The 57,671-nt window shown below is 73.1% G+C and carries 30 protein-coding genes (1 of these 30 running past the window's edge); 16 read left to right on the top strand and 14 right to left on the bottom strand.

What is annotated here, in order from left to right; all coding sequences use genetic code 11:
* A protein-coding gene (locus tag ADK67_RS36925) for a type I polyketide synthase (RefSeq protein WP_082404365.1) crosses the window boundary here: on the top strand, positions 1 to 5,216 show its 3' portion. Its footprint begins 1,840 nt before the window's first position; 5,216 of the gene's 7,056 nt are visible here — the last part of the coding sequence; its start codon lies beyond the left edge, outside the window; it ends in the stop codon at positions 5,214 to 5,216.
* Positions 5,213 to 6,706, top strand: a complete 1,494-nt coding sequence (locus ADK67_RS36920) for a flavin-containing monooxygenase (protein WP_053721212.1) — start codon at positions 5,213 to 5,215, stop codon at positions 6,704 to 6,706. The genes ADK67_RS36925 and ADK67_RS36920 overlap by 4 nt, the downstream gene beginning before the upstream one ends.
* A 7-nt stretch (positions 6,707 to 6,713) precedes the next feature.
* On the opposite strand, the gene ADK67_RS36915 is transcribed toward ADK67_RS36920, so the two are convergent.
* Entirely contained in the window at positions 6,714 to 8,534 is a 1,821-nt protein-coding gene (locus tag ADK67_RS36915; RefSeq protein WP_053721211.1) for a S9 family peptidase, read from the bottom strand.
* A gap of 82 nt (positions 8,535 to 8,616) precedes the next feature.
* Between ADK67_RS36915 and ADK67_RS36910 the strand changes: the two genes are divergently transcribed.
* A complete protein-coding gene (locus tag ADK67_RS36910; RefSeq protein ID WP_053721210.1) occupies positions 8,617 to 9,153 on the top strand; it encodes an ArsR/SmtB family transcription factor in 537 nt (178 codons plus the stop codon).
* On the opposite strand, the gene ADK67_RS36905 is transcribed toward ADK67_RS36910, so the two are convergent.
* Positions 9,117 to 10,055: an EamA family transporter gene (locus ADK67_RS36905; RefSeq protein ID WP_082404363.1), complete on the bottom strand. Its 939-nt coding sequence runs from the start codon at positions 10,053 to 10,055 to the stop codon at positions 9,117 to 9,119. The genes ADK67_RS36910 and ADK67_RS36905 overlap by 37 nt on opposite strands.
* 32 nt (positions 10,056 to 10,087) lie before the next feature.
* On the opposite strand from ADK67_RS36905, the gene ADK67_RS36900 reads away from it, so the two are divergent.
* The 3 genes from ADK67_RS36900 (at position 10,088) to ADK67_RS36890 (ending at position 11,531) form a co-directional block, all read left to right on the top strand.
* Entirely contained in the window at positions 10,088 to 10,585 is a 498-nt protein-coding gene (locus ADK67_RS36900; RefSeq protein WP_053721209.1) for a MarR family winged helix-turn-helix transcriptional regulator, read from the top strand.
* Positions 10,586 to 10,663: 78 nt separating this feature from the next.
* Positions 10,664 to 11,113: a DUF4383 domain-containing protein gene (locus ADK67_RS36895; RefSeq protein WP_053721208.1), complete on the top strand. Its 450-nt coding sequence runs from the start codon at positions 10,664 to 10,666 to the stop codon at positions 11,111 to 11,113.
* Between the two features lie 10 nt (positions 11,114 to 11,123).
* Positions 11,124 to 11,531 (top strand): DUF6292 family protein, encoded by a 408-nt coding sequence (locus ADK67_RS36890; RefSeq protein WP_053721207.1) that lies wholly within the window; start codon positions 11,124 to 11,126, stop codon positions 11,529 to 11,531.
* Positions 11,532 to 11,852: 321 nt separating this feature from the next.
* Here ADK67_RS36890 and ADK67_RS36885 read toward each other — a convergent pair whose 3' ends face one another.
* A complete protein-coding gene (locus tag ADK67_RS36885) occupies positions 11,853 to 13,025 on the bottom strand; it encodes a glycosyltransferase (RefSeq protein ID WP_053721206.1) in 1,173 nt (390 codons plus the stop codon).
* A 179-nt stretch (positions 13,026 to 13,204) separates the two neighbouring features.
* Here ADK67_RS36885 and ADK67_RS36880 point away from each other — a divergent pair, with 179 nt between their 5' ends.
* Both ADK67_RS36880 and ADK67_RS36875 read left to right on the top strand, forming a co-directional pair.
* The gene (locus ADK67_RS36880; RefSeq protein WP_053721205.1) at positions 13,205 to 13,447 is read left to right on the top strand and encodes a hypothetical protein; all 243 of its coding nucleotides are present in this window, start codon (positions 13,205 to 13,207) and stop codon (positions 13,445 to 13,447) included.
* Between the two features lie 64 nt (positions 13,448 to 13,511).
* On the top strand, positions 13,512 to 14,003 hold the full coding sequence (locus ADK67_RS36875) for a metallophosphoesterase family protein (protein ID WP_053721204.1): 492 nt from the start codon (positions 13,512 to 13,514) through the stop codon (positions 14,001 to 14,003).
* Positions 14,004 to 14,075: 72 nt separating this feature from the next.
* On the opposite strand, the gene ADK67_RS36870 is transcribed toward ADK67_RS36875, so the two are convergent.
* A complete protein-coding gene (locus ADK67_RS36870) occupies positions 14,076 to 14,801 on the bottom strand; it encodes an SDR family oxidoreductase (protein WP_053721203.1) in 726 nt (241 codons plus the stop codon).
* Between the two features lie 82 nt (positions 14,802 to 14,883).
* Between ADK67_RS36870 and ADK67_RS36865 the strand changes: the two genes are divergently transcribed.
* Positions 14,884 to 15,753 (top strand): LysR family transcriptional regulator, encoded by an 870-nt coding sequence (locus ADK67_RS36865; RefSeq protein ID WP_053721202.1) that lies wholly within the window; start codon positions 14,884 to 14,886, stop codon positions 15,751 to 15,753.
* Between the two features lie 43 nt (positions 15,754 to 15,796).
* Here the strand turns inward: ADK67_RS36865 and ADK67_RS54135 are convergent, their stop codons facing one another.
* Together ADK67_RS54135 and ADK67_RS54130 are read right to left on the bottom strand one after the other, a co-directional pair.
* A complete protein-coding gene (locus tag ADK67_RS54135) occupies positions 15,797 to 16,438 on the bottom strand; it encodes a class I SAM-dependent DNA methyltransferase (protein WP_053721201.1) in 642 nt (213 codons plus the stop codon).
* A 53-nt stretch (positions 16,439 to 16,491) separates the two neighbouring features.
* A complete protein-coding gene (locus ADK67_RS54130) occupies positions 16,492 to 16,986 on the bottom strand; it encodes a hypothetical protein (RefSeq protein WP_053721200.1) in 495 nt (164 codons plus the stop codon).
* Between the two features lie 188 nt (positions 16,987 to 17,174).
* Here ADK67_RS54130 and chrA point away from each other — a divergent pair, with 188 nt between their 5' ends.
* On the top strand, positions 17,175 to 18,299 hold the full coding sequence (chrA, locus tag ADK67_RS36850) for a chromate efflux transporter (RefSeq protein ID WP_053721199.1): 1,125 nt from the start codon (positions 17,175 to 17,177) through the stop codon (positions 18,297 to 18,299).
* A gap of 26 nt (positions 18,300 to 18,325) precedes the next feature.
* On the opposite strand, the gene ADK67_RS36845 is transcribed toward chrA, so the two are convergent.
* From ADK67_RS36845 to ADK67_RS36825, 5 genes are all read right to left on the bottom strand, one after another.
* Positions 18,326 to 18,517, bottom strand: a complete 192-nt coding sequence (locus tag ADK67_RS36845) for an MbtH family protein (RefSeq protein WP_053721198.1) — start codon at positions 18,515 to 18,517, stop codon at positions 18,326 to 18,328.
* Entirely contained in the window at positions 18,514 to 19,731 is a 1,218-nt protein-coding gene (locus ADK67_RS36840) for an MFS transporter (protein WP_053721197.1), read from the bottom strand. The genes ADK67_RS36845 and ADK67_RS36840 overlap by 4 nt, the downstream gene beginning before the upstream one ends.
* Positions 19,728 to 38,402 carry a non-ribosomal peptide synthetase gene (locus tag ADK67_RS36835; RefSeq protein ID WP_053721196.1) on the bottom strand — a complete coding sequence of 6,225 codons (18,675 nt, stop codon included), beginning with the start codon at positions 38,400 to 38,402 and terminating at the stop codon, positions 19,728 to 19,730. The genes ADK67_RS36840 and ADK67_RS36835 overlap by 4 nt, the downstream gene beginning before the upstream one ends.
* A 6-nt stretch (positions 38,403 to 38,408) precedes the next feature.
* Positions 38,409 to 46,229 carry a non-ribosomal peptide synthetase gene (locus ADK67_RS36830; RefSeq protein WP_053721195.1) on the bottom strand — a complete coding sequence of 2,607 codons (7,821 nt, stop codon included), beginning with the start codon at positions 46,227 to 46,229 and terminating at the stop codon, positions 38,409 to 38,411.
* Positions 46,230 to 46,322: 93 nt separating this feature from the next.
* Entirely contained in the window at positions 46,323 to 47,594 is a 1,272-nt protein-coding gene (locus ADK67_RS36825; RefSeq protein WP_053721194.1) for a serine hydrolase domain-containing protein, read from the bottom strand.
* Positions 47,595 to 48,225: 631 nt separating this feature from the next.
* On the opposite strand from ADK67_RS36825, the gene ADK67_RS36820 reads away from it, so the two are divergent.
* Positions 48,226 to 48,657: a nuclear transport factor 2 family protein gene (locus ADK67_RS36820; protein WP_053721193.1), complete on the top strand. Its 432-nt coding sequence runs from the start codon at positions 48,226 to 48,228 to the stop codon at positions 48,655 to 48,657.
* A gap of 143 nt (positions 48,658 to 48,800) precedes the next feature.
* Here ADK67_RS36820 and ADK67_RS36815 read toward each other — a convergent pair whose 3' ends face one another.
* On the bottom strand, positions 48,801 to 49,415 hold the full coding sequence (locus ADK67_RS36815; protein ID WP_053721192.1) for a GTP pyrophosphokinase: 615 nt from the start codon (positions 49,413 to 49,415) through the stop codon (positions 48,801 to 48,803).
* Between the two features lie 204 nt (positions 49,416 to 49,619).
* Between ADK67_RS36815 and ADK67_RS36810 the strand changes: the two genes are divergently transcribed.
* Entirely contained in the window at positions 49,620 to 50,465 is an 846-nt protein-coding gene (locus ADK67_RS36810) for an EamA family transporter (RefSeq protein WP_053721191.1), read from the top strand.
* 91 nt (positions 50,466 to 50,556) lie between these two features.
* Here the strand turns inward: ADK67_RS36810 and ADK67_RS36805 are convergent, their stop codons facing one another.
* Both ADK67_RS36805 and ADK67_RS36800 read right to left on the bottom strand, forming a co-directional pair.
* Positions 50,557 to 51,057, bottom strand: a complete 501-nt coding sequence (locus ADK67_RS36805; RefSeq protein WP_053721190.1) for a hypothetical protein — start codon at positions 51,055 to 51,057, stop codon at positions 50,557 to 50,559.
* 376 nt (positions 51,058 to 51,433) lie between these two features.
* Positions 51,434 to 51,979, bottom strand: coding sequence for a YceI family protein (locus tag ADK67_RS36800; protein ID WP_053721189.1), 546 nt, complete (start codon positions 51,977 to 51,979; stop codon positions 51,434 to 51,436).
* Between the two features lie 91 nt (positions 51,980 to 52,070).
* Here ADK67_RS36800 and ADK67_RS36795 point away from each other — a divergent pair, with 91 nt between their 5' ends.
* The 4 genes from ADK67_RS36795 to ADK67_RS36780 all read left to right on the top strand — a co-directional run bounded on the left by ADK67_RS36795 (position 52,071) and on the right by ADK67_RS36780 (position 57,355).
* Positions 52,071 to 52,565, top strand: coding sequence for a MarR family winged helix-turn-helix transcriptional regulator (locus tag ADK67_RS36795; protein ID WP_053721188.1), 495 nt, complete (start codon positions 52,071 to 52,073; stop codon positions 52,563 to 52,565).
* 473 nt (positions 52,566 to 53,038) lie between these two features.
* Complete coding sequence (locus ADK67_RS36790; RefSeq protein WP_053721187.1) at positions 53,039 to 55,210, top strand: hypothetical protein; 2,172 nt, start codon at positions 53,039 to 53,041, stop codon at positions 55,208 to 55,210.
* A gap of 13 nt (positions 55,211 to 55,223) precedes the next feature.
* Positions 55,224 to 56,210, top strand: coding sequence for an AAA family ATPase (locus ADK67_RS36785; protein ID WP_053721186.1), 987 nt, complete (start codon positions 55,224 to 55,226; stop codon positions 56,208 to 56,210).
* Positions 56,207 to 57,355, top strand: coding sequence for a DUF58 domain-containing protein (locus tag ADK67_RS36780; RefSeq protein ID WP_053721185.1), 1,149 nt, complete (start codon positions 56,207 to 56,209; stop codon positions 57,353 to 57,355). Before ADK67_RS36785 ends, ADK67_RS36780 begins: the two co-directional genes overlap by 4 nt.
* The last annotated feature ends 316 nt before the right edge of the window (positions 57,356 to 57,671 follow it).

Below are 57,671 nucleotides of genomic sequence, written 5' to 3'. Positions count from 1 at the left end.
TGCAGGCGGGTCTCACCGCGCTCTGGCGTGCCTGGGGCGTCGAACCCTCGGCGGTCGTGGGCCACAGCGTCGGCGAGGTGGCCGCGGCGTACGCGGCGGGCGTGTACTCCCTGCCGGACGCGCTGACGGTCGCGTTCCACCGGGCGAGCCTCCAGGCCGGCCTGGCCGGTCGCGGCGCGATGGTGGCGGTCGACCTGGCCGCGGACGCTGTGGAGCCCCACTTGGTGGACGGGGTGGAGGTGGCCGCCGTCAACAGCGCGACCGCGACGACCCTGGCCGGCGACCCGGCCGCCGTCGAAGAGGTCACGTGGCGACTGCGCGCGGCCGGCGCGTCGGTGCAGCCGCTGCGGGTCGAGGTGGCCTACCACAGCCGGCACATGGACGTGATCCGCGAGCCGCTGCTGGCGGCGTTGAGCGGCATCACGCCGCGCGAGGCACGGGTCCCGCTCGTGTCGACCGTGACGGGTGACCTGGTGACCGGTGTCGAGCTGGACGCCGCCTACTGGTGGGAGAACGTGCGCAGGCCGGTCCGGTTCGCCGCGGCGCTGCGGCGGGTGCTGTCGTCCGCCCCGGCGGCGGTCGTCGAGGTCGGACCGCACCCGGTGCTGGCCGCGGCGATCGACGAAGGGCTGGCCGGGCACGGCGACGTCGTGCGGGTGGCGTCGCTGCGCCGGGACCGCCCCCAGCGGCAGCAGCTGCTCGAAGCGCTGGGCGCCCTCTACGCGGCGGGGGTGGACCCCGACTGGGAGGGCGTGCACCCCGGGCCGCGCGAGCACCTGGACCTGCCGCGGTACCCGTGGCAGCGGGAACACCACTGGGTCGAGTCGGCCGCCGCGCGGGAGGCCAGGCTGGGCGGCGGCGGCCTGCGGCTGGCCGGGCGGACCGTGCCGGCGGTCGACCCCACCCGGGACGTGGAGCTGTCCGAGAGCGAGTTGCCCTACCTCACCGACCACCGAATCGGCGACACCGTGGTCTTCCCCGGCTCCGGCTACCTGGAAGCGGCGCTGGCCCTGTTCCCCGACGACGAGCCGTGCTTCTTCGAGGACGTCGTCTTCCAGCGGCCTCTCGCGCTCCAGCCGCGTTCTGTCACGACGCTCCGCGTCGCCTACGACCCCGGCCGGCGCCTCGTGACGCTGCACAGCCGCGGGCAGGGCGACGACGCCGGCTGGACGTCGCACGCGCGGATGCGCCGACCGGACGTCCTGCGCCCGCGGCCCGCGCCACGACGTGCCGAGGCGTTGGCGGAGTCGACGCGGTCGCTGCCGGAGTTCGGCCGGGACGAGGTGTACGCGCTGCTGGACCGCAGCAACCTGACCTACGGGCCGGCGTTCCGCGGGGTCGAGAGGCTGTGGTTCCGGGAGGCGACCGGCGAGGTGTTCGCCGAGGTCCGGGTCGACGCGGTCGACGCGGCGGGCCACCGGCTGCACCCGGCGCTGCTCGACGCGGCGCTGCAGGCGGTGATCGCCGGGTCGTTGCGGCTGTCCGGCGAGGACGGCGTGACCTACGTGCCCGCGCGCATCGCCGAACTCCGCTTCCACCGCTCGCCCGGCCGGACGCTGTGGCTGCACGGGCGTGACCGCGGCGCCACCGCTCCCGGGCGGCTGGAGTGCGACCTGACCCTGTTCACCGACGACGGCGAGGTGGTCGCCGAGGTGATCGGCCTGCGCGCCCAGCGGCTCGTCCAGGACGGTGACGGGCCGTCGTCCCGATCCGAAGACCTCTACTACGAGCACGCGTGGCGCGCGGAACCGCTGGAGCCCTCCGGTGAGGCGGAGGGCCGCTGGGTCGTCATCGGGTCCTCACCGGTGTCCTCGGCCCTGGCCGCCGAACTGACCGCGCGGGGCGGTGACGTCCTGCGCACGTCACCGGAAGACGAGAACTGGCTCGACGCTGTCCGCGCCGGCGTCGGCTCGCCGTGCCGCGGCGTGGTCTACGTCAACGGCACCGAGCGGGACGACGCGGCCGCGTGCGCGCCGGTCGCCTCACCGCTGCGGCTCGTGCAAGCCCTGACCGACACCGCCGCACCGCTGTTCCTGGTGACGTCCGGCGCGCAGAGCGCCACCGCGGACGACCACACCACCGACCCGTTCGCGGCGGCCCTGTGGGGCTTCGGCCGCGTGGTCGGCGCCGAGCGGCCGGACCTCCGCTGCCGGCTCGTCGACGTCACGCCGGAAACCCCCGCCGCGGCCCTGGCCGACGAACTGACCCGCACCGGGCTGGACGAGGTGGTGCTCCGCGGCGACGCCCGGTACGTCCGCCGGCTCGAACGGGCGGGTGACCGGTCCGCGCTGCACCACGTGACCAGCCGGGCCGGCGAGACCCCCGTGCGCCTGCGCGCCGACGGCCAGGGCGTGGAGGGCTTGCGGTTCGCCGCGACGGCCCGCCGCGCACCCAGGGCCACCGAGGTGGAGGTCGAGGTCTCCTTCGTGGGCCTCAACTTCAAGGACGTGCTGAAGGTGACGGGTCTGCTCACCCCGGAGGCGTTGGAGGGCAGCCTCTCCCGGCAGGCGCTCGGCCTGGAGTGCTCCGGCACCGTCGTGCGGATCGGCGCGGACGTGGCGGACCTGCGTCCCGGCGACGAGGTCTTCGTGCACGCCGCCGACCTGTTCGGCTCGCACGTCACGGTCGACGCGGTGCGCGTGGTGCGCAAGCCGTCGACCCTGTCCTTGGCCCAGGCCGCTTCGCTGCTCCCCGTGGTCACGGCCCACCAGGCGTTGGTGCGCCTGGCCCGGGTGCGACCGGGTGAGACGGTGCTCGTCCACTCCGCCGCGGGCGGCGTGGGTCTGGCCGCGGTGCGCATCGCGACCCGGCTCGGCGCGCGGGTGTACGCGACCGCGGGCAGCGACGAGCGGCGGGAGTTCCTGCGCCGCGAGGGCGTGGCGGGCGTGTCCGACTCGCGGTCCACGGCGTTCGCCGACGACGTGCAGCGCTGGACCGGCGGCGAGGGGGTCGACGTCGTGGTCAACTCGCTGTCCGGGGAACTGCTGCGCAAGAGCCTGGGGCTGCTGCGGCCCTTCGGTCGCTTCGTCGAGCTGGGCAAGGTCGACATCGCCGCCGACCACTCGCTGGGCCTGGCGCCCTTCCACCGCGCGTTGTCGTTCCACGCGTTCGACTACGACCGGATGATGCTGCTGGACCCCGGGCTGGTGCGCGCGTCGATGCTGGACGTGGTCGCCCTGCACGAGGACGGCGGGTTCGACCCGCTGCCGGTCACCGAGGTGCCCGCCGGGCAGGTCGACGTGGCGTTCCGCGCGATGACCCGCGGTGATCACGTCGGCAAGGTCGTGGTGCGCGTCGCGGGGGAACCGGTGTCGGTGCCGGCGGCCTCCGTGCCCGGTTCGCCGATCCGGCCCGACGGCGCCTACGTGGTCACCGGAGGCCTGGGCGGCCTGGGGCTCGTGGTGGCCGGGTGGCTGGCCGACCGCGGCGCACGCCACCTGGTGCTCGTCGGCAGGCGCGGCGTCGTCACGCCCGAGGCCGAGCGGGTGGTCGCCGAGCTGACCGGGCGGGGCGTCGAGGTCCGCGTCGAACGCGTCGACGTCGCCGACCGCGGCGCGGTCGAGCGGATGTTCGCTCTGCTGCGCGAGGAGCTGCCCCCGGTGCGGGGCGTCGTCCACGCCGCGGCGGACTTCGACGACGTGGTGCTGGCGGACACCGACGCGGCCCGCCTGGTCGCCGCCACCCGGCCGAAGGCGGACGGCGCCTGGCACCTGCACCTGGCGACGCAGGCGGACGACCTGGACTTCTTCGTGCTCTTCTCGTCGGTCGCCGCCCAGCTCGGCGCCGCCGCGGCGGGCGCGTACGCCACCGCCAACGAGTTCCTCAACGCGCTGGCGCGGCACCGGAACCTCAAGGGACTGCCCGCCATCGCCGTGGGCTGGGGCATGGTCGACGAGGTGGGCGTCGCGGTCAGCCGCGACGGCGCGGTCGGTGACGCGTTGCGCCGCAACGGCCACGTCGGCCTGTCGCCCGCCCGGCTGGTGGCGGAGCTGGGAGCACTGCTGCGCACCCGACCCGTGGAGGTGTCGGTGGCCGACGTCGACTGGTCGCGCTGGGCGCGGGCCAACCCGCAACTGGCCCGGCTGCCCCGGTACGAGGAGCTGGTGCCCGCCGACACCTCGGACGGCGACGCGCACTCGACGGTCGTGCAGCGCCTGCGCGACGCGACCGCGGCGGAACGCGTCGACCTGCTGTCCACGCTCGTCACCCCGCTCCTGGAGCGCACCACCGGCCTGACCGGGCAGCAGTTGGCGGACGAGCAGGCGGTCGACATCGACTCCCTGGTGGCGGTCGAGCTGAGGGTCGGGTTGCAGAACGCGCTCGGCGTGTCGGTGCCCGCCGTGAAGCTCCAGCGGAACCTGACCGTGAGCGGCCTGGTCGACCTGCTGGCCGAGGAGCTGGACCGGGCGCCGAACACCCCGTCGCGGCCCGCCGAGCGCATCACCGCCCACGAGTTCACCTCGGCGGACGGCGTGGTCGTGCACGGCCACCTCAGCCTGCCCGACGGTCCCGGGCCGCACCCGGCCGTCGTCGTGTGCACCTCCGGTGAGGGCGGTGCCCTGGACGACCAGGGCCGTTACGCCCGCGTGAGCGAGCACGGACCGCTGCTCGCGGCGGGGTTCGCCGTGTTCACGGTCGACCAGCGCGGGGCGCCGGGGCACGGCGCCGAGTACCGCGCGCTGGCCGAAATGGGCGGCCGGGACATCGACGACGTCGTGGCCGCCGCCCACCACCTGGCCGGCCTGCCCGAGGTCGACCCGGCGAGGCTGAGCGTCCTCGGCACGAGCCGGGGCGCGTACTCCGCGCTCCTCGCGCTGGCCCGTGAACCGTCGTTGTGGCACCGGGCCGTGCTGCTCATGGGGCTGTACGACCCGGCGCTGCTGGTCGACGCCGAGCGCTCCCGTCCCGGCGCCCTGCTGACCGGCCGTCCCGATGTCGGGCCGGAGGAGGTCGAGGCGCACTTCGCCGACCCCGTGCGGCAGCCGTTGGCCAGGCTCGACGCCGTCGAGGCGCCGCTCCTGGTCGTGCACGGCGACGCCGACGAGGTGGTGCCCGTGACGCAGGCGTTGGACCTGGTGGACCGGGCACGGCGGTCGAGCCTGCCCGCGCGCTTGGTGACCGTGCCCGGCCTGGGCCACGACAACGACCACGCCGACGAGGCGTGGACCGCGCTCTGGCCGCGGATCGCGGACTTCCTCGGCGAGGTGGACCGATGACCGCCACCGAGGTGCTCGTCGTCGGGGCAGGCATGTCCGGTCTGCGCCAGGCCGCCGACCTGGCCGCGGCGGGGATCGACTTCCTCGTCTTGGAGAAGGCGGCCGACCTCGGGGGCACGTGGCGCGACAACACGTACCCCGACGCGTCGTGCGACGTGGAGTCCGACCTCTACTCCTACGCCCGCGACCGCAACCCGCGGTGGAGCTCCACCTACGCCACCCAGCCGGAGATCCTCGCCTACCTGCGGGACGTGGCACGGCGACGCGGCCTGCGGCCCTCGATCCGGTTCGGCACGGAGGTCACCGGGGCGCGGTGGCAGGCAGACAGCGGGACGTGGGTGGTGTCGACCTCGGCCGGCGCCACCTACACCAGCCGCTTTCTCGTCCTGGGCGTCGGTGGCCTGCACACGCCGAAGGTGCCGGACCTGCCGGGCGTATTCGAGGGGTACGCCTGGCACTCCTCGCGCTGGAACCACGACGTGGACCTCACCGGCAAGCGGGTCGCGTTGGTCGGCGTGGGCGCGTCCGGCGTCCAGCTCGTGCCGCACCTGGCCGAACGCGCCGCCGCGTTGACCGTCTTCCAGCGCACGCCGGCGTGGGTGCTGCCGAAGGCCGACGCGCCGGTGTCCGCGTGGCGCAAGCGGCTGTTCCGCCTGCTGCCGTGGGCGCAGTCGCTGCACCGGCTGAGGATCTACCTGCGCCGGGAGAAGCGGGGGCTCGGCTTCCACCACCGCCCGGACGCGCTCGCGGCCGCGGAACCGGTGGTGCTCCGGCAGATCGCCGCCCAGGTGGACGACCCGGAGCTGCGGGACAAGCTCACCCCGCGGTACCGGCTCGGCTGCAAGCGGGTGCTGTTCTCCAACGAGTACTACCCGGCGCTCAACCGGGCCAACGTCCACGTCGTCGCCGGCGGTCCCACCGCCCTGCGCCCGCGTGCCGTCGTAGACGAGACCGGGAACGAGCACGAGGTCGACGTGGTGGTCTACGCGACCGGGTTCGACGTCACCGGGTCGTTCCACCACATCGAGGTCGAGGGCGTGGACGGACGCCTGTTGAGCGACGTGTGGCGCACGGGCGCGTCCACTTACCAGGGTGTGGCGGTGTCCGGGTTCCCCAACGCGTTCCTGCTGCTCGGCCCGCACAGCGCCGTGCCCTACACGGGGGCGGTCGTCACCATCGAGGCCCAGTCGCGGTACGTCGTCCGCGCGATCCGGGCGGTGCGCGCGGCCGGCGCCGTGGCGCTGGTCGTCCGGCCGGAGGCGGAGCGGCGCTTCCAGGAGTGGCTGCGCCGGAAGTTCGCGCGCACGATCTGGGCCGTGGGCGGCTGCCGGACCTGGTACCACGACGACTCGCCCGCCGGGACGGTGCTCTACCCGGGCTCAACCCTGGCCTACCGCCGACTGCTCCGCTCGGTGCGCCTGCGCGACTACGAGCTGACGACCGATCCGGCCACGGCCGTGCACCGGGAACCCTTGCGGGAGAAGCGGTGATGCCCGCTCACCCGAGGTGGTCGGCGAACCACGAGACGATCAGGTCGATGGTGGCGGCGAGCCCGGCCCGGTCCCACCCGTGCCCGACGCCGGGGTGCAGTACGAGCTGTGCCGGTTTGCCCAGCTCGCGCAGCCTGTGGTACATCCGCTCGGATTCCGCGGGGTCCACGTTGCGGTCGTTCTCGCCGTGCATGATCAGCACCGGCGCGGTGAGCTGGTGGGCGTGTTCGAGCGGGCTGCGCGCGGTGAGGCGGGCGACGTCGGCCGGGTCGTCGGGGTCGCCGATCCAGTCGACCGCCCGCTTGCGCCAGGTCGGCGGGAACCCCCGGATGTCGTTGAGCAGGTCCGACGGCCCGCACTCGCTCACACCGGCCCGCCACAGGTGCGGCAGCAGGGTCAGGCACGCCAGCGCGGCGAACCCGCCGTAGGACGCGCCGTGCACGCCGAGCCGTGTCGTGTCGGCCCACGGCACGTCGTCGAGCAGCCGCGCCGACGCCTCCAGGTCGACCAGGTCGCCGCCGCCCCAGTCGCGGTAGATCAGCCGCTGGTAGCGCATCCCGTACCCGGAGGACCCGCGGATGTTGGGCGCGAGCACGCCGATCCCGCGTGCCAGGAGCGCCTGCACCAGCGGGTCGAACCCCGGCTTCGCCTGGACCTCCGGTCCACCGTGGACGGTCACGACCACCGGCACCTTGCGGTCCGCGCCCGCCGTCGGCGGCCGGTAGAGCAGGGACGGCACGGTTTCGCCGTCGGCGCTCGTGGTGTGGACGACGGTCGGCGTCACGACCGCGCCCGGCAGCCGTGCGCCGCAGTCGGTGAGCTGCTCGGCCTCGTCCCGGTCGAGGTCCAGCAGGAACAGGTCGGTCGCCGCGTCCGGCCTGGCGAGCTGCACCAGGAGCTCACCGGACGCCGTGAACCGCGGGGTGAAGCCGTCGAGGCCGAACTCGGCGACCGCGACGCCACGCGGCAGCCCGGTGACGTCGGCGGGCGGGCTGCCGAGGTCGGCCCACCGCAGTCGGGTGTAGCCGTTCTCGTTGACGCCCCACGCGAGCCGCGTGCCGCCCGGTGCGAGAGCGGCTCCCTCCACATCGGACTCCGGGGTGTCGATCCAGGTCAGACCGCCGTCCAGGGACAGCGCGGCGAGGCCGAGGAAGTCACGGCCCTGGGTCGTGCACAGGTAGACGCCCGACGAGTCGGGCAGCCACGCGACCGGGTGGTACTTCGCCGGTCCGTCGTGCGGTGTGAGCAGTCGGACGTCGTCGGTGGCGAGGTCGCAGACGAACAGGTCCTGCTCGGTGTTCTGGTGCAGCCGCAGCACGAGCAGCAGCCGTGCGTCGGGGGAGAAGCCGATCGGCAGGTAGCGGTCGTCACCGTGCAGCACGATCCGCTCGTCGCCGGTGCGCAGGTCTCGCACCAGCACGTCGAACACCTCGCGGTCACGGGCGTTGGACGCGTAGGCGAGCAGCGCCCCGTCCGGGCTGTAGGGGCGGCCGTTGGTGCCGTAGGGCGTGCCGATCTCGCACCGCACGCCTTCCTCGGCGACCAGCCACTCCACGTCGCCCGTCACGGGGTCGACCTCGGCGAGCCGGTGGTCCTCACCGCCGTCGAGATCGGTCAGCACGAGCAGCCGCGCGCCGTCCGGCCGCCACACGCACCGGTGGACCGAGCCGGCCACCTCCACCCGACGAGGGGTTCCGCCCAGCGGCAACACCCAGGGTTGCGGCCGGCCGGAGGCGTCGCTGACGTACACCACGGCCTTGCCGTCCGGGCTCGGCTCGGCGCCGGTCAGCCACTCGAAGTCGGTCCAGCTCACCACGGTCGCCCCCAAGTGATTTCATTTGGCGCAATCGATAGCAGTCAACCAAACCACTGCCGGGCACGGCAAGGGCGGGTGGGTTAGCCTCTGCGGCGTGCCGGCTCCACCTGATCACCCCGCCCGCGACGCCACGGTCGAGGAGCTGAAGGCGCTCGCGCACCCGTTGCGCTGGCGCATCCTGCGGTTGTGCTGGGACCGGGCGTTGACGAACAAGGAGCTGTCGGACCGGCTCGGCGTCGCGCCGGCGACCGTGCTGCGGCACGTGCGGGCGCTGGTGAAGCAGGACTTCCTGGCCGCCGAACCGGTGCGCAGCGGCACGCGCGGCGCGTTGGAGCGGCCCTACCGGGCGACCGGCCGGACGTGGCGGCTGGGGTTGGTCGACGTCGAGGGCGAGGGCCTGGCCCGGCAGGTGGACCTGGCGATGCTCGCCGCGCACCGGGCCGAGGTGCTGGAGGCCGGGCCGAACGCCAACCGGGAGACCGCGCGGGGCACGTTGCGCCTCGGCGCGGCGTCCCAGGCGGAGCTGAACGCCCGGATGATCGCGCTGATCACCGAGTTCGTCGAGCGCGACGAGGCCGACGGCGAACCGTTGAGCTACCTGTGGTCGCTGGTGGCGCGCCCCGAGCGCTGAGTCCGCGTCCACGAACGGGCGGCGATCCGCGCCCGCCTTCCCGCAGCCGGCGCCGGGCGGTGCCGGCCGAGCAGCACACCGGACAGCACGAGCACGATCCCCAACACCTGGTGCGCGACCAGCGACTCGCCCGCCAGCAGCAGGCCGAGCACGACCCCGGTCACCGGGTTGAGCAGGCCGATCAACCCCACCGTGCCCGCGTCGAGGTGGCGCAGGCCGGTGAACCAGGCGACGAACGCGACCGCCGTCGCGACCACGGACACGAACGCGAAGCCGAGCAGGTTGGCGCCGGTGAGCGCCGGCGGGGCGCCCTCGACCGCGAGCGCCGGCACGACCAGCACCGCGCCGCCCGCGACGAGCTGCCACGACGTCACCGACAGCACGGCCGCGCCCGCGCCCCAGCGCTTGGTGAGGACGTGGCCGAACGCGGACATCGCCATCGCGGCGACCGACACGACGACCCCGAGCGGGTCGACGGCGTCCACGCCCGCAGCGAGCATGAGCACCACGCCGGCGATGCCGGTGAGCGCGCCCAGCACCGCCCGGCCACGCGGTCGTTCACCGAGCAGCGGCCACGCCAGGGCGATCATCGCGACCGGTGACGTGGCCATGATCGTCGAGGCCAGGCTGGTCGGCAGCAGCTGCGCGGCGAGGTAGACGAGCGCGAAGAACGCGCCCATGTTCAAGGTGCCGAGCACGAGCGACCGCCACCACCACCGGCCACGAGGACGTTTGCGGCACAACAGGAGCAGCAGCACACCGGCGGGCAGCGCGCGCAGCACCGCACCCCACAGCGGGTGGTCGGCGGGCAGCAAGTGGTGCGTGACGTAGTACGTCGAGCCCCACGCGACCGGGGCGATCGCGGTGACCAGCCCCCACCGGATAGTTTCCACGGAAGACATTGTAGCTTCCGTGGAAGCTATGCTGTGGTGCCATGGAACTCGACCGCGTGGCCCGCATCCAGGCCGAATGGGCTCGGGAACGGCCGGACCTCGACGTCTCGCCCCAGGGCGTCATCGGCAGGCTGCACCGGCTCGCGGCCGTGCTGACCGAGCAGTTGGCCGTCGTGTACCGGCGGCACGGGCTGGGCGAGGGGGAGTTCGACGTGCTCGCCGCGTTGCGCCGGGCGGGCGCGCCGTACGAGCGCGCGCCGGGGGAGTTGGCGCAGCACACCATGGTGACCACGGGCGCGATCACCAAGCGCATCGACCGGCTGGAGCGGGACGGCCTGGTGACGCGCAGGCCGGGGCGGGACGACGGCAGGCGGCGCGTGGTCGCGCTGACCGAGGCGGGCAAGCGCGTGATCGACCAGGCGTTCACCGAGCACATGGCCAACGAGCGGCAACTGCTCGACGCGCTCGACGCCGCCGACGCCGCCCGGCTGGAACAGATCCTCACCGCGTGGCTGGCCCGCTTCGAACCGCCGCGCTGAGGAGTCGTTTGCCCGCACCCACGCCGGGTAGTCGGACGGCAACCGAAGTGGGTTTCCGCGAGGCGACGGGAGTCGACCATGTCCAGACCCGGCACAGCGACGACACGCACACCGGTCCAACTGGCCGCCACCGTGGTGGGCGCGGTGTTCCTCGTGGTCGGGATCGCCGGGTTCATCCCCGGCATCACCACCGACTACGACTCGATCCAGTTCGCGGGGCACGAGTCGCAGGCCAAGCTCTTCGGCGTCTTCGCCGTGTCGATCCTGCACAACGCCGTGCACCTGGCGTTCGGCGTCCTCGGCCTGCTCATGGCGAAGACGATGCGCAACGCGTTCCTGTACCTGGTCGCGGGCGGTGTCGTCTACCTGCTGCTGTGGTTGTACGGGCTCATCATCGACCACGACAGCTCAGCCAACTTCGTACCGGTGAACACCGCCGACAACTGGCTGCACCTGCTCCTGGGCGTCGGCATGGTCGCCCTCGGCTTCGCGCTGGGCCGCCCACCCCGCCCCGCCGGACCCGGCTGAACCGGCGACCGTGGACCACGGCTCCGAGGACACACCGACCGGTGGCCTCCAGCGCTACGTGCGGGCCGTCGCGGTCGAACTGGGCTTGGCGGCCGAGTGCTGGCACGCCAACCCCGGCCCACCCGCGACGGCCTACCTGGCGGTGGACGGAAACCTGCCGTCGTTCCCGGACCGCGACTTCGCCCTGCTGTGGGACGAGGAGTACGGCTGGGCCGCCGCCGTCCGAACCCTCCCGACCGACCCACCGGTAGTGATCACCTACCGGGGCGGCGACGTCCTGCCGCCTGCCTCGGAGGTCGCCGCCTACGTGGCGGCACTGAGGCGCGGCGACCACCCCGGCGACCCAAGGCCTATCCGCCTGCGCGCCTACGGCTCCCCAGACGACCTAACCGACCGCCTCCGCACCTACCGGCCGTGACACCGACCGGCCCGTGACGCCGGCTGGGACACCGACCCGCGCCAACTCCGGTCAGCCCTCACCCCACCGGCCGCACATCGGACCCGCAGCGCCCGCACCTAGGCCCGATTTGACATGGGTTCGGGTGCTTTAGGCTGGTCGAAGGAAGCCGGGCAGGCCTGGCGGACGCTCTTCCCGCCAGGCCTGCCCGGCTTTGGCCTGCCTGGAGTGCCCGTAAGGGCCCCATGTCAAATCGAGCCGGACTTGAGCGTTGACCATCGGACGGAACTCAACCACCGACCCCCTGACCCCGACCCGCCGTGGACCAGGGCAGCGCGCAGCTCACCCGTCGTTGACCGAGGCCTCCACCGTCTCCGAACGCCCGGTCGCCTGGTGGTACACGCGAACCGTCTCGGTGGCGATCCTGGTCGTGCTGTACCGGGCCTCGACGCGATCGGCGGCGGCGATGCCGTAGGCCTCACGGCGGGCGTCGTCGGACAGCAGGGGACGCAGCGCGCGAGCCAGGGTGCGCGGGTCGTCCGGCGGCACCAGCAGTCCCGTGACGCCGTCCACGACCGTGTCCGTCGACCCGCCGACGCTCGCCGCCACCACCGGCACACCGCACGCCATGGCCTCCAACGGCGTGACACCCGCGCAGACAGACCCGGCGCAGACCACCACATCGGCGGACCGCAGCAACGCCGGCATCGCCACCTGCGGCACCCGACCGACCAACCGGACCCGGTCGCCGACACCCGACACCCGCGAGTGCTCGCGCAACCTGCGCACGTCCTCCGCCCGACCGCCCACGACCACCAGCTCCGTGTCCCACACCGAGCGCAACGCCGTGATCACGTCCTCCGCGCCGGCCGCGGGCGACACCAGCCGGTGCGGCAGCGGCCGGTTGAGCCGCGGCCCCTCCGGCTTGAACCGCTCGACGTCCACCCCCGGTGGCACGACGGCCAGCCGTGCCCGCGGCACGCCCATGTGCACCAGCTGCGACTTCTCCTCCGTGCACTGGGCCACGACCCGGCTCGCCTCACGCCCGATCAGCCGCTCGGTGGACAGCCGCGCCTCCGGCACGCCCTCGTCCCCCGCCTGCCGTGCCACCACGCCCAACGAGTGGAACGTCTGCACCACCGGCACGTCGAGGCCGTTGGCGGCCAGCACCGACGCCACGCCCGACGTCCAGTAGTGCGCGTGCACGACGTCCGGCGGGTCGGCCCGCCACTGCGCGCGCAGGAACCGGGTGAACTCGTCCAGGTGAGGCAGCAGCTCGTCCGGGTGAACCTGGCTCGGCGGACCCGCCGTCACGTGCACGACGTCGTAACCGAGCCGGGTGCGCACCACGTCAGGTGAACGGGGGGAGTCACGCCGCGTGTGCACCACGACGTCGTGCCCGGCCGCGACCAGGGCAGCCGACAGGTCGGCGACGTGGACGTCCTGACCGCCCTCCTCGGCCTCGCCGAGCACGGGCAACGGGCTCGCATGTGCCGAGACGACCGCGATTCTCATGGGTGTTCCTCCAGCCGGCGAAACGGCTCGCGCCAGACAAAGGCTGTCGTCTCAACCCCGCTCGCACGCTACAAGCAACCCCCGACCCCTGCCACTCGGCGTGAGCACGTCCGGGTGGTTGGCGGCGCGGCTGCCGGGTATGGCACAGGACGACCGACCATCAACCGAGGAGGGGTCCCATGGCTACCGGGGAGACCGGCTTCGACGACGTCAGCTACGACCTGATCTCCGTGCAGTACCACGCGCTCAAGGCGGGCCACGACTACGGCCAGTACGTCCGGGACGCGGAGAACGCGGGCAAGCGGGACATCGCCGACTTCTTCCGCCGCGTGATGGAGGAGGACTCCGCGCGCGCCAAGCAGTGCCACGAGTTCCTCAAGGAGTTGGCGACGAGCGGCGACGCGGGCCCGGCCGTGACCTGAAGCAGTGACCAAAGCCTCTGACCTGAAGCCCTGACCTGGGCCCGCGAACGGTAGGTTCCGCGCCATGCGGGTAGTCGTGCTGTCGGACACCCACGCGCCCCGGCGGTGGAAGTCGTGTCCCCCGGAAGTGGCCGCACACCTGCGCCACGCGGACGCGATCCTGCACGCCGGTGACGTCTGCGTGGCGTCCGTGCTGGACGAACTGGCGCAGTACGCGCCGGTGACCGCCGTGTGCGGCAACAACGACGGGCCGGACGTGGTCGAGTGGGGCGCGCCCGAGACCGTCGAACTCGACCTGGCCGGGCTGCGCGTGGCGATGATCCACGACAGCGGCCAGGCCACCGGCCGCACCGCGCGGATGCGCCGCCGGTTCCCGGAGGCGGACCTGGTGGTGTTCGGCCACTCCCACATCCCGATGGACGTCACCGGCGACGGGGTGCGCGTGTTCAACCCGGGTTCGCCCACGGACCGCCGCCGCCAGCCGCGCGGGACCATCGGGCTGCTCGACATCGAGGACGGCGAACTGGTCTCGGCGCGGATCGTGCCGGTGACCTGATCCGGTGACCTGAGCCGCCGGCGGTGGCCGAGCGCCGCCGGGCGGCTCAGCCAAGCCGTGCGCCCGCGTGGTTCACCAGGGGATGGGCCCGTCGTCGTCGAAGAAGCCGCCGCGCGGGCCGTCGTCCGGCAGGGTGGCGAGGCGGATCGCGATCGCGGCACCCTGCTCCGGCGTGCGCGGCGCGGTGAAGCCGGTGAAGTCGGTCGCGACGTAGCCGGGGCAGCAGGCGTTCACGATGACGTTCGTGTCGGCGAGCCGGCGCGCGTACTGCGCCGTGACGCTGTTGAGCATCGACTTCGACGGTGCGTACGCGGCCATGACGGGTCCGGTCCGCAGGGTCAGCGAGCCCATGTTGCTCGACAAGTTGACGATCCGCGGCGACCCGGCGCGGCGGAGCAGCGGGAGCATCGCGTTCGTCACCCGGACGACGCCGAACACGTTCGTGTCGAGCACGGTGCGGACGACGTCGAGGTCGAGCGTCGTCGGGTCTTGCGCGCCGCCGTCCACCCGGCCGCCGATGCCGGCGTTGTTGACGAGCACGTCGAGCCGTCCGGTGGTCCGTTCGACGGTGGCCGCCGCCTCGGTGACGCTGTCGTCGGAGGTGACGTCGAGGGCGATCCCGAACGCGTCGACGCCTTCCGCGCGCAGCCGTTCGACGGCCGCTTCGCGCCTGCCCCCGTCGCGCGCGCCCACCGCGACCGTGCAGCCGAGCGCGCCGAGTCCCCAGGCGATGGCGAAACCGATTCCCTTGTTCGCGCCGGTGACCAGCGCGATCTTCGTGTCGTTCACGCGACCCATGCTCGGCCGGGTGCGCGCCCGTGTCCAAGATCGATTCGGTACGCCCTGATACTCCTGGGGTATCAGGGCGTAGGCTCGTGCCGTGCACGACCTCGAGACCCGCGAACTGCGCTACTTCGTCGCCGTGGCCGAGGAGTTGCACTTCGGACGTGCCGCCGATCGGCTCGGGATCGCCCAACCTCCCCTGTCCCGCGCGATCCGCCAACTGGAGCAGCGGCTCGGCGTCAGGCTCTTCGACCGGGACCGTCGTGGCGCCGCGCTCACCGATGCCGGCCGGGTGATGCTGCGCGAGGCCAAGGCGGCACTGGACGCGGTGTCGGCCGCCGCTCGCCGGACGCGGCGGGCCGGTGACCCGCAGCGGCCGCTGGTGCTCGTGACGAAAGCCGGCGCGTCCCACGAGCTGCTGCAACGGCTCCTCGACGCGCTCGCGGGCGAACCCGGCGCGGCGCCGGTCGAAGTGCTCCTGTGCGAGGTCGGCGAGCAGGCAGGGCTGCTGCGCGACGGGCGTGCCGACGTCGCGCTCATGCACCGCCCGTACGACGACCTCGCCGGGTTCGACACCGAAGACCTCCACGTCGAGGGCCAGGTGGCGCTCCTGCCGGCGGCGCACCCGCTCGCGTCACGCGACCGGCTGACGCTGGCGGAGGTCCGCGACGTGCCGGGCCTGCCGATCGCCCGCTGGCCCCGGCTGGACGGGTCGTACCCGGACGGGCCCGGGCCGGAGGTGCGCACGCAGTCGCAGCTGGCCCAGCTCGTGGCGCTCGGCAGGACGCTGCTCGTCATCCCGGCCTCCAGCCGTGCCTGGCAGTGGCCCGATCACGTCGCGGTGCCCGTCGTGGACGCGCCGGAGGTCACGACGGTGATCGCCTGGCCGCCGGGCAGCCGCTCACCGGCGGTCGCGTCACTCGTCCGCACGGCGGCGGCGCTGCGCGGCAACGTCGCCGAGGTGTGATCGGGACCCGCCGAGCAGGTCCGGCACCTCGCGACCCCGTCGATCAGGATTTGGTCCGGGCGATCAGCATCCCGCCCGGCACTTCCTCGTCCGGCCCGACCAGGACCTGCGCCTCGATGGTGAAGCCGGCGTCGCGCAGCCAGCCGGTCACCCGCTCGACCGGACGCCGGTGGACGCGCACCGACATCGGGTGCCCGCCGTAACCCTCGGTCTTGAGGCGCTCGCGGTCGCCGACGTGGAAGCCGACCATGACGACGCCGCCGGGCCGCAGCACGCGGTGGAAGTGCGCGAACACCGTCGGGACCTCCGCGTCCGGGACGTGGATGACCGAGTAGAACGCCAGCACGCCGCCGACCGAGCCGTCGGCCAGGTCGAGGTCGGTCATGGAGCCGACCTGGAACCGCAGGTCCGGGTGGTGCCGGCGGGCGATCTCGACCATCCGGGGCGAGAGGTCGACGCCGAACACGTCCAGCCCGAGCCCGTGCAGGTGGGACGTGATGAGGCCGGGTCCGCAGCCGACGTCGGCGACCGGTCCGCCGACCTCGCGGGCCGCCTCGGCGAACATCGCCAGCACGCCGCGCAGCAACGGCGTCTTCGCCAACGCCTCCCGCGTGAAGTCGAGGTAGCTGTCGGCCACCGTGTCGTAGGAAGTCCTGGTGTCGGCCAGCCAGTCGTCTGCGCTCACCGCCGAGACGTTAGCGGGCCACCTCGCACGTGCGGCGACCCGTCCGCGCGGGGTCAGGGGAGGAGCTTGTACGGGGGTTTCAGCCGGGGATCGCTCCACCGCAGCGCGCCGGCGCAGGTCGCGGTGTCCAGTCGGCGGACGGTCAGCGTGATCTCGCGCAGCGGCTGACGCACGGCGATGTCCAACTTGGCGGTGGGACTCCCGGAGGTCAGCGTCCCGTCGGTGCGGCCGCCGGCGTCGATGGTCCACCCGATGCGGCTGTCGGGGCAGTCGGTGTGCTCGTGGATGAGCGTGCCGGTGATGGTCTTGATGTCCTCCCGGCCGGGCTCCCACGTCGTGGTGAGGGAGCGTGCACCGGACAGCCGCCACAGGTAGGACGACGTGTCGGAGCAGTTCTTCATCCCGGGCTCGTCGAAGGTGCACGCGTGCTCGAACGACTCCTGCTCCGGGACGGCGCCGCCGACGTGGGTCATCGAGACGGGAGCGGTCCAGATCGCCGTCGCGAGGCTGAACCACGCCAACACCGCCCAGGCGGCGAACTTCCCCATGTCGCCTCCCCGCGACCCGTGCCGTGGCCAGTGTCGGGCAGCGATGCCGGACCGGGCAAGCCCTCGTGTCGGGCGGTTTGCTTGTGGTGGGAGGCTCGGTGAAGATTGCCCCGAATGCGAGACGACCTCCACGTCCGGGAGCTGGCTGCGGTGAGTTGTGGCACGTCGGTCGATCGCGTGGACGCGTCGTGACCCGGGTCGGGTTGGCGACCATCGCCCGGGAGTGGGGGCGGATCGGGTGCGTCGGGTTCGGCGGGCCGCCCGCGCACATCGCGTTGCTGCGGGACCTGTGCGTGACCCGGCGGGAGTGGCTGTCCGACCGCGAGTTCGAGGACGGCATCGCGGTCACCAACCTGCTGCCCGGTCCGGCTTCGACGCAGCTCGCGATCCTGTGCGCGTGGCGGTTGCGCGGCGCGGCGGGCGCGGTGGTCGGCGGCGTCTGCTTCATCGTGCCGGGGTTGCTGCTGATCCTGGCGCTGGCCGTGCTGTTCCTCGCCGACAACGCGCCCGCGTGGGTGACCGGTGCGGCGGCCGGCGCGGGCGCGGCGGTGCCCGCGGTGGCGCTGCACGCGGCGTGGGGGCTGATCCCGGGCAGCTACCGGCGCGTCGGGACGGCGTTGGCGGCGCGGGCGCGGTGGGCGTCGTACCTGGTGGTCGGCGGGGTGGCGGCGGCGGTGACCGGGCCGTGGCTGGTGCTGGTGCTCGTCGCGGCCGGGCTGGTGGAGATCGCGGTGCGGACGCCGTCCGGCCGCGCCACGCACTGGCCCGTGGTGCTGGCCCTGCCCGCGGCCGGGGGAGGGCTCGGCGCGTTGGCGTGGGTGGCGGCCAAGGTCGGCGCGCTGTCGTACGGCGGCGGGTTCGTGATCATCCCGTTGATGCGGCAGGACGCCGTGCAGACGTACGGGTGGATGACCGACGCGCAGTTCCTCAACGCGGTGGCGCTCGGGCAGATCACCCCGGGACCGGTCGTGCAGACGGTCGCGGTCGTCGGCTACGCCGCCGCGGGGCTGGGCGGTGGGCTGCTGGCCGCGTTCGTGGCGTTCGCGCCGTCGTTCGTGATGGTCATCGCGGGCGGGCCGCGGCTGCAACGCCTGCGGGACGACGACCGGGCCCAGGCGTTCCTCACCGGCGCCGGCGCCGCCGCGATCGGCGCGATCGCGGGCTCCACGGTGCCGCTGGCGTGGTCGCTGCACGAGCCGTGGCAGTTCGTGCTGCTCGGCCTCGCCGTGCTGTGGCTGCTGGTGCTGCGCCGGGGCGTGGTGAGCGCGCTGGTCGCGGCCGGCGTCGTCGGCGCCCTGGTCCCGCTGTTCTGAAAGCGGGACCAGGGGCACGACGACCCTCAGTCCATCGCCGCGCGCAACGACGCCGGCCGCATGTCGGTCCACACCTCGTCGACGTGCGCCGAGCACTCGTCCTTGGTGCCCTTGGTGCCCTCGAACCGCCACCCGGCGGGCACGTCGTGGTGCGCGGGCCACAACGAGTACTGACCCTCGTCGTTGACCAGGACCTGGTAGGTGATGTCGTCCCTCATGCCTTGTTCTCCTCTTGTGCTCTCGCGTACCCGCGCAGAGTCGGGCTCACCGTGACGAAAACCGTGATCGACAAAATCCCCGCCGCGCACACCACGACGGCGGTGCGGGCCGACAGCGCCTCGGTCAGCACGCCGCCGACCAGCGGACCGGCCGCGCCCGCGCCGCCCACGACGACACCCATCACCCCGCTGAGCCGTCCGCGCAGCTCGTCGGGGGTGAGCAGCAGCTGGTGGGTGCTGATCGTGGTGTTGGCCGTCGGCGCCAGGAAGCTCATCAGGGCGAACAGCACCCCGATCAGGTAGGCCGACTCGACCAGCAACGCGCACGGCACCAGCAGGGTCAGCACCCAGAACACCGACGCGATCGACCGGTGCGGCCCGAGCACGCGGTGCAGCCACGGCGCGGCCAGGGCGCCGAGCACGCCGCCGACGCCGAGCATCGCCGCCATCACGCCGATCTCGCCGAACGACGCGCCCCGGCCCTCCACCAGCACGATGACGACCACGTAGAACGCGGTGAAGAACAGGTTCAGCACCACCGCGCACAGCGCCGTCACCCGGATCTCCCGCCTGCTCCACACCCACCGCAGGCCCTCGCCGATCGACCGCAGCAGGTGCGGGTGCGACTCGACCGGCGCGGACGGCGGCACCCGCAGGAACAGCAGCGCCACGAACGCCACCACGTGCGTCAGCATGTCCACCAGGAACGGCAGCCACCGCGCCACGGCGATCAGCACACCGCCCAGCGCCGTCCCCGACATCTGCCCCAACGACGACCGCGCGCTGTTCATCGCCACGGCCGTCGCCAGCTGCGACTCCGGCACGAGCCGGGGCAGGCACGCGTCCTCCGCGGGCTCGAACAACGCCCGGCACACGCCGAGCACCGCGGAGACCGCCATGACGTGCGGGATCGTGACCGCGTCGACCCACATCGCCGCCACGAGCCCGCCGAGGGCCAACACCTGGGCCGCCTCGCAGCACAGCATGATCCGGCGGCGGTCCCACCGGTCGACCAGCGCGCCGGCCGGCAGCCCCACCAGCAGCTGCGCGGTGGCGTCCACGGTGAGCACCAGACCGGACAGCACCGGCGACCCGGTCAGCACCAGCACGAGCAGCGGCAGGGCCAGCATCGAGGCGCTGAACCCGACCTCGGCCAGCGCCTGACCGCCCCACAGCAGCGTGTAGTTCCGGTTGCGCGCCAACGACGTCGTCACAGCGCACCCCGGCAATCCGCGGCGATCGCCCGCAACGCGGCGGCGAAGTCGGCGGCCACCGCCCCGATCTCCGCGCCGGAGTGCGCCGACGGGTGGTAGTACCAGGTGAAGCCCAACGTCCGGCCGGCCTCGCCGACCACGTCGAGCAGGTGGTCGCCGGCGTCGGACGGGTCGTGGTCGACGCCGACCGACGGCAGCACCGCCCGGTACAGGCCGGTCGCCTCGTCTCCCGCGGCGGACGGGCCCGAGCCGAACTGGCCGAGGTAGTTGAACGACACCGCGGGCCGCCCGCGGTCGGGCACCAGGCCGTGCTGCCGCAGCGCCCCGTACCCGAAACCGTTGCCCGGCACGGCCCGCAGCTGCCGCCGCACCGCCTTCACCCGGTCGCGCCAGCTGCCGTCCGGCACCTCCAGCGCCACCGGGAACACAGTGGTGAACCAGCCGACGGTCCGCGAGAGGTCCACGTCCAGCACGTCCTCGCGCCCGTGGCCCTCCAGGTCGACCGCGACCCGCGACGACCCCGTCCACCGGGACAGCGCCCACGCCAACGCGGCCAGCAGCACGTCGTTGATCCGGGTCCGGTAGGCGGCGGGCGCGCCGCGCAGCAACGCGTCCGTGTCCTCCTCGGACAGCTCCACGGTCACCGCCTCGGGTGTCCCGGACGGCGTCGGGAACGGCGGGAACGACTGCCGCCAGTGCTCGACCTCGTCGGCCAGCGCGCCGCCGAGCACGTGGGCCTCCAGCCGCCGCGACCACTCCTGGTACGAGGTGGTCTTGGCGCCGAGGTCGTCACCCCGGTAGGCGGTCTCCAGGTCGTCCAGCAGGATTCGCCACGACACGCCGTCGACCACCAGGTGGTGCGCGACCAGCAGCAGCAGCGGCTGGTCGGTCTGGAACAGCACCGCCCGGAACAACGGCCCGGTGGCCAGGTCGAACGACGCGTGCACCTCGTCCGCAACGCGCTCCAGCTCCGCCGCGCCGGCCACGACGGTGAGCACGTCGACGTCGCCCACGTCGTCGTTGCGCTGCCGCCACACCCCGTCGACCGACGTGAACCGGAGCCGCAGCGCGTCGTGGTGCGCCACCAGCACGCCCAGCGCGCGCCGCAACGCCGCCACGTCCACCGCCGGGTCCAGCTCCACCAGGTGCGACTGGTTGAAGTGGTGCGGGTTGCGCCGCCCGGAGGTCAGGAACCAGTGCTGGATCGGCGTCAGCGGCACGTCGCCCACCACCGGCGCCCGGTCGGCCGACGACGCGACCTCCACCGTGACGTGCGGCGCGAGCGACGCGACGGTCTGGTGCACGAACAGGTCGCGGGTGGCGAACCGGTACCCGGCCTGCCGCGACCGGGCCACCACCTGCATGCTCAGGATCGAGTCGCCGCCGAGCGCGAAGAAGTTGTCCTCCGCGCCCACCCGCGGCACGCCGAGCACGTCGGCCCACACCGCCGCCAGCGCCTCCTCGACCGGCCCGGACGGCGCGACGTGCCCGGCGCCGACGAGCGCGCCGAAGTCCGGCTCGGGCAGCCTCGCCCGGTCCACCTTGCCGTTGGGGCTGATCGGCAGCGCGTCCACCGGCACGAACACCGACGGCACCAGGTAGTCCGGCAGCGATTCGCCCAGGAACTCGCGCAGCTTCGCCACCTCGCCGACGACGTACGCGACGAGCCGCTTGTGGCCCCGCGCGTCCGCCTTGGCCACGACGACCGCGTCACGCACGTCCGGGTGCCGCAACAGGGCGGTCTCGACCTCGCCGAGCTCGATCCGGAACCCGCGGATCTTCACTTGCTCGTCGGCCCGGCCGACGAACTCCAGCACGCCGTGCGCGTTCCACCGCACCACGTCACCCGTGCGGTACATGCGTGCCCCAGGCGGCCCGAACGGGTTCGCCAGGAACCGCGACGCGGTGAGCCCCGGCCGGTCGAGGTACCCGCGGGCCAAGCCGACTCCGGACACGTACAGCTCACCGGCCACCCCGACCGGCACGGGCTGCAACTCGCCGTCCAGCACGTGGACGTGAGTGCCGGGGATCGGCCGACCGATCGGCGGCACGCCGCCGGGTGCCAGCGGCTCGCTCCACGACGTGACGACGGTGGACTCGGTCGGGCCGTAGGCGTTGACCATCCGCCGGCCGGGCGCCCACCGGCGCACCAGGTCCGCCGAGCACGCGTCGCCGCCCACCACCAGCGTGCGGAACGTCGGCAGCGGCACGTCCGGCACGGTGGCCAGCGCGACCGGCGGGATCAACGCGTGCGTCACGCCGAACGTGGTCACCACCTCGGCCAGCTGGTCGCCCAGCAGCGGCCCGGGCGGCGGCACGACCAGCGCCGCGCCCGCCGGCCACGCCAGGCACAGCTCCAGCACCGACGCGTCGAAGCTGGGCGAGGAGAACTCCAGCACCCGGTCGCCCGGCCGCACCTCGAAGTGGGCGATCTCGGCCGCCGAGAACGTGGCCAGCCCGGCGTGCGACACGACCACGCCCTTCGGCCGCCCGGTCGACCCGGACGTGTAGATCACGTACGCCGGGTGCTCCGGCCGCACGGCCACGCGCGGGTTCGTGTCGGGCTGCTCGGCCACGTCGACCGGACCGTCCAGCACCACCAGCGGCCGGGCGTCGTCGAGCATGAACGCGATCCGCTCGGCCGGGTACTCCGGGTCGACGGGCAGGAACGCGGCGCCCGCCTTGAGCACCGCCAGCTCCGCCACCAGCAGGTCGGCCGACCGGGGCAGCCGCAGCGCGACGATCCGCTCCGGCCCGGCGCCGAGCCCGATCAGGTGGTGCGCCAACCGGTTCGCGCGGGCGTTCAGCTCGGCGTAGGTCACGTCGACCGCACCCGTCAGCGCCACCGCGTCCGGCGTGCGCGCGACCTGCGCCTCGACCAGCTCCACGAAACCGGGGCCGTCGACGGCCGGGCCGGTCGAACCCCACGCCCGCACCAACTCCCGTTCGGCGTCGGGCAGCACCGGCAACGCCCACAGTGGACGGTCGGCGTCGGCCGCGATGCCGGACAGCAGCACGCCGAGGTGCTCGACCAGCCGCTCGACCGTGCCCGCGTCGAACAGGTCGGTGTTGTACTCGACCGACCCGTGCAGCCCGCCGTCGGGGGACTCGGTGAACTCCACCGTGACGTCGAAGTTGCTGCTCGATGTGGGTTGCGCGACGTCCTCCGCGTCGAGCCCGGCGAAGCCCGCCGCCTGCGGCGCGTTCTGCAACGCCACCACGGCCTGGAACAGCGGCGTGCGGCTGGTGTCGCGGTCGGGCTGCACCGCGTCCACCACCCGTTCGAACGGCACGTCCTGGTGCGCGAACGCGTCCAGCACGGTCGCCCGCGTGCGGGCCAGGAACTCCGGGAACGTCGCCGACGGCTCGATCCGCGCCCGCAGCGCCACCGTGTTGACGAAGAACCCGACCAGGTCCTGCGTCTCCGGCAGGTCGCGCCCGGACGCCACCGTGCCGATCGCGAAGTCGTCCTGCCCGGACCACCGGTGGAACAACACCTCGCAGGCCGCGACCAACGCCATGAACAACGTGCCGTCCACGGCCCGCGCCAGCTCGCGCAGCCGTTCCGCGACCGCGGCGGGCACGGCGAACTCGGTCTGCGCGCCCGCCGTCGTCTGCACGGGCGGCCGGGGCCGGTCCGTCGGCAGCTCCAGCGCGGGCACGCCGGCCAACTGGTCGCGCCAGTGGTCCAGCTGGGCGTCCAGCGGCTGTTCCCGTTGCCAGGCGGCGAAGTCGCCGTACCGGACGGGCAGCGGCGGCAGCTCCTCGCCGCCGTACAGCGCGGCCAGGTCGGACAGCAAGACCCCGCCGGACCAGCCGTCGGTGATGATGTGGTGCATCGTCAACGCCAGCACGTGGTCGTCCGGCCCGCGGCGCACCAGGACGGGCCGGAACAGCGGCCCCTCGGCCAGGTCGAACGGCTCCAGCGCGGGCATCTCGTCCACCACGGGCAGCGTGACGTCCGCCGGCCGGACCGCGGTGACCGGCAGGCCGTCCACCGCCGGGAACGTGGTCCGCAGCGACTCGTGCCGCTCGACCAGCGCCGTCAGCGCGCGCTCCAGCCGCGGCACGTCCAGCTCGCCGCGCAGCCGCACGGCCAGCGGCGTCACGTACTCGGTGCCGCCGGGCTGGAACTGGTCCAGGAACCACAACCGCTGCTGCGCGAACGACAACGGCGCGTCGCCGTCGACGCGGGGGATCACCGCGCCGTCCGGGCCCGATCCTCCTGGCACCGACCCGGACAACCGGGCCGCGAGCGCCGCCACGGTCGGGTGGTCGAACAGGTCGCGCGGCGAGACGTCGAACGACGACCGCAGCCGCGACACCACCCGGATGCTGGAGATCGAGTCGCCGCCGAGGGTGAAGAAGTTGTCCTCGACGCCCACCTCGGCCAGCCCGAGCACGTCGGCCCACACGTCCGCGACCAGCCGTTCGGCCTCGGTGCGCGGCGCGACGAACCCGCCCGCCGCCGACGCCTCCCGCTCCGGGGCGGGCAGCGCGGCCCGGTCCAGCTTGCCGTTGGCGTTGAGCGGCAACCGCTCCAGCGCCACGTACGCCGCCGGCACCATGAAGTCCGGCAACACCCGCTCGACGTGCGCGCGCAACCCGGCCGCGTCCACCACCCCGACGGGCACGTAGTAGGCGATCAGCCGGCCGTCCCGCACCACCACCGCGGCCTGCGCCACGGCGTCGTGCCCGGTCAGCACGGCCTCGACCTCGCCGAGTTCGATCCGGAACCCGCGGAGCTTCACCTGCTGGTCGGCGCGGCCCTCGAACGCCAACTGGCCGTCCTGGCGGACGCGGACCAGGTCACCGGTGCGGTACATCCGGTCGCCCGGACCGCCGAACGGGTCGGCGACGAACCGCTGAGCGGTCAACCCGGGCCGGTCGAGGTAGCCGCGCGCCAGGCCGGCGCCCGCGAGGTAGAGCTCCCCGGTGACACCGACCGGCACGGGCCGCAGCTCGTCGTCCAGCACCCGTGCCCGCGTGCCCGGGATCGTCCGCCCGATCGGCGGCACGCCACCGGGTGCGAGCGGGTCGCTCCACGACGCGAGCGAGGTGGACTCCGTCGGGCCGTAGGCGTTGATCATGCGCCGGCCGGGCGCCCACCGGTCGACCAGCGCCGCCGGGCACGCCTCGCCGCCGACGACGAGGGTGCGGAGGGTGGGCAGGTCGACGTCCGGAACGGTGGCGAGCGCGGCGGGCGGGATGAACGCGTGCGTCACGCCGGACTCGGCGATCACCGCGGCGAGGTGGTCGCCGAGCAGCGGTCCGGGCGGCGGCACGACCAGGGTGGCGCCGGCGGGCAGGGACATGCACAGCTCCAGCACCGAGGCGTCGAAGCTGGGCGAGGAGAACTGGAGCACCCGGTCGCCCGGCGACACGGCGAACCCCGCGACCTCGGCGGCGGAGAACGTGGCCAGCCCGGCGTGCGTCACGACCACGCCCTTGGGCCTGCCGGTCGAACCGGACGTGTAGATCACGTACGCCGCGTTCTCCGGCCGCGGCGACACCCGTGGCGCGGTCGTCGGCAGCTCGGACAGGTCGGGCAGGGCGTCCAGGACCACCGCCGGCCGGGCGTCGGCGATCATGTACCGGATGCGCTCGGCCGGGTACGACAGGTCCAGGGGCAGGTAGGCCGCGCCCGCCTTCAGCACGCCGAGCACCGCGACGACGAGGTCCGCGGAGCGCGGCAACCGCAACGCCACCAGCGAGTCCGGTCCGGCGCCCACCCCGATCAGGTGGTGCGCCACCTGGTTGGCCCGCTCGTCCAGTTCCCGGTAGGTCAGGCTGACACCCGCGCCCGTCACGGCCACCGCGTCGGGTGTGCGCGCGGCCTGCGCCGCGAACAGCGCCGGGATCGTGCCCTCGACGACGTCGCCGGGCATCCCTCGCCACGCCGCCATCACGTGGTCCAGGTCGGCGTCGGACAGCCACGGCAGCTCGAACACCCGCCGGCGCGGGTCCGTGCCGATCGCGTCGAGCAACCGGGCCAGCCGGTCGCCGAGCGCGGTGATCGTGGCCGCGTCGAACAGCCGCGGGTCGTAGGTCAGCTCCACGTGCAGCGAGTCCTGCACGTGCGCCACCACGGTGAGCGGGTACGAGGTGGTGTCCAGGCCGTCCACCTCGCCGATGCGCGGCGCGCCGCCCGGCGCGTCCGCCTCGACCGGGTAGTTCTCGAACGCCAGCATGCTGTCGAACAGGCGCGTGCCCACCCAGGTCTGCACCTGCGCCAACGACACGTGCTCGTGCTGCCGGGACTCGGTCTGCGCGTCCTGCAGCCGGCGCAGCCACTCCACCACTTCGGCGTCGGACTCCACCGACACCCTCGTCGGCACGGTGTTGATGAACATGCCGACGATCGACTCGACGCCGGGCAGCTCGGCCGGCCGGCCGGACACCGTGCTGCCGAACACCACGTCCCGCTGACCCGAGGTGCGGGCCAGCAGCAGCGCCCACGCGCCTTGGACCAGCGTGTTCACCGTGAGGCCGTGGGTGCGGGCCACCGCGTCCAGCCGGTCGGCGGGCAGGTCCAGCACGACCTGCGCGGACGACTCGGCGCGGTGCGCCTCGGTCGGCGGCCGGTCGAACGGCAGGGGAGTGGGCGTCTCGAACCCGGCCAGCACACCGCGCCAGTACGCCTCGACGGCCGACTGGTCGACCTCGGCGAGCCAGGCCAGGTAGTCGCGGAACGGCCGCCGTGCCGGAGCCGTGCCGCCCGCGTACTCGCCCAGCACCTCGCCGAACACCTGCGCGGTGCTCCAGCCGTCGAGCAGCAGGTGGTGCGAGGTCCACAGCAGGTCGACCTCGGTGTCCGACACCCGCCCGATCGCCAGCCGCATCAACGGCGCGGTGGTCAGGTCGATGCCCGCCGCCGCGTCGGCCGCCACCAGTTCGTCCGTCACGTCGGCGTAGGTCACCGGCACGGTCACACCGCGCCGCACCACCTGCACCGGCTCGTCCAGTCCCTCCCACACCACCTCGGTGCGCAGGATGGGCGTGCGGTCGACCACGCGTTGCCACGCCTGGGCGAAGCGCTCCGGATCGTCCACACCGGACAGTCGCACGCGCAGCTGGTTCACGTACGCCGTGCCGTCGTCCACCAGGCTGTGGAACAGCATGCCGGACTGCAACGGGGTCAGCGGGTAGACGTCCTCCACGTCCCGGTCCACGATCCGGTCCACCTGCTCGGCGGTGAGCTTCGCCAGCGGGAAGTCCGACGGCGTGCGGCCCCACGCGTCCGGCCCGGCGCAGAACGCGACGATCCCGCGCAACGCGTCGACCATCCGGTCGGCCAGCGCCCGCACCGCGGCCTCGTCGTGCGCCTCGGTGGAGTACTCCCAGTCCAGCACCAGCTCGCCCGACGACACGGCGGCGCTGATGTCGAGCAGGTGCGGGCGGACGGCGTCGTCCGGCACCTCGCGGCCGTGCTCGACGTCGGCCACCTCGCCGTCCCACTGGCCCAGGTAGTTGAAGCACACGCGCGGCAGCGCGCCCGTCACGCCCCGGTCCCAGTACTTCAGGGCCTCGTAGCCCAAACCCTTGTCCGGGATGGCGCGCAACTGCTCCTTCACCGACTTCAGCGCCTCACCCCAGTCGCCCTCGGGCAGTTCCAGCGCGACCGGGAACTCGGCGGTGAACCAGCCGACCGTGCGGGACAGGTCCACGCCGTCGAACAGCTCCTCCCGGCCGTGGCCTTCCAGCGTCACCAGCGCCCGCCCGGCGAACGCCGAGGCCAGCGCGGTGAGCAGCACGTCGTTGACCTGCGTGCGGTAGGCGTCGGGCACGGCGTGCAGCAGCGCGTCGGTGTCGGCCTTGCCCAGCCGCACGGACACGCTGCGCGCGCTGCCCGCCGACGTCGGCACCGGCTCCTCCACCGGCACGCCCGCCCAGTGCTCCAGGGCGTGGTCGAACCGGCCCTCGCGCACGTGCCGGTCGAGCCGGTGCGCCCAGTCGGTGAACGCCGTGCTCTTCGGCCCGAGGCCGCGGCTGGCGAGCGCGGTGTCCAGGTCTGCCAGCACGATCCGCCACGACACCGCGTCGACCACCAGGTGGTGCGCGGTGACGAACAGCCTGCCGTCGTCGAACAGCACGGCGCGCATCAGCGGTCCGTGCCGCAGGTCGAGGCTCGTGCGGGCGAGGTGCGCCTCGGCGGCCAGGTCGCCCGAGGCGAGGTGGAACACCTCGGCGGACTCGACGTCCGCCACCTCCTGCCGCCAGCCGCCGTCGACCGGGGTGAACCGCAGGCGCAACGCGTCGTGGTGGGCGACGACGGCCCGCACGGCGTCACGCACCGCGGCCGGCTCGACGTCGCCGAGTTCCACCACGACCGACATGGTGAAGTGCGCCAACGGGCCGTGCTCGGCGAAGAACCAGCGCTGGATCGGGGTGAGCGGCGCGGGCCCGGTGACGGTGTCGTGCGCCGTCCCGGTGTCCTCGGTGACCGCGAGCGCGAGGTCGCCGACGGTCTGGCGCAGGAACACGTCCTTGGACGTCAGCTTCAGCCCGGCCTGCCGGGCCCGCGACACGACCTGCATGCTCAGGATCGAGTCGCCGCCGAGGGCGAAGAAGTTGTCCCGCGCGCCCACCCGGTCGACGCCGAGCACGTCGGCCCAGATGGCGGCGAGCGTGGCCGCGACACCGGGCTCGGGCGCCACGTACCCGGCCTCGGTGAACGTCGGCGCGGGCAGCGCCCGCCGGTCCACCTTGCCCGCCGGCGTCATCGGCAGCCCGTCCAGCGCCACGAACGCCGACGGCACCAGGTAGTCCGGCAGCCGCTGCCTGAGCCAGCCGGCCAGGTCGGTGGCCGTGCCCGCGGTGTAGGCGACGAGCCGCTGGTGGCCGTTGTGCTCGCGCGCCACCACGGCCGCCTGGGTCACGTCCGGGTGGTGCAGGAGCGCGGTCTCCACCTCGCCCAACTCGACCCGGAAGCCGCGGATCTTCACCTGGTCGTCGTTGCGCCCGAGGTAGTCGAGCCGGTCGCCGACCCACCGCACCTTGTCGCCGGTGCGGTACATGCGGGAGCCGGGCTCGCCGAACGGGTCGGGCAGGAACCGCTGCGCGGTCAGGCCAGGCCGGTCGTGGTAGCCGCGGGCGACCTGCGCGCCGCCGAGGTACAGCTCGCCCGGCACGCCGACCGGCACCGGCCGCAGGTCCTCGTCCAGCACGTGGGCGACCAGGTTGGCCAGCGGGCGGCCGATCAGCGCGCGGTCGCCCGTGACGACGGTGGACACCGAGTCCACCGTCACCTCGGTCGGGCCGTAGTAGTTGTGCGCGGTGGTGCTCGACGCGGCCAGCGTCCGCCACAGCGACTCCGGCAGCGCCTCGCCGCCCAGCAGCACGTGCCTGGGCGCGTGGTCGCCGTCGAGGAGACCGAGCGGGAGGAGCTGCTGGGCGTACGACGGGGTCACGTCGACGAGGTCGATCCGGTGCTCGCGGACGTGCTCGACGAACACGTGCGGTTCGAGGCGGACGTCGTCGGTCAGGACGTGCAGCTCGTGGCCGCCGGCCATGAACAGCAGCTCTTCCCACGACGTGTCGAAGGAGAACACGGCGGTCAGCGCGACCCGCATCGGGTCGTCGTCGAACGCCTGGTGGTGGTTGTGCATCAGGTTGGTCAGCTGCCGGTGCTCGACCACCACGCCCTTGGGCACGCCGGTCGAGCCGGACGTGTAGATCACGTACGCGGCCTGGTCCGGTCGCACGGCCACGTCCGGCGGGGTGTCCGGGTAGCCCGCGAGGTCCGGCACGGCGTCCAGCACCAGCGCCGGTCGGGCGTCGCGGAGCAGGAAGTCGAACCGCTCGCTCGGCAGGTCCGGGTCGACCGGCAGGTACACCCCGCCCGCCTTGTGCACGGCCAGGATCGCCACCACCGAGTCGGCCGACCGCGGCAGCGACACGGCGACCACGCGTTCCGGGCCGACGCCGTGCGCCAGCAGGTGGTGCGCGAGCCGGTTGGCCCGCGCGTCGGCCTCGGCGAAGGTGAGGCGGGTGTCGCCGCACACGAGCGCGCCCGCGTCGGGCGTGCGCCGCGCCTGCTCGGCGAAGACGGCGGCGAACGTGGTCTCGGGGACCTCCAGCCGCACGCCGCGCCCGTCCGGCTCGTCGCCGAGCAGCAGCGGCAGTTCGCCCAACGGGCGGTCCGGCGCCGCGGTGATGCCCTCCAGGAGCGTCAGCAGGTGCCGGGTCATCCGGTCGACCGTCCCGGCGTCGAACAGGTCGGTGCTGTACTCGACCGCGCCGCGCAGCTCGCCGTCGACCTCGCCGAACTCGAAGGTCAGGTCGCACATCGAGGTCAGCAGCGGCAGCTGGAGGTCTGCCACGTCCAGCCCTGGCAGCTCGGGCACCTCGGTGCTGAAGTTCTGCAGCAGCACCATGACGTCGAACAACGCGTTGCGGCTCGGGTCGCGGTCCGGCCGGACGGCGTCCACCACCCGTTCGAACGGCACGTCCTGGTGCGCGAAACCGTCCCGCACGGTGGTCCGCAGGTCGGCCAGGAACTCCGTGAACGACCGCCGCAGGTCCACCGAGGACCGCAGCACGACGGTGTTCACGAACAGGCCGACCACGTCGTCCAGCTCGGCGCGCCCGCGCCCGGACACCGCCGTGCCGACCGCGATGTCGTCCTGCCCGGTGTAGCGGGCCAGCAACACCTTCGTGGCCGCCAGCAGCGTGGTGAACAGGGTGTCGCCGTGCTCGGCGGCCAGTGCCTTCACGGCCTTCGCGACCGGCACGGGCACGGTGAACTCGTGCATCGCGCCCGTCGTGCCGCGCACTGCCGGGCGCGGCCGGTCCGTCGGCAGCTCCAGCGGCGGCACCCCGGTCAGGTGCTCGGCCCAGTAGTCGACGGCGGGCTCCGGCAGCCACGCCGTGTAGTCCACGTACTGCACGGCGGGCGGCGGCGGCTCCTCGCCCGCGTACAGCGCGCCCAGGTCGCGGGCCAGCACACCGGTCGACCAGCCGTCGGTGACGATGTGGTGCAGCGTCAGCACCAGCACGTGGTCCCCGGGCGCCACGCGCACCAGCCGGGTCCGGAACAGCGGCCCCTCGCGCAGGTCGAACGGCGTGCCGACCTCGTCGAGCAACACCGCCTCCCAGTCGGTGTCCTCCACGGTGAGCGGCACCTCGAACGGCTCGTGCACGAGCTGCACGCCGTCGTCGAACGTGGTGCGCAGCGACTCGTGCCGGGCCACCAGGCCGTCGAGGGCATGCCGCAGCGCGTCCAGGTCCAGCGGTCCGCGCAGCCGCAACGCGGTGGGCGTGACGTACTCCGTGCCGCCCGGCTCGAACTGGTCCAGGAACCACAACCGCCGCTGCGCGGGCGACTGCGGGTGCACGAGCGGAGGGTGGACGCCATCGCGCGGGATCACCGGGATGGCGTCCACCTCATCCTGGCCGGAACCCGCCCCGGTGCTGATGGCGGAGGCGAGGCCGGACACCGTGGGGTGTTCGAACACGGCACGCGGCGACAGCTGCACGCCGAACGCCGCGCGCAACCGCGAGGTCACGCGGATGCTGAGGATCGAGTCGCCGCCGAGGCGGAAGAAGTCGTCCAGCGCGCCGACCCGCGCCAACCCGAGCACGTCGGCCATCACGTCGGCGACGACCCGTTCGGCGTCGGTGCGCGGTGCGACGAACCCGCCGGCCAGGTCCGGCTCGGGCAGCGCCCGCCGGTCCAGCTTGCCGCTGGGCGTCAGCGGCAGGTCGTCCAGCACGACGACCGCGGCCGGCACCAGGTAGTCGGGCAGCGCGCGGGCCAGCGCGTCACGCGGGTCGGTCTCCGGCGTGCCGGTCACGTACCCGATCAGCCGGTCCTGCCGGACCACCACGGCCGACTCCCGCACGCCGGGCACGTCCAGCAGGGCCGCTTCGACCTCGCCGGGCTCGATCCGGAAGCCGCGGAGCTTGACCTGGTCGTCGGCCCGACCCAGGTACTCCAGGGTGCCGTCGGGCAGCCAGCGCACACGGTCACCCGTGCGATACATGCGCGCGCCGGCCGCGCCGAACGGGTCGGCGAGGAACCGCTGAGCCGTCAGCCCGGGCCGGTCGAGGTAGCCGCGCGCCACCTGCGCGCCACCGAGGAACAGCTCACCGGGCACGCCCGGCGGCACCGGCCGCAGGTCGGCGTCCAGCACGTACGCGGTGAGGTTGGCCAGCGGCCGCCCGATCACCGGTCGTTCGCCGACGACCCGCGTCGCCACCGAGTCCACCGCCACCTCGGTGGGGCCGTACTGGTTGAAGCCCTCCACCGGTGAGGCGGCGACCTCCCGCCACAGCGCCGCGTCGACCGCCTCGCCGCCCAGCATGAGCTGGCGCACCCCGGACTCCAGCAGCCCGGCCTGCACCAGCTGGCGCGCGTACGACGGGGTGAGGTCGACCGTTCCGATGCCGTGCTCGGTGAGGTACCGGACCAGCGCCGGCGGGTCGAGCCGCAGCTCGTCGTCGATCACGTGCAGCTCGTTGCCCGCGGCCAGGAACAGCAGGCCTTCCCACGACGTGTCGAACGAGAACGTCGCCGTGACCGCGAACCGGGTCGGCTCCCGCATCAGGGCCGCGCGGTTGGCCTGGAACAGGTTCGCGAGCTGCCGGTGCTCGACCACGACGCCCTTGGGCGTGCCGGTCGACCCGGACGTGTAGATCAGGTAGGCGGCGTGCTCGGGCCGCGACACGACCGGCGGCGGCGTGTCGGGCAGACCGGCGAGATCGGGCACGGCGTCCAGCACGAACGCGGGTTTCGCGTCGCGCAGCAGGAAGCCGATGCGCTCGGCGGGCAGTTCCGGGTCGACCGGCAGGTACACCGCACCGGCCTTGAGCACGGCGAGCACGGCCACCACCAGGTCGGCCGAGCGCGGCAGCACGACCGCGACCGTGCGCTCCGGGCCCGCGCCGTGCGCGAGCAGGTGGTGCGCCAGCCGGTTCGCTCGGGCGTCCAGCTCGGCGAACGTCAACGCCGTGCGCGACCCCGTGCGGTCCTGGTGGACCAGCGCGGTCGCGTCCGGCGTGCGACCGGCCTGCTCGGCGAACACCTCGGGGTACAGCTGCCGGGGCACGTCCCGCGCGGTCCGGTTCCACTCCACCAGCACCTGGCGCCGTTCGGCTTCGGTGAGCCACGGCAGGTCCGCGATCGGGGTCGTCGGGTCGGCCGCGATCGCCCGGACCAGCTCGCGCAGCCACCCGGCCAGTCGCTCGGCGGTGGCGGCGTCGAACAGCTCGGGGTCGTAGGCCAGGTCGAGGTCGAGCCGGTCGGTGAAGGACGCGCTCAACGTCAACGGCAGCGTGGCGTTGTCGACCGCGTCGACCTCCACCACGCGCGGCCCGTCGCCGTCGCGTTCGAACGGGTAGTTCTCGAACACCACCACGGAGTCGAACAGCTTCGTCCCGACCCACGACTGGATCTCGGCCAACGCGGTGTGCTCGAACCGCCGCGACTCGCTCTGCGCCGCCTGGAAGTCGCGCAGCCACGCGCCCACCTCGGCGGCGCCGTCCACGACCGCCCTGGTCGGCACGGTGTTGATGAGCATGCCGACCATCGACTCGACCCCGGCCAGCTCGGCCGGGCGGCCGGACACCGTGCTGCCGAACACCACGTCGGCCTCGCCGGAGGCACGGGCCAGCAGCAGCGCCCACGCGCCCTGCACGACCGTGTTCACCGTCAGGCCGGCGCGCCGCGCGGCGTCGTCCAGGTCGAGCGAGCACCGCACCGACGCGGACGCCTCCGAGCGGTGCGCCCGCGTGGGCGCGCGGTCGAACGGCAGCGGTGTCGGACCGTCCACATCGGACAGCACGGCCCGCCAGTGCGCCTCGGCCGCGCCCCCGTCCTGCTCGGCCAGCCAGCGCAGGTAGTCCCGGAACGGCCGCCGCGCGGGCAGCCGGGCGGGCGTGCCGGTGATGATCGCCCGGTACTGCTCCAGCACCTCGCCGAACACCTGCGCGGTGCTCCAGCCGTCGAGGATCACGTGGTGCGACGTCCACACCAGCTCGACCCGGTCGTCGTCCAGCGGCGTCACCTCGACCCGCAGCAGCGGCGCGACACCGAGGTCGAACGGCGCGTCCACCGGCCCGCCCGGCAGCTCCACGTGCCGCCGCACGACCTGCACCGGCTCGGCCACGCCCTCCCACACCACGCTCGACCGCAGCACGGGCGTGCGGTCGACGACCCGTTGCCAGGCCTGCCGCAACGCCGCGGGGTCGCGCACGTCGGCCAGCACCAGCCGCATCCGGTCGACGTACGTGCCGGGCTCGACCAGGCTGTGGAACACCATGCCCGCCTGCAACGGCGTGAGCGGGAGGATGTCCTCCACGTCCGGCCCGGCGAGCGCGTCGACCTGTTCCTGCGTGAGCCGGGCCAGCGGGAAGTCCGACGGCGTGCGACCGCCGACACCGGGTTGCGCGCAGTGCGCCACGATCTCCCGCAGCCCGTCCAGGGTCCGCTCGGCCAGCCGCCGCACGGTCTGCTCGTCGTGCACGTGCTCGGAGTACTGCCAGCTCAGCTCCAGCTCGCCGCGCTCGACCAGACCGGTCACCTCGATCAGGTGGGTGCGCGCCTCGTCGGCCGCCAAGTCCTCGCCGACCGCGTCCCGCCGGGCGCGGTAGAAGCCGCCGTCGGCGACGTCGAACCGGCCGTGGTAGTTGAACGAGACCTGCGGCAGCCGCCCGCCGCCCAGGGCTTCGAAGCTCAACCCCCGGTGCGGCACGGCGCGCAGCGACTCCTTGACCGACTTCAGCGTGCGGCCCCACTCGTCGCACGGCTCCAGCACCACCGGGAACTGGGTGGTGAACCAGCCGACCGTGCGGTTGAGGTCGACGCCCGGCACGAGCTCCTCGCGGCCGTGGCCCTCCAACGTGACGCTGACCGCGTCGCGCCCGGTCCACTCGGCCAACGCCCGGCCGAGCGCGCTGAGCAGCACGTCGTTGACCTGCGTCCGGTACACCGGCGGCACGGCGGTCAGCAACGCCTCCGTGGTCTCCGGGTCCAGCCGCGCGGACACCACGCGCGTCGACCCGGCGGTGTTCGCGCCGTCCCGGTCGACGGGCAGCGCCTCGGGCTCGGGCAGCGAGTCCCAGTGCTCCCGCGCGCCGTCCAACGCGCCGGACCGCACGTGCTCGGCCAGCCGGTGCGCCCACTGCGTGAACGACGTGCCGACCGGCTCCAGCGGCACGCCCCGGTAGGCCTGCTCCAGGTCGCCGAGCAGGATCCGCCACGACACGCCGTCCATCGCCAGGTGGTGCACGGTCAGCAGCAGCTTCGGCCGTGCGCCGGGGAAGAACACCGCCCGCAGCAACGGACCCGTGCCGAGGTCCAGGCTGCGTTGCGCCTGCCGTGCGACGGCCTCCACGTCCTCGTCGGCCTCGACCCGGAACACGTCGACCTCGGTGTCCGCGACCTCCTGCGCCCACCGCCCGTCGACCTCGCGGAACCGCAGCCGCAGCGCGTCGTGGTGCCCGACCACGGTCCGCACGGCGTCGCGCAACGCCTCCGCGTCCACCGCCGGCTCCAGCTCGACCAGCAGCGACATGGTGAAGTGCCGCAGGGGCCCGTGCTCGGCGAAGAACCACCGCTGGATCGGGGTGAGCGGCGCCGGACCGGTGAACACGGGCTCCGGCTCGGTCCCGGCCGACTCCGACACCACCAGCGCCAACTCGGCCACGGTCTGGTGCCGGAACACGTCCCGCGAGGTCAGGTGCAGCCCGGCCTGCCGGGCCCGCGACACGAGCTGGATGGACAGGATCGAGTCGCCGCCCACCGCGAAGAAGTTGTCGTCGACGCCGATCCGCTCCGCGCCCAGCACCTCGGCCCAGAGCCGGGCCAGCTCGGCTTCCACGGGCGTGCGCGGCGCGACGAACCCGCCGTGCGCGGCCGCCTGCGGCGCGGGCAGCGCGGCCCGGTCCAGCTTGCCGTTGGCGGTCAGCGGGATGTGGTCGAGCTCCACGAACGCCGACGGCACCGCGTAGTCGGGCAACGACCGCCGCAAGTGCTCGCGGAGGTTCGCCGGGCCGGTGGTGACGACGTACCCGACCAGCCGGGTGTGCCCGTTGTCGGTGCGGGCGACCACGGCCGCTTCCCGCACGTCCGGGTGGCTCAGCAGCGCGGCCTCGACCTCGCCCGGCTCGATCCGGAACCCGCGGATCTTCACCTGCTCGTCGGTGCGGCCCAGGTACTCGAGGACCGCCGGCCGTCCCTCGTCGCCGGCCAGCCAGCGCACCTTGTCACCCGTGCGGTACATCCGGGAGCCGGGCTCGCCGAACGGGTCGGCCAGGAACCGGTCCGCGGTCAGGCCGGGTCGGTTCAGGTAGCCGCGGGCCACCTGCGGCCCCGCGATGAACAGCTCGCCGGGCACGCCGACGGGCAGCTGCCGCAGGTTCTCGTCCAGCACCCGCGCGGTGAGGTTGGCCAGCGGCGTGCCGATGACCGGGCGGTCGCCTGTGACGAGGTGGGACACCGCGTCGACCGTGGTCTCCGTCGGCCCGTAGAAGTTGTGCGCGGCGACGGCGGCCCGCGCCAGTTCCTGCCACAGCGCCGTGCCCAGGGCCTCACCGCCGAGCATCAGCACGCGGGGGCGGTGCTCGCCGTCGAGCAGCCCGGCGGGGAGGAGCTGCCGCACGTAGGACGGCGTGAGGTCGAGGAAGTCGATCCGGTGCTCCCGCACGTACCGCACGAGCGCGGTCGGCTCCAGCCGGACCTCGTCGGTGAGCACGTGCAGCTCGTGGCCGTCGGCCATGAGCAGGGGACCTTCCCATGACGTGTCGAAGGAGAACGTGGCGGACACGGCGACCCGCAGGTGCTCGCCCGAGAACTCCTCGCGGTGGTTGTGCAGCAGGTTCGCCAGCTGCCGGTGCTCCACCACGACGCCCTTGGGCTTGCCGGTCGAGCCGGAGGTGTAGATCACGTAGGCCGCGTGCTCGGGCCGCAGCGGGACGTCCGGCGGGGTCCCGGGCAGGCCGGTGGTGTCGACCGGCGCGTCGATCACGCGCACCGCACCGGAGTCCTCCAGCAGGTAGCGCCTGCGCGCCTCGGGCAGCGCCGGGTCCACGGGCAGGTACACCGCGCCTGCCTTGAGGATGCCCAGGATGCCGATCACCCAGTCGGCCCCGCGCGGCAGCGACAGCGCGACGACCTGCTCCGGCCCGACGCCCTCGCGCAGCAGGTGGTGGGCCAGCCGGTTGGCCCGCGCGTCGACCTCGGCGAAGGTGAGCCGGGTGTCCTCGCACACCAGCGCCGTGGCGTCCGGCGTGCGGCGGGTCTGCGCCTGGAACAGCGCGGGGAAGGTGGTGGCCGGGACGGCGAGGTCGGGGCCTCGGCCGGCGGGCTCGTCGCCCAGCAGCAGCGACAGCTCCGCCATCGGCCGGTACGGGTCGGCCGTGATGCCGGCCAGCAGCACCAGCAGGTGCCGCACCATCCGGTCGACCGTGGCCTCGTCGAACAGCTCGGTGCTGTACTCCACGATGCCGTCGATGCCGCCGTCGGTCTGCGTGAAGTCGATGCTCAGGTCGAAGTTCGCCTGCTCTCGGGTGAGCGGGTGCTCCTCGACGCGCAGGCCGGGCAGTTCCGGGAGCGCGCGGTGCGCGTTCTGCAGGACCACCATCACGTCGAACAGCGGTGTGCGGCTCGGGTCGCGTGGCGCGCCGACGGCTTCCACCACCCGGTCGAACGGCACGTCGTCGTGCGCGAACGCGTCCAGCGCGGTCCGGTTGACCTGCGCCAGGAACTCGACGAACGACCGCGAGGTGTCCACAGTGGACCGCAGTACGACGGTGCCGACCAGGAAGCCGACCAGCCCGGCCAGCTCCGGCCGGTCGCGCCCGCTGGTGACCGTGCCGACCGCGATGTCGTCCTGCCCGGTGTAGCGGGCCAGCAGCAGTTGGCAGGCGGCCATCAGGGTGGTGAACAGCGTGGTCTCGTGCACGCGGGCCAGTTCCGCCAGGTCGCCGGCCAGCCGGGCGGGCACGGTGAACTCGTGCGTCGCGCCCGCCGACGTGCGCTCCGCCGGTCGCGGCCGGTCGGTGGGCAGGTCCAGCGGCGCGACACCGGCCAGCCGGTCGACCCAGAACCCGGTGTCCACCGGCCGTCCGCGCTGCCAGACGGCGTAGTCGGCGTACTGCAACCGGGGCGGGGGCAGGGGTTCGCCCCGGTACAGCACGCCCAGCTCGTGGGCCAGCACGCCGAGGGACCAGCCGTCCACGACGATGTGGTGCGAGGTCAGCAGCAGCACGTGCGCGTCGGCGGACTCGGCGAGCAGGGCGGCCCGGAACAGCGGTCCGCGCCGCAGGTCGAACGGCTCGTCCAGCACCTCGGCCAGGTCGTCGACGGTGACGAGGTCGAGCCGGACGTCGTCGTGCACCACCTGCACCGGGTGCCCGTCCACCTGGTCGAACGTGGTGCGCAGCGACTCGTGCCTGCGCACCAGGCCGCGCACCGATTCGGTCAGCCTCGCCCGGTCGAGCGAACCGGTGAGCCGCAACGCGATCGCGCTGGTGTACTCGGTGCTCCCGGGCTGGAACCGGTCCAGGAACCAGAGCCGCTGCTGACCCGCCGACAGCGGCAGCGGCTTGTCCCGCGGGGCGGGAGGGATCACGTCGACCGCGGGCGCGTCCCGGCCGGCGAGCCGTGCGCGGAGCTTCTCGCGGAGGTGTTCCGGCAACGCGGAGATGCGGTCGTTCTTGGACGTGGTCATGACGGGTCACGCCTCCGTGTCGGCAGCGAGGGCTTCGAGGTCCGCGAGCACCAGTTCCTCGACCAGGTCGGCCAGGGCGGAGACGGTGCGGGCGGTGAGGACGTCGCGTGGGGACAGGTCGACGCCGAAGGCCGCCTTGGTCCGGGACGTGATGTGCAGGCTGCGGATCGAGTCGCCGCCCAGGGTGAAGAAGCTGTCCTCCACGCCGACCCGGTCGACGCCGAGCACGTCGGCCCAGATGGCGGCGATCGCCTCTTCGGTCTCGGTCCGGGGCGCCACGTAATCCCCGGACGTGACCGCGTCGCGCTCGGGCGCGGGGAGCGCGACGCGGTCGAGCTTGCCGTTCACGGTCAACGGCAGGCTTTCCAGTGCGACGAACGCGGCGGGCACCATGTGGTCGGGCAGGACCTTGGCCGTGTGGTCGCGCAGCTCCGACGCCGTAGTCGGCTTGTCCGGCACGAAGTACGCCACCAAGCGTTGTTCGTTCGCCACTACAACGACCTGGGCGACGGCAGGATGCGCGGCGAGGACCGATTCCACCTCGCCGAGCTCGATCCGGAACCCGCGGATCTTCACCTGCTGGTCGGCGCGGCCCAAGTAGTGCAGCGCGCCGTCCTCCCAACGGGCCAGGTCGCCGCTGCGGTACATGCGGGAACCGGGTGGGCCGAACGGGTTCGCGACGAACCGCGACGCGGTCAGCCCGGGCCGGTCGAGGTACCCGCGGGCCAGCCCGGGCCCGGCCACGTACAGCTCGCCGGGCACGTTCGGCGGCACGGGGTTGAGGTCCTCGTCCAGCACGTAGACCCGCAGGTCCGGCATGGCCACGCCGATGCTGCCGTCGGCCTCGGTGTAGGTGACGTGCACGGTCGTCTCGGTGATGCCGTACATGTTGATCAACGCGCCGGGCCCGTCCCAGCCCGCCAGCTTGCGCAGGTCGAGCGCCTCGCCGGCGAAGATCACGCAGCGCAGGCTCAGCCCGGTCGGCTGCTCCGGGATCAGCTGGTAGAACGCCGACGGCGTCTGGCTGAGGATGGTCACGCCCTCGTCGGCCAGCAGTCGGGCGAAGTCGCGCGGCGACCGCGACACCGCGTGCGGCACGACCACCAGCCGGCCGCCGTGCAGCAGCGCGGCCCACAGCTCGAAGACCGAGACGTCGAAGGCGTAGCTGTGGAACATCGACACCACGTCGTCGGGACCGAGCCGGAACCAGTGGTCGGTGGCCGAGAACAGCCGCACCACGTTGCCGTGCGGGATCACCACGCCCTTGGGCCGTCCGGTGGAGCCCGAGGTGTAGATCACGTACGCCGGGTGGTCCGGGCGCAGGGCCGGCGTCGGCGCCGTGGCCGGCAGGCCGGTCAGGTCCGGGATCTCCGACAGCACGGCGACCGGACGGGCGTCGGCGATCGTGGCGGCGATCCGCTCGGGCGGGTACGCCGGGTCGAGCGGCAGGTACGCCGCGCCCGACTTGAGCACCGCCAGCACCGCCACGACCTGGTCCAGCGAACGCGGGAACCGCAACGCCACCAGCGCCTCCGGGCCCGCGCCCGCCGCGACGAGGTGGTGCGCCAGGCGGTTCGCGCGCTCGTCCAGCTCGCGGTAGGTCAGGTGCTCGCCCTCGCACGTCACCGCGACCGCGTCCGGCGTGCGGGCCGCCTGGGCGGCGAACAGCTCGGGGATCGTGGTGGTCGGCTCGCCGACCACCGTGCCGTTCCAGTCGACCAGCACCTGGCGCACCTCGTCGTCGGACAGCCACGGCACGTCGGCGACCGGCCGGTCCGGGTCGGCGACGAGGCCGACCAGCAGCCTGCGCAGCCGTTCGCCGAGCCGTCGCACGGTGCCGGGGTCGAACATCGCGGGCTCGTAGCCGAGCAGCACGCCGAGCCGTTCGGCCGGGTAGACGGTGGCGCTGAGCGGGAAGCTCGTGGTCTCGACCGCGGCCAGCTCGCGCAGCCCCATGTCCTCGGCCAGGTCGACCGGGTAGTTCTCGAACACGACCACACTGTCGAACAGGGCGGTGCCGCGCTCGACCTCGCTCCACGCCTGCACGTCGGCCAGCGGCACGTGCTCGAACCGCCGCGACTCGACCTGGGCGTCCTGCAAGGCGCGCAACCAGTCGGCCACGGGCGCCGCGCCGTCGACCCGGACCCGCACCGGCAGCGTGTTGATGAAGATGCCGGTGATCGCGTCCACGCCGGGCAGCTCCGCGGGCCGGCCGGAGACCGTCGCGCCGAAGCACACGTCACGCCTGCCCGCCGACCGGGCCAGCAGCAGCGCCCACGCGCCCTGCACGATCGCGCTCGGCGTGACGCGGTGCCGGCGGGCGAACTCGTACAGCCCCGCGGACTCCTCGTCGGTCAGCTCGACCTTCAGGCGTTGCGACGACGTGCCGTGCTCGGCGGGGCGGTCGGCGGGCAGCGGTGTCGGCGAGTCGAACCCGGCCAGCACCCGCCGCCAGTGCGCCTCGGCCTCGGCCGCGTCCTGCTCGGCCGTCCAGGCCACGTAGTCGCGGAACGGCCGCCGTTCCGCCGGCTCGCCGAGCACGTCGGACAGCACGTGGAAGACGCTCCAGCCGTCGAGCAGCACGTGGTGGAACGTCCACAGCACCTGGACGCTGGTGGGGGACAGGCGGGCGATGGCGACCCTCGTCAACGGCGGCGAGGCCAGGTCGATGCCCTCGGCCCGGTCCTCGGCCAGCAGGTCGCGCAGCCGGGCGGCGCGGGCGGCCTCGTCCAGGTGGCTCCAGTCCAGGAACGTGAACGGCACCCGGACGTGCTCGTGCACGACCTGCAACGGCCGCCGCACGCCCTCCCACAGCACGCTGCTGCGCAGCACGGGCGTCCGGTCGACCACCCGCTGCCACGCGGCGGCGAACGCGGCCGAGTCGGTCACCCCGTCGACCACGAACGTGGTCTGCTGGAAGTACACGCCCTGGTCGCCGAGGCCGTGGAACACCATGCCCGCCTGCATCGGGGTGAGCGGGTAGGCGTCCTCGCCGGTGATCAGGTCCACCTCGGCCTGGGTCAGGTCGGCCAGCGGGAAGTCCGACGGCGTGCGGCCACCCGTGCCGGGCTCGGCGCAGTGCGCCACGATGCCGCGCAGCGCGGCGGCGAACCCGTCGGCGAGGCGGGCGACGGTGTCGTGGTCGTGGGTGTTCCCGCTGTAGTGGAAGGTGAACTCCAGCCGGTCGCCGCGCACCTGGCCGACGACGTCCAGCAGGTGCGGGCGCGGTGCGCGCGGGTCGGCGGACAGCTCCAGGTCGCGCTGGTCCGCGTCGAACCGGCCCAGGTAGTTGAACGAGACCCGGGGGTCGCAGGCGGGCGCGGTGCGGGCCAGGTGGCGCAGCGCGCCGTAGCCGATGCCGCGTCCGGGCACGGCGCGCAGCTGCTCCTTCACCGACTTGAGCGCGTCACCCCAGTCGCCGTCGGGCAGGTCGAGCGCGACCGGGAAGACGGTGGTGAACCAGCCGACCGTGCGGGACAGGTCCACGTCGGCGAACAACTCCTCGCGGCCGTGGCCTTCCAGGTCGAGCAGCACGCGGTCCCGGCCCGTCCAGTCGGCCAGCACCCGGCCGAGCGCGGTCAGCAGCACGTCGTTGACCTGCGTGCGGTACACGCCGGGGACGTCGCGCAGCAGCGCGTCGGTCTCCCGTTCGGTGAGTCGCACGGTCACGTCGCGCTGCGAGCCGACCGTGTTCGGGCCGTGCCGGTCCACCGGGAGGTCGGGCGGTGCGGCGGCCACGGCCGTCCAGTGGTCGAGTTCGGCGTCGAAGCCGTGCCGGGCGTGGTCGGCGAGCCGGATCGCCCAGTCGCGGAACGACGTCGTCTTGCGCCCGAGCTGGACGGTCTGGCCGGCGCGGGCCTGGCGGTAGGCCGTGGCCAGGTCTTCGACCAGCACCCGCCACGACACGCCGTCCACCACGAGGTGGTGCGCGGTCAGGCGGACCGAGCCGGCGTCGACGACCTCGGCCCGCAGCAGCGGTCCTCGGGTGATGTCGAAGCGGTCCGGCGCCAACGGGTCCGCGTGCGTGACGGGGCCGACCACCTGGCGGTCGGCCTCGAACCGGGTGCGCAGCGCGTCGTGGTGCTCGACCAGTGCGGCCAGGGCGGTGCGCAGGGCGGGCACGTCGAGGTCGGGGTCCAGGTCGACCACGACGGACTGGTCGAAGTGCTCGGGCCGCACGGCGTGGTTGTCCAGGAACCAGCGCTGGATCGGGGTGAGCGGGGCCGCGCCGGTCACCGCGCCCTGGTCGGCGGTGGGCGGCAGGTCGCGGGTGACGTGCGGCGCGATGGCGGCGATGGTCTGGTGGGCGAAGATGTCCCGCGAGGTCAGCACCAGTCCGGCGCGGCGGGCGCGGGTGACCACCTGGATGCCGAGGATCGAGTCGCCGCCGAGGGCGAAGAAGTTGTCCCGCACACCGACCCGTGCCGCGCCGAGCACTTCGGCGAACACGTCCGCGAGCACGGCTTCGACGGGCGTGCGCGGTGCCACGTAACGGACTTCCGCGCGTTCCTCCGGGGGTGCGGGCAGCGCGTCCCGGTCGAGGTGGTCGAGGCCGACGAACGTCGCGGGCACGGCGTGCGCGGGCAGCACCTGGCCGAGGAACCCGCGCAGCGCCGCCGGGTTCACCGGTGGCGTCACGTAGGCGACGAGCCGGGTGCCTGCGTCGGCCACGACCACGGCGTCGGTCACCTCGTGGTGCCGCCGGATCGCCCGCTCGACCTCGGCTAGGTCGACCCGGACGCCCCGGACGCGGACCGTGCCGTCCGGCCTGTCGCCCGAGGTCCGGCCGAGGGGGACGAGATCGCGGAGCGGTCGGTCCGGGTCGTCCACCACCAGGCGCAGCAACGCTTCCAGGTCGTCGCTCAGCGACTCGATCGTGGCCGCGTCGAACAGGTCGGTGTTGTACTCGACGGTCAGCGCCAGGTCGTCGCCGCGCGGCCAGAACTCCACCACCAGGTCGAACCGGGCCACCGGGCGCGGGAGGTCGTGCTCGGCCGCGGTCAGCTCGCCGAAGCCCGCCTGGCGCAGCAGCGGCTGGTGCAGCGCCACGACGGCCTGCACGAGTGGCGTGCGGCTGGGGTCCGGGTCGGGCCGCACCTCCGCCACCACGCGGTCGAACGGCACGTCGTCGTGCGCGAAGGCTTCGAGCGTGGTGTTCCGCACCTGGTCCAGGAACGCGGTGAACGGCAGGTCCGGGTCGACCCAGGAGCGCAGCACGAGCGTGCGGACGAAGAACCCGACCGTGCCTTCCAGGTCGGCGCGGTCACGGCCGGAGCTGACCGTGCCGACCGCGACGTCCCGCTGCCGGCTGCGGGCGGACAGCAGCACCTGCACGGCGGCGGTGAGCGTCATGAACAAGGTGGCGTCGTGCGCCCGGCCCACGCCCGTCAGCCGGCGCACCAGGTCGGCCCGCAGGGGCCGCCGCAGCACCGCGCCGGACGTGGTGCGCAGCGGCGGCCGGGGCCGGTCGGTGGGCAGGTCGAGCGCCTCGACGCCGTCGAGCCGGTCGCGCCAGTACGCGGGGTCGCCCTCCGGCCTGGCCCGGTCCCACGCGGTGAAGTCGGGGTACTGCACGGAGGGCTCGGCCGGTCGGTCGCCCGCGTACAGCTCGGCCAGCTCCCGCAGCAGCACCTGCACCGACCAGCCGTCGGTGACGATGTGGTGCTGGACCAGGACGAGCAGGTGCTCGTCCGGGCCGAGCGGGCTGAGCACGGCACGGGTCAACGGTCCGCGCCGCAGGTCGAACGGCTCGTCCAGGCCCAGGTCGGTCGGGTCCGGCTCGCTCAGGCCCAGGGAGGTGGGAGCCGGCGCGGTCAGTCCCGAGGTGGTGGTGTCCGGCGCGGTGAGGCGCGGGTTGGTGGGGTCCGGCGCGGTCAGACCCGGGTCGGCGGGAGCAGGCTCGGTCGGGTCCGGCTCGGTGCGGGTTCGGTCGGTGGGGCGTGGTGAGGTCGGGCCGGACACCGCGGGCAGCACGCGCAGCGGGATCTTGCCGTGCGGCGCGACGACCTGCACCGGCTCGTCGCCCACCACGTCGAACGTCGTGCGCAGCGCGTCGTGCCGGCAGGCCAGCGCGTCCAGCGCCCTGGCGAGGCGTGGCACGTCCAGCGGCCCGGTCAGCCGGATGCCGACGGCGGTGTTCTGCTCGGCCGTGCCGTCCAGCGAGAACAGCCGGCGTTGCGCCGACGACAGCGGCAGCGGCCGGTCCCGCGGCGCGCGGGGGATGGGCGCGCCGTCCTCGTCGGGCAGGGCTTCGGCGAGCGCGGCGACCGTGCGGTGGTCGAACATCGCCCGCACCGGCAGCCCGCCGAGCCGCGACAGCGCCCGCACGGCCAGGATCGAGTCGCCCCCGAGGGCGAAGAAGTCGTCGTGCGCGCCGACCCGGGGCACGCCGAGCACGCCCGACCACACCTCGGCGACCCGGCGCTCGGCCGCGGTGCGCGGCTCGACGTGGTCCGCCGGGACGTCTCCGACGACGGGTTCGGGCAGCGCGTCGCGGTCCAGCTTCCCGTTGGGCGTGAGCGGGAACGCTGCCAACGCGACGAAGGCGGACGGCACCAGGTAGTCCGGCAGTCTCGCGACCAGCCGCTCCCGCAGCCCGGCGGTCTCGCCGATCACGTACGCCACCAGCCGCTTCGGCTCGCCGCGCGCGACCACGACGGCGTGCTCCACCCCGGGCTGCTGCCGCAGCAGCGCCTCGATCTCGCCCGGCTCGACCCGGAAACCCCGGATCTTCACCTGGTGGTCGGCCCGCCCGACGAAGTCCAACTGACCGTCGGCGCGGGTGCGGACCACGTCACCGGTGCGGTACATGCGGCCGCCCGGCTCGCCGAACGGGTCGGCCACGAACCGCTGCGCGGTCAGCCCCGGCCGGCCCAGGTAGCCACGGGCCAGGCCGACGCCCGTCACGTACAGCTCGCCCTCGGCGGCCGGGCGCAGCTCGTCGTCCAGCACGCGGACCGACGTGCCCGGGATGGGACGGCCGATGGGCGGCGTGCCGCCCGGCTCCAGCGGCTCGCTCCACGACGTGACCACAGTGGACTCGGTCGGCCCGTACGCGTTGATCATGCGGCGGCCGGGCGCCCACTTCGCCACCAGGTCCGGCGGGCAGGCGTCACCGCCGACGACAAGCGTGCGGAACGCGGGCAGCTCGACGTCGGGCACGGTGGCCAGCGCGACCGGCGGGATCAGCGCGTGCGTGACGCCGAACCCGGCGAGCACCTCGGCGAGCTGGTCGCCGAGCAGCGGCCCGGGCGGCGGCACCACGAGCGCCGCGCCGGCGGGCAGCGCCATGCACAGCTCCAGCACCGAGGCGTCGAAGCTGGGCGACGAGAACTGGAGCACCCGGTCGCCCGGGCGCACGTCGAAGTGGTCGATCTCGGCGGCGGAGAAGGCGGGTAAACCCCTGTGTGGCACCACCACCCCCTTGGGGCGACCGGTCGACCCGGACGTGTAGATCACGTACGCCGGGTCCTCCGGCCGGATCGTGACGTCCGGCGCCGTGGCGGGCTGGTCGGCGAGGTCCGGCGGGCCGTCGAGCACGAGCAGCGGCTCGGCGTCGGAGACCATGAACGCGATCCGGTCGGCCGGGTAGTCCGGGTCGATCGGCAGGTACGCGGCGCCGGTCTTCAGCACCGCGAGCCGCGCCACCACGTTGTCCACCGAGCGTGGCATGGCCACCGCCACCACGCGCTCCCGCCGCGCCCCCTTGGCGAGGAGCAGGTGCGCGAGCCGGTTCGCGCGGTCGTCGAGTTCCCGGTAGCCGACCACACCCTCGGCCGATATGACCGCGGGTGCGTCCGGAGTGCGCAGCGCCTGTGCGGCGATCAATTCCGGCAGTGTGCGGGCATGCGTCATCGCGAGAGGTGCCTTTCTGGCTCAGGGGCGCGGCTTACCCATTCCGCGGAGGTTCAAACGTGAAATTCAAGCCATTTTCGCGACCTGCCTGCGGGCCAGTCGACCGCCGATCTGGATCCACCGGATCCCGCCGTCGTCCGGGTCGCGCAGGAAACGCCCGGTCTGGTTGGTGTCGCCGGTGTCGGAATCACGCATCGCGAACACCAGGCCGTCGAACAACGACAGGTCCGCGAACGGCTCGCCGTCCACCGTGAGCGCCAGGCGCTCCCGGTCCACGGCGCGCACCGCGTATTCGACCTCACCGTTGCGGAAGTGCCCGGCGCAGTCCGGCGGAGGGGCGATGCGGCGGCGCAGGCCCCGCATTCCGTCGTAATCGGCCACCGGCAGGCCCGCATCGGCCAATTCCGGCACGAACTCGCGCCACAGCGCGAAACCGCTGCTCCCGTTGGTCGTCAGGGCGACCGCCGTCCCGTCGGCCGGGTTGATCCGCAGGTGGCACGACGTGCCGTCGGCGGTGCCGTCGTGCCCGACCCAGCGGACGCCGTCGCGCTGGAACAGCGCCAGGCCGAGGCCCCAGCCGTCGGCCATGCCGAACGGCTCGGCGTGCCGCACGGGCTCGCGCATCGCCGCGAGGTCGTCCGGGCTCATCAGGTGCGGCGCGGCGCCGCCGAGCATCCGGCCGAACGCCACCAGCTCCGCGGCGCTGACGGCCAGGGCGCCCGCCGGCGCGTCGACCGTGGCGATCGACTGCGTCACCGGCACCACGCGGCCCGTGGCGGGGTTGACCGAGTGGCCCGTGACCACGTCGGCGTCCGGGCTCGTGGTGAACCTGGCGCGCAGCCCGAGCGGGCGCAGCAGGACCGCTTCCACCGCCTCCGACCAGGTCATCCCGGTCGCCACCTCGATCAGGTGACCGATCAGCGAATACCCGATGTTGGAGTAGGAGAAGCCCGCGCCGGGCTCGTGCAGGGGGTGCAGCTCGCGCAGCGCCTGCCGGACGTGGTGGCGCAGGGACGTCGTGCGCACGTCCTCCGGGTCCGACGGCAGGCCGCTCGTGTGGCTGAGCAGGTGGCGCAGCGTGAGCTCGTCGGCCACCCCCGGCAGGTGGTCGGACAGCGGCGCGTCCAGGTCGAGGTCGCCGTCGGAGACCAGGGCCATGGCGACGGTCGCGGTGAACGTCTTGGTGATCGAGCCGATGGGCACGGCCGCGTCGGCGGCCAGGCTGCCCACCTCGTGCGTCCACGTGCGTCCCGCGTGGTGCACGGCGAGCTGGGCCCCGGGCACCAGGTGCTCACGGGCCAGCGCCGCTAATCGGTTGGAGATCCGGTCGGTGTCCATGCGTGATCCTCTGAGAATGAGCCACAGTGTCAATGAGTAACCGGGTCTGCGGGCCCAACGTTGGCGGTCGCCGGGAGATCGTCGCGACCGCCGAACGGAGCATTCGTGGAAAGGCTATTCCCCATTTTGAGGGGATGTAACCCCGTGTTAGAAGATGCACTTCCAGGGTTCACTCGAACGGCTGGTTTGGACCGACTGGTCTCGTAAAGACCTGCAGTATGCGAGGGTTATTCGCAGTCGCGTGTCAAGGGGTGGGGCGGGGGTGCGGGGTGGCGGTTGCACGCGTCCGTAGGCTGTCCATCAAGTGGGCATGAAATATCTTCGTGCTCCGTTCAGATGGATTTTCGATGATGTTTTGAGACAACCGTAACCTTTGTCGTGGAGCGTCGTTTGACGTTACTCGGGCGTAGCGGCGGTGGCACGTCGGTAGTGCCGTGCGGCGCGTGCCCGATTACTGGGTGCGGGGGTGGGTGACGACTCGTGCGTGGGTGTGCTTCGGGTGTCGGAGAGGGTCTGTGCGGAGAGTGTTCGCGGGGCGGTTCGGTCGGGTCCGGTGGGCGGCGGCCTTGCGTCCGTCAGGGGTTCGATCTAACGTTTGGGCTGGCTTGTAAACGTTAGAAGGAGTCGCGCCGTGCTGCTGGTCCCACCGTTCACCGAGGAGTCCGCCCGTGCGAAGGTCCAGGCGGCCGAGGACGTCTGGAACACCCGTGACCCCCAGCGGGTGGTCGCGGCGTACACATCGGACTCGGTGTGGCGCAACCGGTCCGAGTTCGTGCGGGGGCACGACGAGATCGTCGCGTTCCTCACGCGGAAGTGGCAGCGCGAGCACGACTACGTGCTGCGGAAGTCGTTGTGGGCGTTCACCGGCGACCGCATCGCGGTCCGGTTCCAGTACGAGTGGCACGACGACGAGGGCCAGTGGTGGCGCAGCTACGGCAACGAGAACTGGGAGTTCGCGCCGGAAGGGCTGATGCGCCGCCGTGAGGCGAGCATCAACGACGTGCCGATCGCGGCGGCGGACCGCCGCCTGCCCGGCGGCCCACCCGACCTCCCCCTCTCCTGACCCCCACGCGTGTCCTACGTTCAGAACGCGCGTGTCCTACGTTCAGGTCGCGTGTGTCCTACGTTCAGAACGCGTGAGTCCTACGTTCAGGGCGCGAGAGTCCTACGTTCGCGACGGGTGAGTTCAACGCTCAGCGCTCGGGCCTAGTCCCGCTGGACCTCGTGGTGCAGCGACTCCATCCGGGCGTCCAGCTCGGCCGCGATGGCGGCGGTGGCGGTCAGCTCCTCGACGAAACCCGCGGGCACCTGGTCGTCGTACTTGTAGTACAGCTTGTGCTCCAAGGTGGCCCAGAAGTCCATCGCGATGGTCCGCAGCTGCACCTCGACCTTCACGTGCTCCACCCGGTCGGACAGGAACACCGGGATGCGCACGATGAGGTGCAGGCTGCGGTACCCGTTGGGCTTCGGCGCGGCGATGTAGTCCTTGGTCAGCAGGATCTCCACGTCGTTCTGCCGCGCCAGCATGTCGCGCACCCGGTACACATCGGACACGAACGGGCACACCACTCGCACGCCCGCGACGTCGTCCAGGTGCTCGGCGGCCAGCGCCAAGTCCGCCGGCAGCCCCTTGCGCCGGAGCTTGTCGAGGATCGCCTCGGGCCGCTTCACGCGGTGCGTGACGTGCTCGATCGGGTCGTGCCGGTGAACGAGGTCGAACTCCTCACTGAGGATCCGCAGTTTCGTCATGAGTTCGTCGACCGCGAACTTGTAGACCACGAGGGACCGCCGCAGCAGGTCATCCGCGACGCCGATGTCCATGATCCCCACGATACCGGGGAGCCCGGTCGTCTAGGATGCCGGTCGTGAACACCCACTGGCACGTGGTCCTTCCGCCGCCGTGCGCCTGACCGGGCGCACTCGCTGACGCACGCCTTCACGCCTGCCTGATCCGATCCGAGCTGATCCGATCACGCGGTGCGCCCGTTCGCGTCCTCTTCCTCTCGTCTCGCGAACGGAGACCTCGTGTCGACCTTTGCCGTGGAAACACGTGCTCGTTCCACCCGCGGACCGCTGCCGATCCTGGCCGCGTGCGTCCTGTGGGGCACCACCGGCACCGCAAGCTCACTGGCACCCGCCTCGGCACCGGCCGCGGCCGTGGGCGCGGCGGGTCTGGTGGTGGGCGGCTGCCTGCTGTTCCTCACCGCCGGCGGCACGCGTGCTGTGCTGCGGACCGCCGACTGGCGGTTGTTGTTGCTCGGCGCGGTGACCGTGGCGGGCTACGTGCTCGCGTTCTACCCGGCGGTCGCGCGCACGGGTGTGGCGGTGGGCACCACCGTGGCGCTGGCCGCCGCGCCGATCGTGCTGGGGCTGCGGTCCCGGCCGCTGCCCACGTCGGCCGCCGTGGTCGGCTGCACGGCGCTCGTGCTGGGCGGCGGTGACGCCCGAGTCGACCTGGTCGGAGTGGCGTTGGCGCTGGTCGCGGGCTTGTCGTACGCGGTGTACTCGGTGGTCTGCGCCCACCTGATCGGACTGGGGCACCCGTCACGGGCCGTGGTGGGCGTGGTGTTCGGCGGCGCGTCGGCGCTGACGTTGCCGGTGCTGTTGGTGGTCGGGGTGGGGTGGGTCGCGAGTCCGTCAGGGCTGGCGGTGACGGCTCACCTCGCGGTGTTCACGACGTTCGCCGCGTACCTGTTGTTCGCACGTGGGCTTCGGCACACGGGCGCGGCGGCGGCGACCACGTTGACGCTCGCGGAACCCGCCGTGGCGGCGGTGCTGGGCGTGGTCGTGCTGAACGAACGGCTGCCGTTCGTGTCGTGGTGCGGGATGGGCCTGCTGGCGGTCGCGTTGGTGGCGCTCGCGCGGAAGTGAGCCGAGCGGGATCGGCCTGAGTGGGTTTGGCCTGGGCGAGACCGACGGGCCGGCGTTCCTGTGAACGCCGGCCCGTCGGTTCTGAGAGCTTTTAGTCCGGCCGGTGAGCCCCGCCACCCAAGCCGTAGAGGATGCGCTGGATGACCTCCGGGTCCACGTCCGGCTCGTCGCCCAGTGCCTCGGCGGCGGGGGAGCGGCGGGGTTCGCGGCGCGGGAGGGGCACGGCCGAGGCGTTCATGCCCGACGGCAGGGCCAGTTCGCACCACGCCAGGTGGCCGCCCGCGGTGAGGTCGACCAGACCCGCGCGGGTGCCGGCGAGTTCCGGCGGCAGCGCGACGCGGTTGCCCTCGACCTCGACCACCAGGTAGGTGCCGGTCAGCCGCAGCCGCACCAGGAGGAAGCCGGGCGCGCGCCGATCGGCCACGTCGACCGCGGCGCCGACCAGTCGGCGGACCGTCTGCGCGGCCTCGTCCTGCATCGCGCGCAGGCGCCACTCGCCCAGCGAGAAGCGGACGAACAAGTCCGCCACGTTCACCGCCGTGGGCAGCGCGACGAGTCGAAGGTCGTCGACCTGTTCGGTCTGGGCGTTCACACCGATCCTCCTCGCCTGCGTCCGGCGCGTGCTACGCCAGATGGTGCCATGAGTGCGTCCGATATCACCCACGTGGTCTACCGACCGTGAGCGGACTGTGTCCGCATCGAGTTCTACAGCTTCAGTGCCGATCGAAGCAAAACTCTGGTTTCACGACCTACTACGGGTGGAGACGGCGCGCGGTTCAGACAGGTTGCGGCGGCAGGGCAGAAGCTACCGAAATGCGCGGTGAAATGGAATGACGCTCGGGTTCGCCCGGTCTAGCGACTTGTCCTACGCAGGGTAGGGGAGGGGTGGGTCGTGCGAGCTGCGCGAGGGAGGGCAGCACGAAGGGGCCCGCCGGTGTGTCGGCGGGCCCCTTCGGGGAAGCTTGGGGTCAGGCCTGCTTGACGGCCTCGATCTCCAGCAGGATGGTGATCTTGTCGCCGACGGCCGCGCCGGCCGGGCCACCGGTCACGCCGAACTCGCGCCGGCTGATCTCGGTGGAGGCGGAGAAGCCGACGACCTTCGCGCCCTCGAAGCCGTCGCCGAAGCCGTTGATCTCCAGCTCCAGGGCCACGGACTTGGTCACGCCGTGCAGGGACAGCTCGCCGTCGACGAGGAAGCCGTCACCGTGGGCGCGCACGCCGGAGGAGGTGAAGGTGAGCTCGGGGAACTTCTCGACGTCCAGGAAGTCCTCGCCCCGGACGTGGGCGTCGCGCTGGTCGTTGCGGGTGCTGATCGAGGTGGCGTCGATCTTCGCCGTGACCGTGGACTCCAAGGGGTTCTCGGCGGTCACGATCGTGCCCTCGAAGGTGCCGAAGTGGCCGCGGACCTTGGACACGCCCAGGTGGCGAACCACGAAGGAGACGTCCGAGTGCACCGGGTCGATCGCCCACGTGCCCGCGAGGTAGCCGGGGATCTGCACAGTCTGCGAGGTCATTGATGGTCCTTCTGGGTTGGTCTGGTTGAACTCTCAACTGAACATAGCGCATCCTGGTTGAAGGTTCAACAACGACCGTATGATGGGAGACATGAGCGACGTGCGGTGGCTGAGCGCCGAAGAGCAGCAGGTGTGGCGTGCCTTCATGACCGCCGTGACCAAGTTCACCGAACACCTGGACCGGCAGTTGCAGCGTGATTCCGGGATGCCGATGGCGTACTACGAGATCCTCGTGGCGCTGTCCGAGGCGCCGGAGCGCTCGCTGCGGATGAGCGAGCTGGCTTCGGTGTGCCACTCGTCACGATCGAGGCTCTCACACGCGGTGGCCCGGCTCGAGAAGGAGGGCTGGGTGGAGCGGCGGGCGTGCCCGTCGGACCGGCGTGGCTCCATCGCGGCGTTGACGGACGTCGGGTTCGCGGTGCTGGAGGAGGCGGCGGCGGGGCACGTGACGGCGGTGCGGGAGCACCTGTTCGACGTGTTGACGCCGGCGCAGTTGCAGTCGTTGGCGGAGATCAGCCGGGCGGTGGACGCGGGGTTGACGGTGGAGTGCGCGAAGGTGCGGCGTGAGGAGTTCGCGGATCTCTGAGGGGTGACGTCTTCGGGAGATCAAAGATCAAAGCTGTCCTCGCCGGACGGGCAGATCAGCAGGATGACCCCGACTGCCTGGTTCTGTGCCGGGCTCGTCGTTGGTGCGGGTTTCGTGTCATCCCACCGACCTCCCTCCGGGCTACCACACGTATCAAGGGGGCGGTCATCAGTGGAAGCCGCGGGCAGAGGTGAACGGCCCCCTTGACACGCGCGGTAGGGCAAAGCCAGGTCGGCGGGATGACACGAAGCCCTCCCTTTGAGGGAAGGCCTGCCAGTGGACGGGGTGCGGCTGGGGGCGTTCTGCGTGTGGGGAAGGGCGCTCCAGTGGACGGGCGGGGCGGCCAGGGCATCCCGCGTGTGGGGGAGGGTTGGTCCGATGTGGACGCATCCGGCCGAGTGGGGCGTGGGCCGAGCGGAGCAGGCTCGTGGGTTGTCTCAGAATTGTCATACAGGGCCGTTAGCATCCGGCTCGTGGGAGCGAAGCTGGGCGGGATCGCGCGTCGGGTCATCGGCGCGGGCCGGCGTGAGTCGGCCAGTGTCAGCGCCGCCGCGTTAGGGCTGTTGTTGCTGGTCGGCGCTGCGCTTGGCGACGGCATCTCGCGTACGGCCGTCGAGGTTTCCGACGGCCTCACTTGGCTGAACGACGACCAGCGCGGCGAGGTCGTGCAGGTCAACCCGAGCTCCGGGAAGCCGCAGACGCGGTTGCAGGTCAGTGGTGCGGACGCGCAGTTGGAGATCGCGCAGTCCGACGACAAGCTGATCGTGCTCGATCGGCGGACCGGGCAGATCACGGTGATCGACCTGGCCACGTTGCTGTCGTCCGGTCGCAGGCAGGCGCCTCCCGGGCCGTCGGCGAAGGTGCTCATCGCGTCGGACCGGGTGTTCGTGGTCGACCGCGCGGCGGGGTCCGTGCACAACGCGGATCCGGTGACGTTGGCCGACATCGGGTCGCCGTGGCTCGCGGGGCAGCCGTTGGCGGATGTGGTGGCGGATGACGACGGTGTGCTGTGGACCGTGGACCACGGCGGCAACCTGCACTCGTTGGAGTGGTCCGACGAAGACGAGAAGTTCCTGGAGCGGGCCAACAAGGCGGTGTCGGGCGCTGGGCCGCGCACGGCGTTGGTGCCGCATGAGCGTGGCGTGACGTTGCTCGGGTTGGAGGGCGGTGTGGTGGTGCGCGTTGGCGCCGGCCGCGACCTCACGGCGAGCACCGAGTCGTTCGCGGGAGAGGTGTTGGCCGCGCAGACGAGTCCGACCGGTCTGGTGCCGGCGTCGATCCCGGACGCGTCGACGGTCGTGCTGGTGACCGGTGACGAGGTGGTCCCGGTGGACATGGGGCCGTACGACTGTCCCAGGCCCGGGCGTCCGGCGGTGTTCCGCGAACGGGTCTACGTGCCGTGCCTGGGTTCCGGCAAGGTCGTGGTGCTGGACCGGACGGGGCAGCGGGGCGCGGACGATGTGCAGACCGGTGATTCGGGTGACCCGGCGCTGGTGTTCGACGACGGCAAGCTGTTCATCAACACGCCGGGCGCTGGCTCGGGTGTGATCGTGGACGCGGACGGGCGCACGCGGGACGTGGTGATCCGCAGTCCCGAGTTGCCGGTGATGGACCCGGAGCGGTCGCCGATTCCGAGCGTGCCCAGTCCTCCGCCGCCGCGTCCAGACCCGCCGACGCGGGACAACCGGGGCAACGGGCAGAACACGCAGGGCCGGGAGACCACTGTGCCGCCGGTGACGACGACGCCGAGTGCCGATGTGTCGGGTGCGGTGCCGGGGCGTCCGGCGGGTGTGACGGTGTCGCAGCGCAGCATCAACGGCACGTCGGTGGTCGTGGCGGTGAGTTGGAGCGCGGTGCCGGACGGTGGTGAGCCCATCACCGGGTACACGGTGACGGCGACCGGCGGGTTCACCGGTGGTTCCCGGGAGACGCGGGTGGCGGGCACGTCGGCCGAGCTGGTGTTGCCGTGCGCGGGGTCGACGTTCTGCGCCAGTGGGAAGTTGGACGTCTCGGTGGCGGCCTACAACCGGTTCGGGGTGGGCGAGGCCGGTGCGGCGTCGTGGACCATCAGGCCGGCGGCCGGGACCACGACGACGCAGCCCCCGGTGACCACCCAGCCCCCGGTGGTGACGACGACTCAGCCGCCTGTGGTCACCACGACGACTCAGCCGCCCGTGGTCACGACGACGACCACGCCGCCGCCACCTCCGCCGTTGCCGACTGCGGGTGTCGCTGTGATCAGCACGGTCGGTATGGGATCTCACCAGTACGAGAGGAGGGTGACCACGGCGCCGCCGGCGGACTGGGCGAGTCACAGCGGGACGTGCGAGGTCGTCAACACGACCTACGAGTTCGGTGTGCCGATCGCGTGTGCCGGTGGCACGGTGACGATCGCCGTCGAAGTCGGCCCCAACGTGCTCGTCGTGCGGGCGCACGGACCGTCCGGCTCGGTGCAATCGGCGGTGCGCAACGCGCCCGTGCGTGATCCGATCGAGAACTGTGGTGGCGGTCGGATCTGCCAGCCGCTGAGCGTGCCCGCGTCGGACGAGAGCAATCAGTTGGTCGGTGGTGGCATCGGGTTGTTGGCGACGGCGTGGTTGTTGACCTTGCGCAACCGGCGGATGAGGCGCGGCGAGTCGGAGTGACGAGGGGCGAGAAGTGACGACTACGGCGGTGCCCGCGATCGGCGAGGACGAGATCGCGGTGTTCCGCGCCCTGCACGCTCGGCTCGGTGACGCGGTCGAGTCGGCGGTGCGGGGCAAGCGGGACGTGGTGGACCTCGTGCTGGTGGCGATGTTCGCCGGTGGGCACGTGCTGCTGGAGGACGTGCCGGGCACCGGTAAGACGACGCTGGCGCGTGCGGTGGCGGGCGCGTTGGGCGGTGTGTCGCGGCGGGTGCAGTTCACGCCCGACCTGCTGCCGTCCGACGTCACCGGCACGTCGGTGTACGACCCGCAGACCGGTGAGGTGAGGTTCCGGCCGGGGCCGGTGTTCGCGAACATCGTGCTGGCGGACGAGATCAACCGTGCCGCCGCGAAGACGCAGTCGGCGCTGCTGGAGGTCATGGAGGAGCGGACGGTCACGGTGGACGGCGTCGCGCACGCCGTGCCCGCGCCGTTCCTGGTGGTGGCGACGCAGAATCCGATCGACCTGGACGGCACGTACCGGCTGCCCGAGGCGCAGCTGGACCGGTTCATGCTGCGCACGTCCATCGGCTACCCGTCGGTGGAGCACGAGATCGACGTGCTGCGGCCCGGCAGCGGTGCGGGGCAGGTGGGCGCGGTGCCGACGGTGAGCAACCCGCACGTGATCGCGGAGCAGGGCCGTCGGCTGGCGACGCTGCACGTGGCGGACCCGTTGCTGCACTACATCAGCGACATCGGGGTCGCGTCGCGCGAGGACAGCCGGTTGCGGTTGGGTGCGAGCACGCGTGGGCTGCGCGCGTTGGTGCGGTGCGTGCAGGTGTACGCGGCGGCGCAGGGCAGGCACTTCGTGGTGCCGGGCGACGTGCAGGCGTTGGCCGTGCCGGTGTTGGCGCACCGGTTGGTGCTGACGCGTGAGGCGCAGTTGGCGGGCACGACGACCGAGGAGGTCCTGGCCGACGTCCTGGCGGGCGTGGCGGTGCCGAGACCGGCCGCGCGATGACCAGGGTGCGGCTGACCGCGCGGGGGTTCGGCGCGGCGCTGTTGGGCGTGCTGCTGGTGGGTTTCGGGTTGTGGTGGCGTTATCCGGGTGTGGCGGGGTTGGGCATCGCGCTGGTGGTGCTCGTGGTGGCGGGTGTGGTGTCGGTGCTGTCGCGGGCGCAGGTCGCGCCGAAGCGGATCGTGCGGCCGCGGACCGTGCAGCGGTTGGGCGTCTGCACCGGTGTGGTGGAGCTGACGGGCACGAGCAGGCGGTTCCCGGTGGTGTTCGACGCGACGGACGAGGTGGCGGGCGAGGTTGTGGCGGTGGACATCCCGCTGCTCGCGCCGGGGCAGAAGGTGAAGGTGGAGTACCCGATCCCGACGCACACGCGTGGGTTGCTGAAGGTCGGGCCGTTGACGTTGAGCCGTCGTGGGTTGGCGGGTCTGGCGCACGCCCGGACGGTGGTGGGTGATGTGGTGGAGGTGCGGGTCGTGCCGCGGGTGCTGCCGGTGCGCGGGCTGCCCGGCGGGGTGCGGCGTGGGCACGTCGGCGCCGATGAGCGGGTGGAGCGTGGTGGGACGGACTTGGTGGGGTTGCGGGAGTACGTGCCCGGTGACGACTTGCGGCGGCTGCACTGGGCGACGTCCGCGCGGACCGGGACGTTGATGATCCGGGAGGACGCTGATCCGGCCCGGCCGCACCTGGCGGTGGTGCTCGATGATCACGCGGACGGGTATGCGGAGGCCAAGGATCTCGAGGACGCGGTGGAGGTGGCGGCGTCGCTGGTGACGGTGGCGATCGCCGAGGGGCATCCGGTGCGGCTGGTGTCGTCGTCGGGTGCGGTGGACGTGGAGTTGCCGGCGGGTGCGGTGGACGCGGACGCGTCGGTGGTGCTGGCGGTGTTGGCGGATCTCAAGGCGGCTGATCGGGCTTCGGCGGTGCGCTCGTTGCCGATCCGGGACTTGGACGTGGTGGCGGTGGTGTGCGGGGCGAACGCCGACTTGTCCGCGTTGATGCTGGAGGCGGGGCGGGCGTCGGTGGGGGTGGTGCTGGCGGTCGATCCCGGGGCGGTGCGGCCGATTTCGGCGGTCGGGTCGGTGTTGGTGTTGCGTGACGCGAAGGCCGAAGGGCTGTTGGACGCTTGGAACACGGCGGTGTCGCGGTGATCGCGGGGCGGTGGACGGCGTCGGGTCGCGCGTTCGCTTCGCGGCTGTTCGCCTCGCTGCTCGGAGATCACCCGATCGCGTCATGGGCTCCGGGGATGAATGGAAGCGCGGATTTTGTTGCCGGAAGTATGGAGGCGCGGCGCCCCGGCCTCTGGTGTGTCCGGGCGGTGGGTGCGTGAGGGCGGACGGGCCTGCCGACGTGGGTGCTGCCGATGTGGGTGCCGCTGATGTGGGCGCTGCCGCCGTCGGTGTGAGCGCGCAGGGTGTGGGCGGCCGGGGTGTGAGTGGCCAGGCCGCGGGTGGGCGGGGTGAGGGT

Origin of the sequence: Saccharothrix sp. NRRL B-16348, from assembly GCF_001280085.1 — a bacterium.
Lineage (GTDB): Bacteria > Actinomycetota > Actinomycetes > Mycobacteriales > Pseudonocardiaceae > Actinosynnema.
This window is presented reverse-complemented; position numbering and strand designations above follow the sequence as displayed.

What these genes read in the sequence shown, in the direction of transcription:
- ADK67_RS36845 (WP_053721198.1), bottom strand. Translation starts at nt 18,517, where the DNA reads ATGAGGGACGACATCACCTACCAGGTCCTGGTCAACGACGAGGGTCAG.
- ADK67_RS36815 (WP_053721192.1), bottom strand. Translation starts at nt 49,415, where the DNA reads ATGGACATCGGCGTCGCGGATGACCTGCTGCGGCGGTCCCTCGTGGTC.
- ADK67_RS36875 (WP_053721204.1), top strand. Translation starts at nt 13,512, where the DNA reads ATGCGGGTAGTCGTGCTGTCGGACACCCACGCGCCCCGGCGGTGGAAG.
- ADK67_RS36880 (WP_053721205.1), top strand. Translation starts at nt 13,205, where the DNA reads ATGGCTACCGGGGAGACCGGCTTCGACGACGTCAGCTACGACCTGATC.
- ADK67_RS36800 (WP_053721189.1), bottom strand. Translation starts at nt 51,979, where the DNA reads ATGACCTCGCAGACTGTGCAGATCCCCGGCTACCTCGCGGGCACGTGG.
- ADK67_RS36900 (WP_053721209.1), top strand. Translation starts at nt 10,088, where the DNA reads ATGGAACTCGACCGCGTGGCCCGCATCCAGGCCGAATGGGCTCGGGAA.
- ADK67_RS54130 (WP_053721200.1), bottom strand. Translation starts at nt 16,986, where the DNA reads ATGGGGAAGTTCGCCGCCTGGGCGGTGTTGGCGTGGTTCAGCCTCGCG.
- ADK67_RS36825 (WP_053721194.1), bottom strand. Translation starts at nt 47,594, where the DNA reads ATGGACACCGACCGGATCTCCAACCGATTAGCGGCGCTGGCCCGTGAG.
- ADK67_RS36780 (WP_053721185.1), top strand. Translation starts at nt 56,207, where the DNA reads ATGACCAGGGTGCGGCTGACCGCGCGGGGGTTCGGCGCGGCGCTGTTG.
- ADK67_RS36835 (WP_053721196.1), bottom strand. Translation starts at nt 38,402, where the DNA reads ATGACCACGTCCAAGAACGACCGCATCTCCGCGTTGCCGGAACACCTC.
- ADK67_RS36905 (WP_082404363.1), bottom strand. Translation starts at nt 10,055, where the DNA reads ATGTCTTCCGTGGAAACTATCCGGTGGGGGCTGGTCACCGCGATCGCC.
- ADK67_RS36870 (WP_053721203.1), bottom strand. Translation starts at nt 14,801, where the DNA reads ATGGGTCGCGTGAACGACACGAAGATCGCGCTGGTCACCGGCGCGAAC.
- ADK67_RS36895 (WP_053721208.1), top strand. Translation starts at nt 10,664, where the DNA reads ATGTCCAGACCCGGCACAGCGACGACACGCACACCGGTCCAACTGGCC.
- ADK67_RS36920 (WP_053721212.1), top strand. Translation starts at nt 5,213, where the DNA reads ATGACCGCCACCGAGGTGCTCGTCGTCGGGGCAGGCATGTCCGGTCTG.
- ADK67_RS36795 (WP_053721188.1), top strand. Translation starts at nt 52,071, where the DNA reads ATGAGCGACGTGCGGTGGCTGAGCGCCGAAGAGCAGCAGGTGTGGCGT.
- ADK67_RS36885 (WP_053721206.1), bottom strand. Translation starts at nt 13,025, where the DNA reads ATGAGAATCGCGGTCGTCTCGGCACATGCGAGCCCGTTGCCCGTGCTC.